This is a genomic window from Uruburuella suis (assembly GCF_004341385.1).
Classification (GTDB): domain Bacteria; phylum Pseudomonadota; class Gammaproteobacteria; order Burkholderiales; family Neisseriaceae; genus Neisseria; species Neisseria suis.
This window is the reverse complement of the sequence record NZ_SLXE01000020.1, coordinates 1-50508: the sequence shown is the minus strand read 5'-3', so window position 1 is coordinate 50508 and position 50508 is coordinate 1. Positions and strand designations below refer to the sequence as shown.

At 55.7% G+C, this 50508-nt stretch carries 50 protein-coding genes; 27 read left to right on the top strand and 23 right to left on the bottom strand.

The window, feature by feature from the left end; all coding sequences use genetic code 11:
- Nucleotides 1-309 precede the first annotated feature (309 nt).
- The 3 genes from EV680_RS08175 to ettA all read left to right on the top strand — a co-directional run bounded on the left by EV680_RS08175 (nt 310) and on the right by ettA (nt 3066).
- Nucleotides 310-492 (top strand): hypothetical protein, encoded by a 183-nt coding sequence (locus tag EV680_RS08175; RefSeq protein ID WP_132954260.1) that lies wholly within the window; start codon nt 310-312, stop codon nt 490-492.
- 201 nt (nt 493-693) lie between these two features.
- Complete coding sequence (locus EV680_RS08170; RefSeq protein ID WP_132954259.1) at nt 694-1038, top strand: hypothetical protein; 345 nt, start codon at nt 694-696, stop codon at nt 1036-1038.
- A gap of 354 nt (nt 1039-1392) precedes the next feature.
- The gene (gene ettA / locus EV680_RS08165; protein WP_132954258.1) at nt 1393-3066 is read left to right on the top strand and encodes an energy-dependent translational throttle protein EttA; all 1674 of its coding nucleotides are present in this window, start codon (nt 1393-1395) and stop codon (nt 3064-3066) included.
- Nucleotides 3067-3149: 83 nt separating this feature from the next.
- Here ettA and adk read toward each other — a convergent pair whose 3' ends face one another.
- The 5 genes from adk to lpxK form a co-directional block, all read right to left on the bottom strand.
- On the bottom strand, nt 3150-3797 hold the full coding sequence (adk, locus tag EV680_RS08160) for an adenylate kinase (protein WP_132954257.1): 648 nt from the start codon (nt 3795-3797) through the stop codon (nt 3150-3152).
- Between the two features lie 373 nt (nt 3798-4170).
- The gene (locus tag EV680_RS08155; protein ID WP_132954256.1) at nt 4171-4485 is read right to left on the bottom strand and encodes a hypothetical protein; all 315 of its coding nucleotides are present in this window, start codon (nt 4483-4485) and stop codon (nt 4171-4173) included.
- Entirely contained in the window at nt 4482-5249 is a 768-nt protein-coding gene (gene kdsB / locus EV680_RS08150) for a 3-deoxy-manno-octulosonate cytidylyltransferase (RefSeq protein WP_132954255.1), read from the bottom strand. Before kdsB ends, EV680_RS08155 begins: the two co-directional genes overlap by 4 nt.
- Nucleotides 5246-5428, bottom strand: a complete 183-nt coding sequence (locus tag EV680_RS08145) for a Trm112 family protein (protein ID WP_132954254.1) — start codon at nt 5426-5428, stop codon at nt 5246-5248. The genes kdsB and EV680_RS08145 overlap by 4 nt, the downstream gene beginning before the upstream one ends.
- A gap of 13 nt (nt 5429-5441) precedes the next feature.
- A complete protein-coding gene (gene lpxK, locus EV680_RS08140) occupies nt 5442-6467 on the bottom strand; it encodes a tetraacyldisaccharide 4'-kinase (protein WP_132954253.1) in 1026 nt (341 codons plus the stop codon).
- A 129-nt stretch (nt 6468-6596) separates the two neighbouring features.
- Here lpxK and xseA point away from each other — a divergent pair, with 129 nt between their 5' ends.
- Nucleotides 6597-7952: an exodeoxyribonuclease VII large subunit gene (gene xseA / locus EV680_RS08135; protein WP_132954252.1), complete on the top strand. Its 1356-nt coding sequence runs from the start codon at nt 6597-6599 to the stop codon at nt 7950-7952.
- Between the two features lie 77 nt (nt 7953-8029).
- On the opposite strand, the gene EV680_RS08130 is transcribed toward xseA, so the two are convergent.
- Nucleotides 8030-8554 (bottom strand): M23 family metallopeptidase, encoded by a 525-nt coding sequence (locus tag EV680_RS08130; RefSeq protein ID WP_132954251.1) that lies wholly within the window; start codon nt 8552-8554, stop codon nt 8030-8032.
- Between the two features lie 552 nt (nt 8555-9106).
- Here EV680_RS08130 and EV680_RS08125 point away from each other — a divergent pair.
- From EV680_RS08125 to bioC, 5 genes are all read left to right on the top strand, one after another.
- Nucleotides 9107-9580 (top strand): hemerythrin domain-containing protein, encoded by a 474-nt coding sequence (locus EV680_RS08125; protein ID WP_132954250.1) that lies wholly within the window; start codon nt 9107-9109, stop codon nt 9578-9580.
- Between the two features lie 555 nt (nt 9581-10135).
- On the top strand, nt 10136-11371 hold the full coding sequence (locus EV680_RS08120) for an MFS transporter (RefSeq protein ID WP_132954249.1): 1236 nt from the start codon (nt 10136-10138) through the stop codon (nt 11369-11371).
- A gap of 71 nt (nt 11372-11442) precedes the next feature.
- Nucleotides 11443-12825, top strand: coding sequence for a NarK family nitrate/nitrite MFS transporter (locus EV680_RS08115; protein WP_132954248.1), 1383 nt, complete (start codon nt 11443-11445; stop codon nt 12823-12825).
- Nucleotides 12826-12996: 171 nt separating this feature from the next.
- A complete protein-coding gene (gene bioF, locus EV680_RS08110) occupies nt 12997-14154 on the top strand; it encodes an 8-amino-7-oxononanoate synthase (RefSeq protein ID WP_132954247.1) in 1158 nt (385 codons plus the stop codon).
- Entirely contained in the window at nt 14144-14920 is a 777-nt protein-coding gene (gene bioC / locus EV680_RS08105) for a malonyl-ACP O-methyltransferase BioC (protein ID WP_132954246.1), read from the top strand. Before bioF ends, bioC begins: the two co-directional genes overlap by 11 nt.
- Before the next feature lie 111 nt (nt 14921-15031).
- On the opposite strand, the gene nagZ is transcribed toward bioC, so the two are convergent.
- The 8 genes from nagZ to dnaQ form a co-directional block, all read right to left on the bottom strand.
- The gene (gene nagZ, locus EV680_RS08100) at nt 15032-16114 is read right to left on the bottom strand and encodes a beta-N-acetylhexosaminidase (protein ID WP_243650361.1); all 1083 of its coding nucleotides are present in this window, start codon (nt 16112-16114) and stop codon (nt 15032-15034) included.
- A gap of 74 nt (nt 16115-16188) precedes the next feature.
- Nucleotides 16189-17640, bottom strand: coding sequence for a DegQ family serine endoprotease (locus EV680_RS08095; protein ID WP_243650362.1), 1452 nt, complete (start codon nt 17638-17640; stop codon nt 16189-16191).
- A gap of 226 nt (nt 17641-17866) precedes the next feature.
- The gene (gene nth / locus EV680_RS08090) at nt 17867-18514 is read right to left on the bottom strand and encodes an endonuclease III (RefSeq protein ID WP_132954244.1); all 648 of its coding nucleotides are present in this window, start codon (nt 18512-18514) and stop codon (nt 17867-17869) included.
- A 106-nt stretch (nt 18515-18620) separates the two neighbouring features.
- On the bottom strand, nt 18621-19205 hold the full coding sequence (locus EV680_RS08085) for a thermonuclease family protein (protein ID WP_132954243.1): 585 nt from the start codon (nt 19203-19205) through the stop codon (nt 18621-18623).
- 189 nt (nt 19206-19394) lie between these two features.
- A complete protein-coding gene (rpiA, locus tag EV680_RS08080) occupies nt 19395-20060 on the bottom strand; it encodes a ribose-5-phosphate isomerase RpiA (RefSeq protein WP_132954242.1) in 666 nt (221 codons plus the stop codon).
- Between the two features lie 117 nt (nt 20061-20177).
- On the bottom strand, nt 20178-20657 hold the full coding sequence (gene ispF, locus EV680_RS08075; RefSeq protein ID WP_132954241.1) for a 2-C-methyl-D-erythritol 2,4-cyclodiphosphate synthase: 480 nt from the start codon (nt 20655-20657) through the stop codon (nt 20178-20180).
- 280 nt (nt 20658-20937) lie between these two features.
- Entirely contained in the window at nt 20938-21636 is a 699-nt protein-coding gene (gene ispD / locus EV680_RS08070) for a 2-C-methyl-D-erythritol 4-phosphate cytidylyltransferase (RefSeq protein WP_132954240.1), read from the bottom strand.
- A complete protein-coding gene (gene dnaQ, locus EV680_RS08065; protein WP_132954239.1) occupies nt 21633-22358 on the bottom strand; it encodes a DNA polymerase III subunit epsilon in 726 nt (241 codons plus the stop codon). The genes ispD and dnaQ overlap by 4 nt, the downstream gene beginning before the upstream one ends.
- A 446-nt stretch (nt 22359-22804) precedes the next feature.
- On the opposite strand from dnaQ, the gene EV680_RS08060 reads away from it, so the two are divergent.
- The 3 genes from EV680_RS08060 to gap all read left to right on the top strand — a co-directional run bounded on the left by EV680_RS08060 (nt 22805) and on the right by gap (nt 25842).
- Nucleotides 22805-23281 carry an NGO0322 family iron-responsive protein gene (locus tag EV680_RS08060; protein WP_132954238.1) on the top strand — a complete coding sequence of 159 codons (477 nt, stop codon included), beginning with the start codon at nt 22805-22807 and terminating at the stop codon, nt 23279-23281.
- Nucleotides 23282-23482: 201 nt separating this feature from the next.
- Complete coding sequence (locus EV680_RS08055) at nt 23483-24169, top strand: pseudouridine synthase (RefSeq protein WP_132954237.1); 687 nt, start codon at nt 23483-23485, stop codon at nt 24167-24169.
- A 641-nt stretch (nt 24170-24810) separates the two neighbouring features.
- Complete coding sequence (gap, locus tag EV680_RS08050) at nt 24811-25842, top strand: type I glyceraldehyde-3-phosphate dehydrogenase (RefSeq protein ID WP_132954236.1); 1032 nt, start codon at nt 24811-24813, stop codon at nt 25840-25842.
- 249 nt (nt 25843-26091) lie between these two features.
- Here the strand turns inward: gap and EV680_RS08045 are convergent, their stop codons facing one another.
- From EV680_RS08045 to EV680_RS08030, 4 genes are all read right to left on the bottom strand, one after another.
- On the bottom strand, nt 26092-26724 hold the full coding sequence (locus tag EV680_RS08045) for an NAD(P)H-binding protein (RefSeq protein WP_132954235.1): 633 nt from the start codon (nt 26722-26724) through the stop codon (nt 26092-26094).
- A 204-nt stretch (nt 26725-26928) separates the two neighbouring features.
- Nucleotides 26929-27576 carry an HAD family hydrolase gene (locus tag EV680_RS08040; protein ID WP_132954234.1) on the bottom strand — a complete coding sequence of 216 codons (648 nt, stop codon included), beginning with the start codon at nt 27574-27576 and terminating at the stop codon, nt 26929-26931.
- Nucleotides 27577-27749: 173 nt separating this feature from the next.
- Nucleotides 27750-28715, bottom strand: coding sequence for a cation diffusion facilitator family transporter (locus EV680_RS08035; protein ID WP_132954233.1), 966 nt, complete (start codon nt 28713-28715; stop codon nt 27750-27752).
- Between the two features lie 296 nt (nt 28716-29011).
- Nucleotides 29012-29872: a ferritin-like domain-containing protein gene (locus EV680_RS08030; protein WP_132954232.1), complete on the bottom strand. Its 861-nt coding sequence runs from the start codon at nt 29870-29872 to the stop codon at nt 29012-29014.
- A 295-nt stretch (nt 29873-30167) separates the two neighbouring features.
- Here EV680_RS08030 and lolA point away from each other — a divergent pair, with 295 nt between their 5' ends.
- Nucleotides 30168-30788, top strand: a complete 621-nt coding sequence (gene lolA, locus EV680_RS08025) for an outer membrane lipoprotein periplasmic chaperone LolA (RefSeq protein ID WP_132954231.1) — start codon at nt 30168-30170, stop codon at nt 30786-30788.
- 108 nt (nt 30789-30896) lie between these two features.
- Here the strand turns inward: lolA and EV680_RS08020 are convergent, their stop codons facing one another.
- The 3 genes from EV680_RS08020 to EV680_RS08010 all read right to left on the bottom strand — a co-directional run bounded on the left by EV680_RS08020 (nt 30897) and on the right by EV680_RS08010 (nt 34280).
- Entirely contained in the window at nt 30897-32522 is a 1626-nt protein-coding gene (locus tag EV680_RS08020) for an ABC transporter substrate-binding protein (RefSeq protein ID WP_132954230.1), read from the bottom strand.
- Nucleotides 32523-32541: 19 nt separating this feature from the next.
- The gene (locus tag EV680_RS08015; RefSeq protein WP_132954229.1) at nt 32542-33246 is read right to left on the bottom strand and encodes a glutathione S-transferase family protein; all 705 of its coding nucleotides are present in this window, start codon (nt 33244-33246) and stop codon (nt 32542-32544) included.
- A 239-nt stretch (nt 33247-33485) separates the two neighbouring features.
- Nucleotides 33486-34280, bottom strand: coding sequence for a thymidylate synthase (locus tag EV680_RS08010; protein ID WP_132954262.1), 795 nt, complete (start codon nt 34278-34280; stop codon nt 33486-33488).
- 322 nt (nt 34281-34602) lie between these two features.
- On the opposite strand from EV680_RS08010, the gene gdhA reads away from it, so the two are divergent.
- Nucleotides 34603-35943 (top strand): NADP-specific glutamate dehydrogenase, encoded by a 1341-nt coding sequence (gene gdhA, locus EV680_RS08005; RefSeq protein ID WP_132954228.1) that lies wholly within the window; start codon nt 34603-34605, stop codon nt 35941-35943.
- Between the two features lie 479 nt (nt 35944-36422).
- Here gdhA and EV680_RS08000 read toward each other — a convergent pair whose 3' ends face one another.
- Nucleotides 36423-37499, bottom strand: coding sequence for an AI-2E family transporter (locus tag EV680_RS08000; RefSeq protein WP_132954227.1), 1077 nt, complete (start codon nt 37497-37499; stop codon nt 36423-36425).
- Between the two features lie 279 nt (nt 37500-37778).
- Here EV680_RS08000 and EV680_RS07995 point away from each other — a divergent pair, with 279 nt between their 5' ends.
- The 9 genes from EV680_RS07995 (at nt 37779) to EV680_RS07955 (ending at nt 44797) form a co-directional block, all read left to right on the top strand.
- Nucleotides 37779-38708: a branched-chain amino acid transaminase gene (locus tag EV680_RS07995; RefSeq protein ID WP_132954226.1), complete on the top strand. Its 930-nt coding sequence runs from the start codon at nt 37779-37781 to the stop codon at nt 38706-38708.
- Nucleotides 38709-38854: 146 nt separating this feature from the next.
- Entirely contained in the window at nt 38855-39043 is a 189-nt protein-coding gene (locus EV680_RS07990) for a zinc-finger domain-containing protein (RefSeq protein WP_132954225.1), read from the top strand.
- Between the two features lie 16 nt (nt 39044-39059).
- Complete coding sequence (locus tag EV680_RS07985; protein WP_132954224.1) at nt 39060-39407, top strand: hypothetical protein; 348 nt, start codon at nt 39060-39062, stop codon at nt 39405-39407.
- Nucleotides 39408-39643: 236 nt separating this feature from the next.
- Nucleotides 39644-40714 (top strand): lipopolysaccharide heptosyltransferase II, encoded by a 1071-nt coding sequence (waaF, locus tag EV680_RS07980; protein ID WP_132954223.1) that lies wholly within the window; start codon nt 39644-39646, stop codon nt 40712-40714.
- A 114-nt stretch (nt 40715-40828) separates the two neighbouring features.
- A complete protein-coding gene (gene mltG / locus EV680_RS07975) occupies nt 40829-41827 on the top strand; it encodes an endolytic transglycosylase MltG (protein WP_132954222.1) in 999 nt (332 codons plus the stop codon).
- Between the two features lie 127 nt (nt 41828-41954).
- On the top strand, nt 41955-42581 hold the full coding sequence (gene tmk, locus EV680_RS07970; protein WP_132954221.1) for a dTMP kinase: 627 nt from the start codon (nt 41955-41957) through the stop codon (nt 42579-42581).
- A gap of 83 nt (nt 42582-42664) precedes the next feature.
- On the top strand, nt 42665-43642 hold the full coding sequence (locus EV680_RS07965) for a DNA polymerase III subunit delta' (protein ID WP_132954220.1): 978 nt from the start codon (nt 42665-42667) through the stop codon (nt 43640-43642).
- Nucleotides 43643-43653: 11 nt separating this feature from the next.
- Entirely contained in the window at nt 43654-44010 is a 357-nt protein-coding gene (locus EV680_RS07960; protein WP_132954219.1) for a PilZ domain-containing protein, read from the top strand.
- A 13-nt stretch (nt 44011-44023) separates the two neighbouring features.
- On the top strand, nt 44024-44797 hold the full coding sequence (locus tag EV680_RS07955; RefSeq protein WP_132954218.1) for a TatD family hydrolase: 774 nt from the start codon (nt 44024-44026) through the stop codon (nt 44795-44797).
- Between the two features lie 560 nt (nt 44798-45357).
- On the opposite strand, the gene EV680_RS07950 is transcribed toward EV680_RS07955, so the two are convergent.
- Entirely contained in the window at nt 45358-46269 is a 912-nt protein-coding gene (locus EV680_RS07950; protein ID WP_132954217.1) for a LysR family transcriptional regulator, read from the bottom strand.
- A gap of 117 nt (nt 46270-46386) precedes the next feature.
- Between EV680_RS07950 and EV680_RS07945 the strand changes: the two genes are divergently transcribed.
- From EV680_RS07945 to EV680_RS07930, 4 genes are all read left to right on the top strand, one after another.
- Nucleotides 46387-47595 carry an MFS transporter gene (locus EV680_RS07945; protein WP_341539397.1) on the top strand — a complete coding sequence of 403 codons (1209 nt, stop codon included), beginning with the start codon at nt 46387-46389 and terminating at the stop codon, nt 47593-47595.
- Between the two features lie 93 nt (nt 47596-47688).
- Nucleotides 47689-48501, top strand: a complete 813-nt coding sequence (gene dkgB, locus EV680_RS07940) for a 2,5-didehydrogluconate reductase DkgB (protein WP_132954216.1) — start codon at nt 47689-47691, stop codon at nt 48499-48501.
- A 294-nt stretch (nt 48502-48795) separates the two neighbouring features.
- Nucleotides 48796-49206, top strand: coding sequence for an organic hydroperoxide resistance protein (locus EV680_RS07935; RefSeq protein ID WP_132954215.1), 411 nt, complete (start codon nt 48796-48798; stop codon nt 49204-49206).
- A gap of 335 nt (nt 49207-49541) precedes the next feature.
- Nucleotides 49542-50315 (top strand): MBL fold metallo-hydrolase, encoded by a 774-nt coding sequence (locus tag EV680_RS07930; protein WP_132954214.1) that lies wholly within the window; start codon nt 49542-49544, stop codon nt 50313-50315.
- Nucleotides 50316-50508: the final 193 nt, after the last annotated feature.

Here is a 50508-nt window from a genome sequence, read left to right as displayed (position 1 = left end):
GATCGTTTGAAAAGGCATTATGAAAGCGTAGTTGCTTTAGCTTGTATTATGCTATGGCTGCCTTTATGACAAGTAATTGTCAGGACGCCCTAGGGGCTGTTCACAATTCATCCGCGAGTAAAATTTTGAGCGCAAAAGCGTGGCTGCAAGGCGAAAAGCACAGCAAGGTTGAACACCTTGCGAGCATTTTCAACGCAGCAGGCGTGTTTTTGAGCCAAAAGATTGCCACGAGATGAATTGTGAACAGACCCTAAGCGCCGCCGCTGCGGGCATGTTGTTTTTTAAACTTTGAACTGAAGAGGATTTACCATGAAAAAATTTGCCGCTTTAATCTCCGTTGCCGTTTTGTCTGCCGCTGCCATGGCCGCGCCGGCCCACCAGATTAAAGAACAAGTGGTGGTGGTTGAAACCGCCTCCGCCCCGGTCGGCACCGCGTCTGCCCCTGTTGCGGATGCCTCCGCCGCCACCGTGTCTGCCCCGGTAGCCCGCTAAGGCCGCTCTGCCCCACACAAAAGGCCGTCTGAAACCATTCAGACGGCCTTTTGCTTTATGTCAACATACCCGGCTCTTGCACCTGCCGAGGTCTGTACAAAAGCGCGGCGGGCATGCACAATCAATGCTATGTAATCAATCTGCTTTCGATTAAGCCGCACCGCATTTTGCTGAATGAAAGTTATCGATAAGGAGCTCATCATGAATAAAGTTGCCCTTTGTTTGGTTTCCCTTTCTCTATTGGCAGTAGCCGCCCCCGTGCAGGCGTCGCCCACCGCGCATCAAGCATTTGAAATCGCACCGGTGGCATTGGCCGAACAAGGCCTGCTCATAGCCGCCGGCAACAACAGCCGCTTTTCATTCTGGCCCAAGCGCGACACCCCCAAAGACCGCCGCTCGATGAGCCAGAAAATGGCCGACAAAATGGAGCACAGCCGCCGCGTGAAAGAAAGCAAAAAGCAGCGCCGCGAGCAAGAGCGGCGGGCAAAAGAGGAAAAAAACGCCAACCGGCAGCCGGCAGACGATAAAGACAAACCGGCAGGCTGATGCCCCAAACGAATCAGGTCGTCTGAAATTTTTCTTTCAGACGGCCTGAGAAGTTTGGCGTACCTTTGAGCATTGCTTAGCCGTAGGTCGGATGCTCGAATCCGACATTTGGCCGTCAGGCCAAAAGCATCACCGGTTTCGTTGTTCTAAAAATAAATGTCAGATTCCGGCATCCCCCACATAGTGCAAACACATCGCGCCGGCAAATGAACCAAGCCGTTTGAAGTTTTTCTTTCAAGCGGCCTGATTCGTTTGGCGAACCTTTGGGCATCGGTTAGAATAAGCCCATCTTTTCAGACGGCCTCAGAAAAAAAGGCCGTCTGAAACCTGTTTACTCCCATTCAAGAGAGCCCTATGAGCCAATACGTTTATTCCATGCTGCGCGTGAGCAAAGTGGTGCCGCCGCAAAAAACCATCATTAAAGACATTTCCCTATCTTTTTTCCCCGGCGCCAAAATCGGCCTGCTGGGCCTGAACGGCGCGGGCAAATCCACCGTGTTGCGCATTATGGCGGGCGTGGACAAAGAATTTGAAGGCGAAGCGATTCCGATGAGCGGCATCAACATCGGCTATCTGCCGCAAGAGCCCGAGCTCGACCCCGAAAAAACCGTGCGTGAAGAGGTGGAAAGCGGTTTGGGCGAAGTGGCCGCCGCACAAAAACGGCTGGAAGAAGTGTATGCGCTGTATGCCGAGCCGGATGCCGATTTTGATGCGCTGGCCGAGGAACAAGGCAAACTCGAAGCGATTATCGCGGCCGGTTCGAGCACCGGCGGCGGTGCCGAGCATGAGCTGGAAATTGCTGCCGATGCGCTGCGCCTGCCCGATTGGGATGCCAAAATCGGCAATCTTTCCGGCGGTGAAAAACGCCGCGTGGCCTTGTGCAAACTGCTGCTCTCCAAGCCCGATATGCTGCTGCTCGATGAGCCGACCAACCACTTGGATGCCGAATCGGTGGAATGGTTGGAGCAGTTTTTGGTGCGTTTCCCCGGCACCGTGGTGGCGGTAACGCATGACCGCTATTTTCTCGACAATGCTGCCGAATGGATTTTAGAACTCGACCGCGGCCACGGTATTCCGTGGAAAGGCAATTATTCTTCTTGGTTGGAGCAAAAAGAAGCCCGTTTGGCGCAAGAATCGAAATCTGAAGCCGCCCGCATCAAAGCCATGAAGCAGGAGTTGGAATGGGTGCGCCAAAACGCCAAAGGCCGCCAAGCCAAATCGAAAGCCCGTTTGGCGCGTTTTGAAGAAATGAGCAACTACGAATACCAAAAACGCAACGAAACCCAAGAAATTTTTATTCCTGTGGCCGAGCGTTTGGGCAACGAAGTGATTGAGTTTACCAATGTGAGCAAAGCCTTTGGCGACAAGCTCTTGATTGACGACTTGAGCTTCAAAGTGCCCGCCGGTGCGATTGTGGGCATTATCGGCCCCAACGGCGCGGGCAAATCCACGCTGTTTAAAATGATTTCCGGCAAAGAGCAGCCTGATTCCGGCGAAGTGAGCATCGGCCAAACCGTGAAAATGTCGCTCATCGACCAAACCCGCGAAGGCTTGGGCAACGATAAAACCGTGTTCGACGAAATCGCCGAAGGCCGCGATATTTTGCAAGTGGGTCAATTCGAAATTCCCGCCCGCGCTTATTTGGGGCGTTTCAACTTTAAAGGCGCCGATCAAGGCAAAATCGTGGGCAAGCTCTCCGGCGGCGAACGCGGCCGCCTGCATTTGGCCAAAACCCTGCTCGCCGGCGGCAACGTGCTGCTGCTCGATGAGCCTTCCAACGATTTAGACGTAGAAACCCTGCGTGCGCTGGAAGACGCACTGCTCGAGTTTGCCGGCAGCGTGATGGTGATTTCGCACGATCGCTGGTTCCTCGACCGCATCGCCACCCACATATTGGCAGCGGAAGGCGACTCAAAATGGGTGTTCTTCGACGGCAACTATCAAGAATACGAAGCCGACAAAAAACGCCGCTTGGGTGAAGAAGGTGCGAAGCCGAAGCGGATTCGCTATAAGCCGGTAACGCGTTAATTTGTATCAAAGAAAAGGCCGTCTGAAAACTTTTCAGACGGCCTTTTCTTTCAAGCCGAGTTTTATCGCTCACGCCATAAGGCTTATTTGCCCAATGCGCCCAGCACTTGTGCTTTCACGGCATCCACCGGCTGCGTGCCGTCTACTTTGATGTATTGCGGCGCATGTTCGCCTTCGAGTTTGCTGTAGAAATCCACCAGCACTTCGGTTTGCTCGTGGTAAACCGCCAGGCGTTTTTGCACCACTTCTTCTTTATCGTCGTCGCGCTGAATCAAATCTTCGCCGCTGATGTCGTCTTTGCCTTCCGCTTTGGGCGGGTTGTGGGTGATGTGGTAGGTGCGGCCTGAGGGCAGGTGCACGCGGCGGCCGCTCATGCGGCTCACAATCACGCTGTCGGGTACATCGATTTCCACCACGGCATCTAAATCCACGCCCGCTTCCACCATCGCTTCGGCCTGCGCCAGCGTGCGCGGAAAGCCGTCAAACAAAAAGCCGTTGGCGCAATCGGCTTGGGCAATGCGCTCTTTCACCATGCCGATGATAATGTCGTCGCGCACCAAGCCGCCTTCATCGATGATTTTTTTGGCTTCCAAGCCCAGCGGCGTGCCGGCCTTAATTGCGGCGCGCAGCATATCGCCGGTGGAAATCTGCGGAATATTGAAGGCGGCGGTGATAAATTGCGCCTGCGTGCCTTTGCCTGCGCCCGGAGCGCCGAGCAGTAATGCTTTCATTGGGGTTCCTTTGTGTTTGATACCAATCCAAAAAAACAACCTAACTTCGTTGCCTCGCCTTACCGTACTATAGTGGAATGCATAAAAAAAGTGACACAACGGGTAGGTTGGGTTGAAAATCCAACAAGCCCACAGGCCGTCTGAAACCTTGGGTTTATCAACCCAACCTACTCCGTGATAGTGCGTGGTTTTGTATCACTTTTTCTTGCATTCCACTATATCTGTACTGTCGCAGGCTTCTGCCTTGTTAGCTTATTTTTCTGAATGGGTATGAGTTTATATTTGACGATTGGGTTTGTTAAACAATCTTTGCTATCTTACCTTGTTTTCAGGCCGTCTGAAAAGCATTCCCGCCTTTTCAGACGGCCTGCCATCAGTTTTCAGCGGCATTCGTGCAGCGGACAACCCGATGCATCGCAAAATAACCCGACGGCATCAACACGCCGTTATTTACCAATAGATCGTTTTTAAAACGGGTGTCGCCCGGTGTTTCATATTCATAGCCTTCGGGGCAGAGCTTTTTGGCTTTTTTGTCGATATTGTTGCTCAAGGTATCTTTGTTGACAAACACGTTGCCGTTGGCTTGGAGCTGATAGCGCTGCCCGCCCAAATCGGTGCTCATGGCAGGAAGCATTTGCGCGCAGCCGCTCGCCAAGAGCATCAGCGCCATAAGGGCTGTTTTATTCATTGTGCGACTTTCTGAAACACCGCGCGCACGCGTTCCAAATCTTCTTGCGTGTCCACACCGGCAGCGGGCGCTTGAGCCACAATTTCCACCGCAATCGGGTGGCCGTGCCACAACACGCGCAGCTGCTCGAGCGATTCGATGTTTTCCAGCGGCGATGCGCTCATTTGCGCATATTCATTCAAAAAGCCGGCGCGATAGGCATAAATGCCGATATGGCGCAAAGGCGCGGCCACTTGAGGCAACGCGCGCTCGCCGGCGCGCATGCTGTCGCGCGGATAGGCAATCGGGGCGCGGCTGAAATAAAGCGCACGGCCTTGCCGGCACAACACCACTTTCACCACATTCGGATTCATAAATTCATCGAAATCGTGGATTTCATGCGCGGCGGTGGCCATCGGCGCGCCGTTTTCCACCAGCACGGCGGCGGTTTGGTCAACCAATTTCGGGTCGATCAAAGGCTCATCGCCCTGCACGTTCACCACCACGGTGTCGGCGCTCAAGCCCAGCAATTGCGCGGCTTCGGCCAGGCGGGTGGTGCCGCTTTCATGATATTCGCCCGTCATCACCACTTCAATGTTGTGCGCTTGGCAGGCAGCAAAAATCTCTTCATGATCCGTGGCCACCACCACGCGCACGGCGCGGCTTTTGGCGGCCTGCTCGGCGGCGCGCACCACCATGGGCTTGCCGTGAATATCGGCCAGCGCCTTGCGCGGCAGCCGCGAAGACGACATGCGCGCCGGAATCAGCACCACAAAGCCGCTCATGAATGCAGCTCCTCGGCGCTCAATTGGCGCGCTTCGTTTTCGAGCATAAACGGTATGCCGTCTTTAATCGGATAAGCAAGCTTGCTTTGGCGGCACCATAATTCCTGCCGGTCTTGCTTATATTCCAATGCGCCTTTGCACACGGGGCAAACGAGGATATCGAGAAATTTTTTTTCCATTGCACTTCTTTCTTTATTTTTTCTTGAGTGATGGCAAACGGCCAAGCAGCCATTGTGCCAAATCAGGCTCGATTATCGCACAAACCGGCAGCACCCACACATTATCTGCGGCGCAATCCGCCAGCTTCACCGCATCTTTTTCGGTGACAAACACCCAATCGGCGGCCGGCAAATCGGCGGGGGAAATATCGGCATGATCGGGCAGCGCCTTGGTTTCGGCCAACTCAATGCCCAAAGCGCGCAGGCTCTCAAAAAAGCGCCCGGGCTTGGCAATGCCGGCCACGGCCGCTGTGCGCACCCCTTTCAGACGGCCTGTGTCGAGCAGAATATCGGGGCGGTTTAAAAGATAAATATTGCCGCTTTCCAAATGGCTGCAAAAAATATTTTCAGACGGCCTGAAATAAGCTTTATCCACCGCGCCCACAGCAGCACTCACCACCACCGCATCTGCCGCATGCAAACGCGCAAACGGCTCGCGCAGGCCGCCGCCGGGCAGCAAATCCAAATCGCGCCGCCCCACATCGGCCGCCGGAAACACGGCGATTTCCACATCGCGCTGCAAAGCATAATGCTGCAAACCGTCATCCGCAATAATCACTTCGATTTCGGGGTGCGCCGCGAGCAAGGCTTTGCCCGCTTCGGCGCGGCGGCTGCCCACGGCGGTGGGCGCGCCGGTTTGGCTATAAAGCAGCAAAGGCTCGTCGCCCGCTTCGGCGGCGCTGCTGCGCTGATCAAGCACATGCACACCGCTGCTTTTGCGCCCGTAGCCGCGGCTGATGATACCCACTTGAATACCCTTCGCCTGCAAACCGCGCACCAGCGCCGCCACCACCGGCGTTTTGCCCGTGCCGCCGGCATGGATATTGCCCACCACCACCACCGGCACCGCCAGCTTTTCGCTTTTCAGACGGCCTGTGCGATACAGATAACGGCGCACACCATAAACCGCCTGAAACAGGCGCGACAGCGGCCACAGCAACGCTTTTAAAAGCGGCTGCGGCTGCTGCCAATGGCGCTCGATGATTTGATGCAGCTTCATGTTTTCAGACGGCCTGTGCCAACAAGTCAACAATCAAATATCTTAACACACGCGGCGGCGGCCAAACCACAACAGCCGCCGGAAAAGCTTTATAATCGCCCATTCCACCTTAATTTCCGACCCCCGCCCATGTCTGATTTTTTCGCGCCCGCCGCGCTTTCCGTGTCTGAGCTCAATGCCTTGGCCAAAAACCTGCTCGAAGAGCATTTATTCGGCTTGTGGGTGGCCGGTGAAGTGTCCAACCTCACCCGCGCCGCCAGCGGCCATTATTATTTCTCGCTCAAAGACAGCCGCGCCCAAGTGCGCTGCGCCTTGTTTAAAGGCACCGCCGCCAAGCTGGCCGCGCCCTTGAAAGAAGGCGATCACATCGAATTGAGTGGCAGAATCAGCATTTACGAAGCGCGCGGCGAATTTCAGATCACGGTGAATGAAGTGCGCCTCAAAGGCTTGGGCCAGCTTTACGAAGCTTATGAAAAGCTCAAGGCCAAATTGCAGGCTGAGGGCGTGTTTGCGCCCGAGCGCAAAAAGCCGCTGCCCGAGCACCCGCGCGCCATCGGCATTGTCACGAGCCTGGCCGCGGCCGCGCTGCGCGATGTGGTGAGCACGCTCAAGCGGCGCGCACCGGAAATTCCCATTATTGTTTACCCCACGCCGGTGCAGGGTGCGGGCAGCGAAAAGCAGATTGCGCAAGCCATTGCCACGGCCGCTGCGCGCCATGAAACAGATGTGTTGATTGTGTGCCGAGGCGGCGGCAGCATTGAAGATTTATGGGCGTTTAACGAAGAGCCGGTGGTGCGCGCGATTGAAGCCTGCGCCATACCGATTGTGAGCGGCGTGGGGCATGAAACCGATTTCACGCTGGCCGATTTTGCCGCCGACATGCGCGCGCCCACGCCCACGGCCGCGGCCGAATTGGTGAGCCCCAACCGCGCCGAATTGCTGAGAAAACTCGCGCTGGCACAAACGCAATTGCGCGGCACGCTACAACAGCGCTATTACGATGCCAGCCAGCGCCTCGACTGGCTTGCCCGGCAGCTGCGCCATCCGCAGCAAAAGCTGGACGAACAAAAAACACACCTGGCCGCCTTGCAGCAAAACCTGCGCTTTGCCATGCAAAACCAACACCGTTTCAGCGCGCAAGCACTGGCTCAGCAACAGCAAAAGCTGGCGCACCTGCGCCCCGACACCGCCGCCGTCGGCCGCGATTTGGCCGCTTTTCAGACGGCCTTGCAACAAAACTGGCAGGCTTTATTCAATCTGCGCCGCCAAGGCTTGGAAAAACAGGCTGCGCTGCTCGAAGCCGTGTCGCCGCAGCATATTCTTGCGCGCGGCTTCAGCGTGGTGAAAAACAGCCGTGGCCAGGTCATCCGCAATGCCGACAGCCTCAAGCAGGGGCAAAAGCTGCATATCGTGTTTGCCGAGGGCGAAACCGATGTGCGCGTAACCCGCGAGCACAAGCAGCCGGATTTGTTTGATTATTCTTAACACACGGTATTTGCAAAAAGGCCGTCTGAATGCCTATTCATCAAGCATTCAGACGGCCTTTTTTGATTGCACTTCACTTACGGCTGGCGGATAAGCGGATAAGGGTTCACCGCGCCTTCGCGTGTGTACACGCCGTAATGCAGATGCGGCGGCGTGGCCGCGGCATTGCCGCTGTTGCCCACATAGCCGATCAGCGTGCCCGCTTCTATCCAACTGTTTTCACGAAGATTTTCAGCATATCGGTCTAAATGGGCATAATAATGCCACACGCCGCCGGGGCCGGTGATGCCCACAATATTGCCGCCGAGCCGGTTTTCGCCGATGCGGCTGACCACGCCTTTGGTGGTGCTCAACACCGGCGTGCCGCGCGGTGCAAAAATATCCACACCCTCATGCGTGCGCCCCTGGCTGCGGGCTGCGCCCCAAGTGTCGGCAAAGCGCCGGCCGGGCAAGGGGTTGGGCAGGCTTTGCGCGGTGGGCGCCGGCTCCTGCCACAATCGGGCGCGCCACCAATAAGGTGCCAAATAAGGGCGCAGCCCGATCAGCAAGGTGGCCGCCAGCAGCAGCCAAAGCACACTTTTCAAGCCTTTTCTTACATCCATTTGCCTGCTCTTTTCTGATTCGGCATCATTCATGCCCAATCCATAAAATGAAAACAATCCCTCATCAAAACAATATAGTGGAACGCAAGAAAAAGTGATACAAAACTATGCACTATAACGGCGTAGGTTGGGTTGATAAACCCAAGGTTTCAGACGGCCTGTGGGCTTGTTGGGTTTTCAACCCAACCTACCCGTTGTGTCACTTTTTTATGCATTCCACTATATTTCAGGATATTTTTTGCCCATGCTTATCGGCCATTCTACGGATAAATAACGGCTTCTTATCCCATCCTAGGGTCTGTTCACCTTTCATCCGTGCGTAAGATTTTGAGCGCAAAAGCGCGTTTGCAAGGCGAAAAGCGCAGCAAGGGTGGACACCTTGCGAGCATTTTCAACGCGGCAGGCGCGTTTTTGAGCCAAAAGATTGCCACGAGATGAATGGTGAACAGACCCTAAGCCAAACGGCCTATTCCCCCGCCAGAATCATTCATATAATATGACTGTTATCTATTCAGGCCGTCTGAACACGATTCACGCAAAAGGAACCCGACCATGACCGATTTGAGCCTGTGGCAAACCGCGCCGCTGGATGCCGCCATTGAACACATTCTGCAACGTTATCACGAAACCCACCGCAACCAGCTGGCCGAGCTTGGCGCTTTGGCGCAAAAAGTGGCCGGCGTGCATGCGGACAGCTTTCCGGCGGCGCTGTTGCCGCTTTTGCAGGGCATCGAAGCCGAGCTGCTCAGCCATATGATGAAGGAAGAGCGCGTGCTCTTCCCCATGATCAAGCAAGGCGCCGGCCGCGGCGCAGCCATGCCGATTCAGATGATGATGCACGAGCACACCGAGCACGAAGCCGCGTTGGCCGAGCTGCGCGCGCTCACCGATGATTTCACCCCGCCCGAGGGCGCTTGCGGCAGCTGGCAGCGGCTTTATGCGCTGGCTAAAGAATTGAGCGATGATTTAAACGACCACATCGCACTGGAAAACGATATTTTGTTTGCACGCGTGTTGGCTTCATAATAGCTGCGCCTAATAGCTGCATGGGGTTTGAATCTTCACCACAGGCCGTCTGAAAACTTTTCAGACGGCCTTTTTTTATGAATTTGCTTATACGGTGTTTGCATCTCTTATTGTAAAGTGCAGGCGCAGGCCGAATTGGCGGCAGGCATAATCCGACAAAACTCAAACCGCTTTATCAAATCAATCTGTTTAAAACCAATCTTGGATAACGGCTTGACGGCCTGACCCAACCTGTCTATCTGCATCTGTACCCGAATTTGAATTTTCACCACAGGCCGTCTGAAAACTTTTCAGACGGCCTTTTTTATGAATTTGCATATACGGTGTTTGCATCTCTGTTTTCAAATCACAACCATGCGCTTTAAACCGACCCAATGTAAGTTTTTGCAAACCCCATCCGCCAAACGGATTATGCGCGCGCGCCCGAATAACTAATCCCGCTTATGCGAATACTGTAAATCCGCCCTGCTTTGTGCCGATATTCAAGGCAAACAAAGCGCCGTAAGCTTGCATTGTAAAAAAATGTTTGCTTTAAACACAGAAAGGACGGCTGCAATGGCCTCGCAAAAATACAAGCAATATTCGGTGCTGGCGTCCAGCACGCTGGCATTTACCGTGTGTTTTATGGTGTGGATGATGCTGGCGGTGGTGGGCATTCCGGTAAAAGAGCAGCTGGGCTTGAGCGAAACCGAATTCGGCATTTTGGCGGCCACGCCGGTGCTCTCCGGCTCGCTGGTGCGCGTGCCGCTGGGCATCTGGACCGACCGCTACGGCGGGCGCATTGTGTTTTTCGTGCTGATGCTGTTGTGTGTGCCGGCGATTTTTATGATGCAGTATGCCGATCAATTTTGGCAGTTTCTGCTGATCGGCTTGGTGATGGGCTTGGCCGGCGGCTCGTTTTCGGTGGGCACGCCTTATGTGGCGCGTTGGTTTCCGAAGCACCAGCAAGGCATGGCGATGGGCGTGTTTGGCGCGGGCAATGCCGGCTCGGCGGTGAATAAATTTTTGGCGCCGGCGCTGATTGCTTACGGCACCTGGCATTTTGTGCCCACCGTGTATGCGGTGATTATGCTGGGCACGGCGATTGTGTTTTGGTTTACTTCTTATCACGATAAAAGCCATTTGGTGTCGTCTTCCGTTACCCTGCGCGAGCAGCTCGCGCTTTTGAAAGACCCGGGCGTGTTGCGCTACAGCCAATATTATTCGGTGGTGTTCGGTGGCTATGTGGCGCTGGCTTTGTGGATGACCAAATATTATGTCGGCGAATACGGCCTCACGCTGCAAAGCGCGGCTTTTCTGGCGGCCTGCTTTTCGCTGCCCGGCGGCGTGTTGCGCGCGTTTGGCGGCTATTTGTCGGATAAATTCGGTGCTTATAAGGTAACTTGGGCGGTGATGTGGGTGTGTTGGGTGTGTTTCTTTATTTTGTCTTACCCGCAAACCGAATTGGTGTTTCACACCAAAAACGGCCCCATGGGCATGCACATCGGCTTGAATATCGTGGTGTTTACCGTGCTGATGTTTACCGTGGGCGTGGCTATGGCGGTGGGCAAAGCTTCGGTGTTTAAATTCGTGGCCGACGACTATCCCACCAATATCGGCGCGGTGTCGGGCATTGTGGGGCTGGCCGGCGGCATGGGCGGCTTTTTGCTGCCGATTATGTTCGGCATGCTCGAAGATTTCACCGGCATCCGCTCCACCAGCTTTATGCTGCTCTACGGCACCGTGTGTGTGTCGTTAATCTGGATGCACTTCTCGTTTAAAGCCAAGCGCAAAGAAATCGAACACGCATAATTTTCGTTTCAGACGGCCTTTCTTTATTGATAACCGGGCGGCCGTCTGAAACCTTATTCAGGAGCATCAAAATGAGCTACATCCTTCACGATTGGCGGCCGGAAGACAAAAATTTCTGGCAGCAAACCGGCCGCAAAATTGCCAAGCGCAATCTGTGGATTTCGATTCCCGCCCTGCTTTTGGCCTTTGCCGTGTGGCAGGTGTGGAGCGTGGCGGTGGTCAATCTGCCCAATATCGGCTTTAAATACAGCGAAAACCAGCTTTTCTGGCTGGCGGCGCTGCCCGCTTTATCGGGCGCCACTTTGCGCATTTTTTATTCGTTTATGGTGCCGGTGTTCGGCGGCCGCCGCTGGACCGCTTTATCCACCGCCAGCCTGCTGCTGCCCGCCGCAGGCCTGGGCTTTGCCGTGCAAAACCCCGACACAAGCTACATCACCATGATGATTCTGGCGCTTTTGTGCGGCTTTGGCGGCGGCAACTTCTCATCGAGCATGGCCAACATCAGCTTTTTCTTTCCGAAAGCGGAAAAAGGCACGGCGCTGGGGCTTAATGCCGGTTTGGGCAATTTGGGGGTGTCGGTGGTGCAGTTTGTGGTGCCGCTCATCATCACCGCCGGCGTGTTCGGTGCACTCGGCGGCGAAGCGCAAACCTGGGTGAAAGGCGATGCCACCAAGCAGATGTGGCTGCAAAACGCAGGCTTTGTGTGGGTGCCGTTTATCATCATTTCCGCGCTGGCGGCTTGGTTTGGCATGAATGATATCGCCTCGGCCAAAGCCGGCTTTAAAGACCAAGCCATTATCTTCACCCGCAAACACAACTGGATTATGTGTGTGCTTTATTTGGGCACATTCGGCTCGTTTATCGGCTTTGCCGCCGGCTTTCCGCTTTTGATTAAAAGCCAGTTTCCCGCGGTGGACCCGGTGAAATATGCGTTTCTCGGCCCCTTGGTCGGCGCTTTGGTGCGCCCGCTGGGCGGCTGGCTTTCCGATAAAATCAAAAGCGGCGCGGCCATCACCCAAATTGTGTTTATCGGCATGATTGTGGCCGTGTGCGGCGTGCTCGCCTTTTTGCCCACCGATGGCCAAGGCGGCAGCTTTTGGGGCTTTTTCGCCTGCTTTATGGCCTTGTTCGCCCTCACCGGCCTGGGCAACGGCTCCACCTTTATGCAGGTGCCGGTGATTTTCCTCAATATGCACCAGCGCTTTGCCGAGCAAGGCTTGGTCGATGCCGAGCAGGCGCGGCTCGATGCCACCAAAGAAGGCGCAGCCGTGATCGGCTTCACCGCAGCTTTTGCGGCTTATGGCGGCTTTTTCATCCCCAAAAGCTACGGCACTTCCATTGCCGTTACCGGCAGCGTGAATGCCGCGCTGATTGCCTTTATCGTGTTTTATGTGTTGTGCGGCGCGCTCAACTGGTGGTATTACGCCCGCAAAGGCGCCGAAGCCAAGTGCTGAGGTTTCAAGCTAATTGCAACCAACCGCCCGTTCATCGGGCGGTTTTTCATGGCCGCCGGCAATCAGCGGTTGCCTTTTGCCGCCCGCAACACCTATACTGCCGCAGGCCGTCTGAAAGCCTTTCAGACGGCCTGTTTAACACACATCGCATATTCATAATTATTGATACCCATGAACTGGCACACCCGAATCCACACCGATTTGGCCGCACAAGCCGCCAAACAAGCCTACCGCCGCCGCACGCCGCGCCGCGCCGATGTGCCGCCGCCCGAAATCGATTTTGATGGCACGCGCCTGCTCAATTTCGGCGGCAACGATTATTTGGGCTTGAGCCGCGATGAAAGCGTGATTGCCGCATGGCAGCAGGCGCTCTCGCGCTTCGGCAGCGGCAGCGGCGGCTCGCCGCTGGTGAGCGGCCACACCGATGCCCACGAAGCGCTGGAGCAGCTTTTGGCCGGCTGGCTGGGCTATGAGCGCGCGCTTGTGTTTGCCAGCGGCTATGCCGCCAATCAGGCGGTGTTGCTCGGCCTCTTGGGCAAAAACGATGTGTTGCTGGCCGACAAATATTGCCACGCTTCGATGCAGGAAGCCGCCGCGCTTTCCTCCGCTGCGTTCCGCCGCTTTGCCCATCAGCAATATCACCAGCTCGCCGCGCTGCTGCCGCAATATGCCGGCCGCTGCACGCTGGTAGCGAGCGAGGGCGTGTTCAGCATGGATGGCGATTGCGCCGACTTGCCCCGCCTGCACGGTTTATGCCGCGAACACGGCGCTTGGCTGCTGCTCGATGATGCCCACGGCTTCGGCGTGCTCGGCGATGAGGGCAAAGGCAGCGCCGCAGCCGCCGGCATGCAGCCCGACATTTTGATTGTCACCTTCGGCAAGGCCGCCGGCGCAATGGGCGCGGCGGTGCTGTGCAGCCACCACACCGCCGAATACCTCACCCAATTTGCCCGCCATCTGGTTTACAGCACCGCCATTCCGCCCGCCCAGGCCGCTGCGCTCGCCGCCGCCTGCACGCGCCTGCGCCAAGCCGATGATTTGCGCGCACGTTTGCGCAGCAATATTGCTTATTTTCAGACGGCCTTGGGCCAAATCGGGCTGGCAGAAAAATTATTGCCCTCATCCACCGCCATCCAGCCCTTCATCTGCGGCAGCAATCAGGCCGCGCTCGATGCCGCCGCCCGTTTGCGCGATTTCGGCCTTTATGTGCCCGCCATCCGCCCGCCCACCGTGCCCATGGGGCAGGCGCGCCTGCGCATCACCCTCACCGCCGCCCACAGCCGCGCCGATATCGAGCGCCTGGCAGAAGGTTTGCACAATGCCGTCTGAACACAAGCAACACATCGCCCGCGCGTTCAGCCAGGCCGCCGCCACTTATGACGATGCCGCCGCGCTGCAACGCCAAGTCGGCACGCGCCTGCTGCATTTGCTCGAGCAGCGGCATCAAAGCAATCTGGCCGGCCAAACCGTGCTCGATATCGGCGCGGGCAGCGGCCATTTCAGCCGCATCATGCAGGAAAAAGGCGCTTGCGTGCTGGCGCTCGATTTGGCCGAGGGCATGTTGCGCCGCATTCACACGCAGCAGCGCGCTGCCGCCTGCCTACTGGCCGATGCCGAAGCGCTGCCGCTGGCCGGCGGCAGCATCGATATCTGCTTCAGCAGCTTGGCGCTGCAATGGTGCAATCTAGCGCAGGCCGCCGCCCAAATGCAGCGCATCACCCGCGCCGGCGGCTGCATCGCCGTGGCCACGCCGGCCGAAGGCAGCTTGTGGCAGCTGCGCCAAGCCTGGCAGGCCGCCGATGCCGCGCCGCATGTCAACCGCTTTTTAACACCCGCCGGCATTCAGACGGCCTTTGCCTGCTTCGGCCAAATTGAAGTTTGCACTGAAACGATCACCCAAGAATTTGCCGACTTAAAAAGCCTGCTCGATTCACTCAAACATGTGGGTGCCAACCACGTTTTCGCCCGTCGCGCCGGCCTCACCGGCAAAGCGCGCTGGCAGCGATTTGCGGCGGCCTATGAAACGCTGCGCAACGATAAGGGCTTGCTGCCGCTGGATTATTGCATCAGCTATATTGTGATCGGCAAGCCATAAATCCATAAATCCGGCTGCGTGCATTTGTGTTAATGCTTTATCGCCTTTATACGAAAGGCCGTCTGAAATTGCTTTCAGACGGCCTGCCTTTCAAATATCAAACCCCAAACATCAAAACGCTTCGCCCACTTTCACGCCGCCGGCAATGTCTTTGGGCGTGGCCAATGCGGCCACAACGCTTTGGGCGGCTTTGAATTCCGGCGTGTCCATCATCGCGGCGGCATCGCTCGGGCGCAAAGTGTTGGCCATATATTGCCAGCGCGCGGCCAAATCCGGATTGGCGGGGGCGGCAAAACCGGCGCGCAATTCATCCACCAAATCGGGGCGGTTGCACACGAGCACAATATCGCAGCCGGCATCAAACGATAATTGCGCGCGCGCTTTGATACCGCCGGCGCCGCAAGCACCTTCCATAGTGAGATCGTCGGAGAAAATCACGCCGTTAAAGCCGATTTTGTGGCGCAAAATTTGCTTCAGCCACACCTCGGAAAAACCCGCCGGCTGCGCATCGATTTGCGGATACACCACATGCGCGGGCATCACCGCAGCCATACCCTCGGCAGAGAGCTTGCAAAAAGGCACGATATCGGCCGCTTCCAGCTCGGCCAGGCTGCGATTGTCTTGCGGCAACACATGGTGGCTGTCGCCTTCCACGAAGCCGTGGCCGGGAAAATGCTTGCCGCAGGATTTCATGCCGCCTTTGTTTAAGCCTTTTTGCAAGGCCCGCGCCAATTCAGCCACAATTTCGGCGCTTTGGTGAAAGCTGCGGTTGCCGATTACGGCGCATTGCCCCCAGTTTAAATCCAGCACCGGCGTAAACGACAAATCAATGCCGCAAGCGCTCAATTCGGCCGCGAGCACCCAGCCCGCCTGCTCCGCAGCGGCTTTGGCGGCGGCTTCGCCTTGCTCATCCCACATTTCGCCGAGCACATTCATGGCCGGCAGGCGGGTGAAACCCTCTATAAAGCGCTGCACGCGGCCGCCTTCGTGGTCGACGGCAATAATCAGCTCAGGCGTGCGCAAGGCTTTGATTTCGGCCACCAGCGCTTTGAGTTGCGCCACATTTTCAAAATTGCGGCGGAATAAAATCACGCCGCCCACGGCCGGGTCGAGCAGGCGCTGCCGTTCGGCTTCGCTCAATTGGAAAGCCTGCACATCGGCCATCACCGGGCCGCGCGGAAGGGTTTGCATCATCTTGAATCGTTTCTTAAAAATGTTTCAGACGGCCTCTGAGTCAATGGAGGCCGTCTGAAAAGTTGCAGGGAAAATCAAGGCAGGTTGAGCGCTAAAAACAAGGTGTTGCCGCTGCGCTGCACCAACAGCGGCACATTTTTGCCCGCGCCTTCGATGGCGCTGCGGAAAGTGGCTTCGTCTTCCACGCTGGTTTGGCCCACCGCCAAAATCTCATCGCCCCGGCGCAGGCCGGCGCGCGCGGCCAAGCCTTCGGCCTTGGCCACCACCAAATGTTTGGCGCCGTCGACATTTTGCACATTGAGGCTCAAGCCCATATTGTCGAGCTGGAACGATTGCGTGTCGCCGCCGGCCGGCGGCTGGCCGCTGCCCGCTTCATCATCGCTCTGCGCATTGCCATCGGCCGAGCCCAGCTGCACCTTGATATCGGTTTCTTTGCCTTTGCGCCACACACCCAGCGTGATTTCTTTGCCCGGCGCAATCGCGCCCACCATCACCGGCAAATCGCTGGAAGCGCGCACTTCTTCGCCATTCACGCTGCGCACGATATCGCCCACCTGCAAGCCGGCTTTGGCCGCCGGGCTGCCCGGCAACACGCGCGCAATCAGCGCGCCCGTGGCTTTATCAAGCTCAAACGATTTGGCCAAATCATACGACACTTCTTGAATAATCACGCCCAATTGGCCGCGCTGCACCTTGCCGGTGGTGCGCAGCTGGTCGGCCACATTCATGGCCACATCAATCGGAATGGCAAACGAAATGCCCATAAAGCCGCCGCTGCGGCTATAAATTTGCGAATTAATGCCCACCACCTGCCCTTTTAAATTAAAGAGCGGGCCGCCGGAATTGCCCGGATTAATCGCCACATCGGTTTGGATAAACGGCGTGTAGTTTTCATTCGGCAGGCTGCGGCCTTTGGCCGACACGATGCCGGCGGTGACGCTGTTGTCAAACCCAAACGGTGCGCCGATGGCGGCCACCCATTCGCCCGGTTTCAAATCTTTGGCGTTGCCGATTTTCACCACCGGCAAATCGGCGGCATCGATTTTGAGCAGCGCCACATCCGATTGCTGGTCGGAGCCGATAAGCTTGGCGGTGTATTCGCGTTTGTCGTTGAGCATCACTTTGATGTTGTTCATGCCGCCCACCACATGCGTGTTGGTGAGGATGTAGCCGTCGGGGCTGATGATGAAGCCGGAGCCGAAATTCAGCTCGCCATCGTCATCTTGCTGCGGCACTTCGGGCATATTGGGCACCAAGCGCTTGAAAAATTCGTAAAACGGATCGTTGTCGGGAAACTGGCTCAAATCCATGCCGCCATCGTTGCGTGCCGAAGCGGCGGGCGCATTTTTGGTGGCCTGGATATTCACCACGCTGGGGCCTTCCTGCTCCACCAGCTTGGTGAAATCGGGCAGCAACATGCCCACGCTGCCGCCATCGGTTTTGGCTTCGATCGATTGCACAAATTCGCTGCCTTTTTCTTTGGCATCGCCGAAAAAGCTGCCTAACTTGTCGCAGCCGCCCAGCATTAATGCCGATGCCGTAAGCAAAACAAGGTATTTGGGCGTGGGGTTCACAGAATTTCCTTTGAAGTTTTTAATCGGTGTTTGGTGTGGAATTGTAAACGAAAACAAAGGCCGCCGCATCAGCCCCGGGCGGGCGCGGCCGCTTGAAAGCAAGGGTTTTACATCTTTTTGCGGTTGCTTCGCCGGCAGATAAAGCAGGCCGTCTGAACGTTTCAGACGGCCTCTTGGCTCAGATTTTGCCCATCAGCACCGTTTTCGACGGATATTCGCATAAATCGTTGATGATGCACTGCTCACACAAAGGCTTTTGCGCTTTGCAGGTGTAGCGCCCGTGCAGAATCAGCCAGTGATGCGCATCGAGCAGAAATTCTTTCGGAATCACTTTCATTAATTTGTCTTCCACTTCACGCACGTTTTTGCCCGGCGCAATGCGGGTGCGGTTGGCCACGCGGAAAATATGCGTGTCCACCGCCATCGCCAACTGCCCGAATGCGGTGTTGAGCACCACATTGGCGGTTTTGCGCCCCACGCCGGGCAAGGCTTCCAGCGCTTCGCGGCTGCTTGGCACTTCGCCTTGGTGCTGATGCAGCAAGATGCGGCAGGTTTCGATAATGTGTTTGGATTTGGTTTTGTATAAGCCGATGGTGCGGGTGTATTCCATCACGCCTTCCAAGCCCAAATCCAGCATGGCCTGCGGCGTGCCGGCCACGGGAAAAAGTTTGGCGGTGGCTTTGTTCACGCCCGCATCGGTGGCCTGCGCAGAAAGCAGCACGGCAATCAGCAGCTCAAACGGGTTGTTGTATTGCAATTCGGTGGTCGGGTGCGGATTGGCGGCGCGAAAGCGCTCGAAGATTTCCCGGCGGATGTGTTGGTTCATAACAATAGGGTTTGTGTTGAAATATGAAGCGGATTTTACCCGCAAAATCCGGCCGGCGCGATAAACGGCTTTTATCTCGGCACAAAGTTTTCAGACGGCCAGCGGCTCATTGCACCTGCTCAGCGCTTTGCGCTTTGCGGTAGGCCCACGGCGCTTGCGGGCTTTGGGCGCGCCACAGGCCAAAGCGGCTGCTGCGTGCACCGGCTTCGGCGCGGCTGTAGGCGGCGAAATCGGCTTTATCCTGCCGCCGCTTGGCAATCGACACATAATGCCAAGCATGCCCCTCTTCGATTTGCGCCAGATTGATGTCGCGCCCGTGCAGGCGGATTTGCGCCACTTCACGCCCGTATTGGTCGGTGTCCAACACCGCAACCTCCACCTGCTGCCCGTCTATCAGGCGGCGCAAGGCATCGCGGGCGGCCATGCCGTGCGCCTGCTGCAACTCGGGCGCATCGATATAGGCCAGGCGGATTTTATGCCGCTGCCCGTGGCGGTCGGTGGCGCGCACGCTGTCGCCATCGTGCACAGCGGTAACGCGCGCCTGAAAGTGCGCGGCGCTTGGCGCGGGCGCAGCGGTTTCCGCTTGCCGCAGCCATTGCGCGCCCTGCTGCAACCAAGCGCTGCTCTCGGCATAACCCAAATGGGCGGCAAAGGCCGCTACGGCGGCTAAAAGTGCCAGTAAATATTTCATCAACACAATGCGTTTAATACCAATTCAAAAAAGTAAGCTAACAAGGCGGCGAGCCGCAGACAGTACAACGAGTACGGCAAGGCGAGACAACGAAGTTAGGTTATTTTTTTGGATTGGTATAAATTTATTTTTTCAACAAACAAGGCCGCCTGAAAGCCTTTTCAGACGGCCTTGCCGACAAACGGAACATTAATTCGGGTAAATCACTTCCACGCCGCTCTGCTTGGCCAACACCAACACATCGGCGGCATTGTGGGCGAACAAACCGTTTTCCACCACGCCGGGAATTTTATTGATGGCATCTTCAGAAGTGATCGGGCGCGACAAATCCATATCGTGCACATCCACAATCTGATGGCCGTTAAACGTGATAAAGCCCACGCGCAATTCAGGCTGGCCGCCCATGGCCACGAGCTTGCGCGACACCATCGAGCGCGCCATCGGAATCACTTCCACCGGCAGCGGAAATTTGCCCAAGCGCGACACATATTTGCTCTCATCGGCGATGCACACGAAAGTATCCGACACATTGGCCACGATTTTCTCATTCAAATGCGCGCCGCCGCCGCCTTTGATCATTTGCAGCGAATGGTTCACTTCATCAGCACCATCCACATACACCGCCAAGCGCGACACTTCGTTGAGCTGCACTTCGGGAATGCCCACTTGGGCCAGCAATTCCGAAGTGGCTTTAGAGGTAGACACCGCGCCTTTGATGTGCTTACCGCTCACGGCCAAGGCTTTGATGAATTCATTCACGGTGCTGCCGGTGCCGATGCCGATGTATTCATTATCGGGCACGAATTCCACGGCTTTTTCGGCCGCCAAACGCTTTAATTGTTCTTGAGATAGCATGATGGGAAGTTCCTCTTCTTTTTCCAAAAAATAATCAACACTGCTTGCTGTTTGCACTGCCGGATATCATTTTACAGCTGTTATGCTAACACTTTTTGACATACCGCGCAGCAGTTTTCAGACGGCCTGCAACAACACCGCTGCCTGCGCTTCTATGCCTTCCTGCCGCCCCAAATAGCCGAGTTTCTCGTTGGTTTTGCCTTTAATATTCACCGATTGCAGCGGCAGCCCCAAATCAGCGGCAATATTGGCGCGCATGGCGGCAATGTGCGGCGCGAGCTTGGGCGCTTGCGCAATAATGGTGGTGTCGACATTCACCGCCTGCCAGCCCGCCGCCTGCACGCTTTGATAAGCGGCGCGCAGCAGCACGCGGCTGTCGGCATCTTTGAATTCGGCGGCGGTATCGGGAAAATGGCTGCCGATGTCGCCTAAGCCTGCCGCGCCCAAAAGCGCATCGGTAATCGCGTGCAAAAGCGCATCGGCATCGGAATGGCCGAGCAGCCCTTTTTCAAACGGAATAGTCACGCCGCCCAAAATCAGCGGCCGCCCGGCCACCAATTGGTGCACATCATAGCCTTGCCCGACACGGATATTCATGGTGTTTCCTTAATTAATTGATTGGTTTTTCAGACGGCCTTTGGTGAATTGGAGACCATCTGAAAAGCAAGTATTTGTTTAATGGTTTAATGGTTGATTCGGCATGTATGTATAGGGAATGAATGAAAACTAACACAGACCGGCGCAGAATGTGCGGTTCAACCACGCACGCAGAAGCCGATTGAAACGCGTGCGTGGCTGCGCACACCCTCTACACACGATTTGAGACTTCTTATTTTTGTATCCGTTTTTCTTTGATTTCACGATAGGCCGTCTGAAATCACACCGGCGCATGTGATTTGTCTGCCAGCAACAGCCGCACGATATATTCGTCTTGCGGCAACGTAAGCTTTAAATTGCGGCTGTCGCCCTGCACCAGCAGCGGTTGCACGCCCAACGCTTCCACCGCACTTGCTTCATCGGTGATGGCGCTCAAATCGCCCACATCAAGCGCGCGTTGCAGCAAGGCCGCCTGAAAAAGCTGCGGCGTTTGCGCCTGCCACAAGCCGGCGCGCGCCACGGTGGCGCCGATATGCTGCGCCGCGTCGGCACGTTTGAGCGTGTCGGCCACGGGCACAGCCAATATGCCGCCTTCGGCTTGGCCGCCCGCTTCTTGAATCAGGCGGCTCAGCGCTTCGGGCGGCAGGCAGCAGCGGGCGGCATCGTGCACCAAAATATTGTCGTGCGGCGCGGCCAAGCCTTGTTGCAGCAAAGCAGCCAAGCCGTTGCGCACGGTTTCGGCGCGGGTTTCGCCGCCGCATTTCAACACGCTGAGCTTATGATTTGAGGCCGTCTGAAAAAAATTGTCTTCAGGCGAGAGCACCACGGCGATATGGTCAATCTGCGCATGCGCCAAAAAAACAGCCAGCGTGTGTTGCAACACGGTTTGGCCGTTGATTTCCACATATTGTTTGGGCTTGCCCGCACCGAAGCGCGCGCCCACGCCGGCGGCGGGAATCAGCGCAATATGGCGGCTCATGCACTTTCTCCGCCAGCGTGCGCCCGCCAAGCGCAAGGGCCGCCGCCGGCTTTGTCGAGCGCATCAAGATAAGCTTCGTGCTCAGCTATTTCCGCCGCTTCGGCGCGAATCACTTTCAAAACCGCCGGGCGCGGCTGCCGGCTCACCGCCGCTTCGGCGGCCGATTCGGCAAAGCTATCGGCCAGGCTGAACTGGCCGCGCGTCATCGCCAAATACACTTCGCCCAAAAGCTCGCAGTCGATTAATGCGCCGTGATACACGCGCTTGCTGCGATCGATTTCAAAGCGGCTGCACAAGGCATCAAGGCTGACTTTTTGGCCGGGAAACATCGCGCGCGCCATCGCCAGCGTGTCGGTGATTTTGCAGCCCAAGGCTTCCACCGTGGGCAAGCCCATGCGCTCGAATTCCATGTTTAAAAAGCCCACGTCAAACTTGGCATTGTGGATAATCAATTCGGCACCGCGCAGAAAATCGGCAATTTCCCGCCCCACTTTGGCAAACACGGGCGCATTTTTTTCTTCCAGCACCTTAATGGTGAGGCCGTGCACGGCAGCGGCCTCTTCGGGCATATCGCGCTCGGGGTGCATATAAAGATGCAGATTTTGCTCGGTGAGATGGCGGTTGACCATTTCCAGGCCGGCGAATTCGACAATGCGGTCGCCGCTGCCGGGGTAGAGGCCGGTGGTTTCGGTATCGAGAATAATTTGGCGTGAGGGGCTCATGGCTGGCTTTCTTGAAGTTCAGCCGCATCATACTAAAAGCCGGGAGCAAAGTAAAAAGCAAACACTGCTCTGCCACCGATGCAGCGATGGATATTGATGAGTGGGCAAGCCGCCCGGGCTCGGCATTTCAGCAAGTTGTTTATAGCGAATATCGAATCTCAAAAGTAAGACAACAAGCGGCAAGCCGCAGACAATCTTTCATTTTCCAAGTGTTATACTTGAAATCCGATACAGAGGCCGTCTGAAAGGTTTTCAGACGGCCTCTTTAAAACAAAACTTCCCTTTACATCGACAAAATTATTTAAGTTTTTGAAAATTTATTTTGATTTAAAACATAAACTTAAAATTGTATTTTAAAATAATAACAATTATCATTTGCAAATATTGCTTATCTTGCTTATGATGCATCCAACGCTTCAACACAAACACCCGCAAAGGAGCACGACATGCCCGAAAGCATTTTCCAGCAAGTCTCTCTGGATATTTTAAGGCTGCATCAGCACACCGCCCGCTCGCTTTTGGCCGTGCCGCATGATGAAGCGGCCGAAATCCACGATGCCGTGTTTGCCATGATTGAAGGCCGTTATTATATGTTGGTGCCGCAAAGCGCGGCGCTGTGCGACAAGCGCACCGGCATTTTGCTGATTGAAACCGATGATGCGCAAGCCCGCATCAGCTGGGTGGCCAGCGCCCGCACCATCCAACATAAAAGCAATATCTACCGCCGCGCGCTCGCTGCCCTGCAACGGCGCGTGCAGCAAACCAAACAATCGCTGAATCAGGCCGCCGAAGCCTGCCTGCTCGAGCTCACGCCGCAGCAAGGCCGCCTGACCCTGCGCAACAACAGAGATTTCGCGCTTTCACCGCATGATTTGATGAAAGCTTTGTATCCGGCAAGCTATGATATGGAGAAATATGCCTGATTTTTAAACCTTTTTGGAAACCTTTTTGGTAGTGGTTTGTGTTCCTTTTGCGCCCCTCTTCGTGTGGGGCGACTTTTTTTGTGCTTCTCCATACTATAAAAAGAAACCGGTTAAAAAAGAAACCGGCTTCTTCATTTTGCCCATACCTTTTCAGACGGCCTTACATTACAATAGGCCGTCTGAAAATATTGATCTGTTTTTATGCAACTTTTAAAATATCTGCAAGCGCAAGGCATCGGCAGCCGCAAGCAATGCCTGTGGCTGATTGAAAATGATTGCGTGGCGCTCAACGGCAGCACACACAACCGCCCTAAAGAAAATATCGAGCCGGCCGACATCCGCACGCTCAAAATCGACGGCGAGCCGTTTGCCGTGGTGCCGCTGCCCTATTTCTATATTCTGCTCAACAAACCGGCCAACTACGAAACCTCGCACAAACCGCAACAATACCCGAGCGTGTTCAGCCTGTTTCCCGACCACATGCGCAACATCGACATGCAGGCGATCGGCCGGCTCGATGCCGACACCACCGGCGTGCTGCTGATCACCAACGATGGCCAATTCAACCACCGCACCACCTCGCCCAAGCATAAAGTGCCCAAACTTTACCGCGTAAGCCTCAAGCATCCGGCCGATGAAGCCTTTTGCCAAGCCTTAAAAAACGGCGTGTTGCTGCACGACGACAACGAAACCGTGCGCGCAGCCGATGCTAAGCTTGCCAACCCCACCACTTTGCTGCTCACCATCACCGAGGGCAAATACCATCAGGTCAAGCGTATGGTGGCCGCCGCCGGCAACCGTGTGGAAGCGCTGCATCGTGAAAAATTCGGCCAATGGAGCACACAAAATCTCGCCCCAGGCGAATGGACGTTTATTTTTCCAACTTAAAGATAAATAATTATCAAATAATTTTTGTTAATAATCAATAAGATAATCTAACAAATTAACGCTTTACAAATCTTAACACCCATTTGGGTGAACTATTATATAATTCACCCATCTGAGTAACACTTACTTCGCGAGAAGTGAGTAAGTGAGTAAGACGTTTTCCCCGTAATGTGTTTGGCCATCTATACTTTTCCCCTTGGTATAGATGGTTTTTTTTATCTGCTGTTTTTTGATTACCTTCGTTATCATCCTTTTATCTTGAGCGCCGCCGCCCTTGTGAGCGGGAAAACCGTTTAACTGTAATGTGTTTGGCCATCTTATCAATTTATGCGATACCTTTTCCCCTCGGCATCTGCATATTTATGCTATTTGCGTTTTAATCATATGGGTTATTGTTTACCCTGTTATATGATGGGAAGATAATTATATCTATCTCACATGATTTTGCAAGTCTCAATTGCAGATAAACGGCATTTTTTACAAATAAACGGTATGCTTTTAATATCCACACAATCATTAAGATGTAGTCGGCCGTAATTTGACCTTGACTACACAACACTACATTGCGCTATAATCCGCCCTGTCAAAAAGCGGCCGCTCGGCAGCTTTCTCCAACACAAACTCAGCAAAGGATTTCACACATGGGCATTAAGGTTGCCATCAACGGCTATGGCCGCATCGGACGCCAGATATTACGCGCGATTTACGACTATAAATTGGAAAAACAGCTCGATATCGTGGCGGTAAACGCCAGCGGCAGCCTCGAAACCAATGCCCACCTCACCAAGTTTGACACCATACACGGCCGCTTCAATGCGGATGTGAGCCACGATGAGAATCATTTAATCATTAACGGTAAAAAAATCCCCTTTTTCTCCACCCGCAATCCGGCCGAATTGCCGTGGGCGCTTTTGGGTGTGGATTTGGTGATGGAATGCACCGGCGCATTCACCAGCAAGGCCGCGGCCAATGTACATCTCGAATCAGGCGCGAAAAAAGTGCTGATTTCTGCGCCCGGCGGTGCCGATGTGGATGCCACCGTGGTATATGGTGTCAACCACAACGTTATCACCGATGACATGACCGTGATTTCCAACGCTTCTTGCACCACCAACAGCCTGGCGCCCATCGCCAAAGCCCTCAACGACGCCATCGGCATCAATAAAGGCCTGATGACCACCATCCACTCGCTCACCAACGATCAAACCGTTACCGATGTGCGCCATAAAGATTTGCGCCGCGCCCGCAGCGGTGTGGACAATATGATTCCCACCAAAACCGGCGCAGCCAAAGCCGTGGGCTTGGTGCTGCCCGAGCTCAACGGCAAACTCGACGGCTTGGCCATCCGCGTGCCCACCACTAATGTGTCGCTGGTGGATTTGAGCTTCGAAGCCGGCCGCAAAACCAGCGTGGCCGAAGTGAATGCGGTGCTCAAAGCTGCTTCCGAGGGCGAAATGAAAGGCGTGCTCGGCTTCAACGTGCTGCCGTTGGTGTCTATGGATTTCAACCACACCACCGAAGCGAGCAATTTCGACAGCACCCTCACCAAGGTTACTTGCGGCAATATGGTGAAAGTGTTTTCCTGGTATGACAACGAATGGGGCTTCAGCTGCCAAATGCTCAACACCGCTCGCGCGATGTTCGGCTTGGAAGTCACGCCGTTTAAAGCGTAAGGTTCAGAATTAAAGGAAAGGCCGTCTGAAAGATTTTCAGACGGCCTTTCCTTTATTGCACCGATATAGTGAAATGCAAGAAAAAGTAACACGAAACTGTATGCTGCAACGGCGTAGCTTGGGTTGCCAAACCCAAGGTTTCATACGGCCTGTGAGCTTGTTGGGTTTTCAACCCAACCTACCCGCTGAAACGTTTCAGACGGCCTTTTCTTTATGATTATCAATTTCGATATTTCAACGCCCTGCCCATTAAAATTCCTGCAAAATTGTAAACGCCGGTGCCTCGGCCGAGCCGAATGTTTTGGCTGCCGCCACCATGCGCGCGGCCACTTCCTGCACGCTCATCGGGCGCTGCTTTTGCAAAAGGCCGAAGCGGTTGAAAAACTGCAAGGCGCGCACGCCCCAAATTTCGCCCGCGCGCGCATCGGGGCGGATTAAGGTGTTGGGGCGGATAATCAAAGTGTGGGCAAACGCGAGCGCGCGCACTTTGTCTTCCAATTCGCCTTTGATGCGGGTGTAGAAAAAACGCGATTGCGCCGAAGCCAGAGCAGACGACACCAGCACAAAGCCGGCCACTTCATTGTGCCGTGCGCTACGGGCAAAATCATATTGGTAATCCACATCCACGCGGTATTGCGCCGCTTTGCTGCCGGCATCTTTCAGCGTGGTGCCCAGGCAGGAAAAGGCCACATCGCCGCGCACTTTATCGGCCCATGCCTGCGGCTGATTGAAATCCACGCATTCCATTTGCAGCTTGGCGTGGGTTTGTACCAAAGGTTTGCGCCCAAACACCACCACTTCGTGAACATCATTATCTTCCAACAATAGGCGCAACACTTCCCTGCCCACTGCGCCGCTGGCGCCTATCATCAATGCTTTCATGTTTTGCCTGCCTTTCATCATTAGAAACAGAAAATCCGTTTCGATTGAAAACCGATTGGATATCAAGCCCGAAAACAGAGCCGGCCTAAAAAACAGCAAACCGCAGGCCAGAAATACATACCACAAAACAAAGCAAGACTTTAGCTTGTTTTCAAATTGGATATAAAGCCTTTTCAGACGGCCTTTGCCCTTTTAACCCATCGCTTACAAGCAAGCCAGCAAATCCAGCGGCTGGCGGATGCGCAAATCAAAAGGCCAAGCTTCGGTGCGATCGGCGGCGGCGATATAGCCCCAATCGGCCAACACCGTTTTCATACCCGCATTGCGCCCGGCCTGCATATCGCGCTCGGCATCGCCCACATACACGCATTGCCCGGCCGCCACGCCGATTTGTTCACAAGCATAAAACATCGGCTCGGTGGCGGGCTTGGCCCGGCTGCACGTGTCGCCGCTCACCACCACCGCAGGCGCGCTGGCAAAGCCGAGCTTGGGCACGAGGCGGTGGGTGAAGGTGTGCGGTTTGTTGGTGATGATGCCCCAAACAATGCCGCGCGCATCCAGCGCCGCAATTAATTCATTGATGCCGGCAAAAAGCACGGTGTCGCAATCGAAGCAGCGCTCGTATTCGGCCAGATAATCTTGGCGCCATTGCGCAAATTCGGGGTGGCTTTTTTCGATACCCGCGCCCAGCTGCAACAGCCCGGCAGCGCCGTGGCTGGCCACAGGGCGGATTTCGGCCATGCTTTTTTCGGGCAGGCCGCGCCGGCGCAGCAAGGTGTTGAGCGCGCCGCCCAAATCGAGCGCGGTGTCGGCCAGCGTGCCATCGAGATCAAACAATACGGCTTGGGTCATAAAGGTTTTCCTGTTGAGAAATAAGCAAGCGGCATGCAGCCTATTTTTTGAATTTGCTTTCAGACGGCATCAAATTCATCATAAAGGCCGTCTGAAAAAGGCCGTCTGAAACGATTTCAAACGGCTTTTATTCTAACAGAATCATGCAAATCTTTCAGACGGCCTGCCGCTTTTCAATGCCCGTGCGCATGTTTATGTTCATGCTCATGCGTCGCACCTTCCAGGCAGCACAGCAATTCATCGCCGTGGCCGTGCGCACGGCTTTCGGTTTGAATGGTGACATGGCTGATTTGGTGGTGCTGCAACACATGCCCGGCCTCAGCCACGATTTTTTCTGCCTCGGCAACGCTCAGGCTGCCCTCTACCACAATATGGCACGATAAAGCATGCAGGCCGCTGGTGATGGTCCAGATATGCATGTCGTGCACCGATTCCACGCCCGCCACTTTTTGCAGCGCCGCCACGATTTCATCGCAATCCACCTCTTCCGGCGCGCCTTCCATCAAAATATGCACCGCCGTTTTCAACACGCCCCAGCCACTTCTGGCAATCAAAAGCGCCACCGCCACGCTCGCCAGTGGGTCGGCCCAGCGCCAGCCAAACGCCATCATCAGCAAAGCCGCGGCAATCGCGCCCACCGAGCCCAGCAAATCGCCCAACACATGCAGATAAGCGCCGCGCATATTCACATTGCCCTCGGTGTCGCCGCCGCGGTGCATATACCAAGCCACAAAAATATTCACCGCCAAGCCGATGCTGCTCACCACCAACATGCCCAGCGTGGCGATTTCGGGCGGCCGGATAAAGCGGCCGGCGGCTTCATAGATAATCCACACCGCAATCAGCAGCAGCGTTAAGCCGTTGAGCGCAGCGGCCAGAATTTCAAAGCGCTTGTAGCCAAACGTTTTGCTGCGGCTGCCTGCGCGCTCGCCGATGTGGAAAGCCGCCAGCGACAAGGCCAGCGCCGCCGCATCGGAAAACATATGGCCGGCATCGGAAAGCAGCGCCAGGCTGTTGGTGAGCAGGCCGCCGATGATTTCCACCACCATATAAGTGGCGATAATCACAAACGAAATGCGCAACACTTTTTTGTTGCCGCTGTGGCTGTGGTTGTGATGATTATGATGTTCGTGTGACATAAAAACCTCGATAATGCAGCATATGCCCGCCCGGCGGTTTGCTGCTTTGTGTTGCTTTATTATTCAATTGCACTGTATTTCAATCAGAATGGTTTGCCATCATCCAAAGGCCGTCTGAAAAATGAGTGAATAATATTTCAGACGGCCTCAAGTTTGAATCATGCCCAAGCTAAAAAACAACCTAAAGCCTTATTCCGCTTTGCCGTGTGCACTGCGTGGCCTGAGGCGCGCTGCCTGTTTATCTGTGTTTTAGGCTTGAGTGAAACAGCGCCGCATCTTGAGCGGGCAACCCGATTTCACCTGCCCAAAGCCTGCCGCCAATTGCGCTCTTGCGGCTGCGCTTTGCGGCTTTGTTCGAAATTCTCCAGCATCGCCAATTCAAAGCGGCTGAAGCCCGCCCGCTCGCGCGCTTCGATATTCACATGGCCGCGGAAAATAAACAAATCATAGCGGCTGATCAGCGCGCGAAACAGCGCCACCGGCTCCAAGCCGCGCTCGGCACACAAATAGCCATACCAATCATTGCCGGTTTGCACATGCCCTATTTCATCGCGGTAAATAATATCCAACACGTCGCAAGTGGCCGCATCGCCGCGCTGCGCCACTTTGGCGCGTATGGCGGGGGTAACGTCCAGCCCGCGCGCTTCGAGCACACGCGGCACCAGTGCCATGCGCAAAAGCGGGTCGAACGCAGTTTTGTAGGCCATGTCCCACAAATGATTGTGCGCCTCGAAATCGCCGTAATCAAAGCCGTGCGCATTCAAGCGGCCGCGCATCAGCGAAAAATGATAAGCCTCTTCTTTGGCCACGCGCAACCAATCGGCGGTAAACGCGGGCGGCAGCGTCCGAAAGCGGTAAGCCGCATCGAGCGCCAGATTAATGGCGTTGAATTCGATATGGCAAATAGCGTGCAACATCGCCGCATAACCCTCTGGCGTGCTCATTTTGCGCTTTTGCACTTGATCCGGTGCCACCAAATCGGGCTTTTGCGGCCGGCCGGCCCAGCGGAAATCCTGCGCGGCGGCAGCCTGCCTGCGCCGTAGCCCGCCCGCCTGCCAGCCATCGAAAGCAGCTTGGGTGAGCGCGCATTTCTGCTGCGGGTTTTGCGCCATCAGCGCGGCATACAATAAAGTGTCGAGGCAATTCGAATCGGTCATGGCAGCGCCCAAATCACGGCAAAAGCGTTATTTTAGCGCTAATTGATCGGCTTTACATTTATTTGCTGCTTGGCATGGCGGCGGGAAAAGCTTAAATAAACGTTAAAAGTGTGCTGTAAAGGCGGGTAAAATACCCGTGCACTCAAACATCTGCCGCCCATCACCGCGCTTAACAAAAATCGGCCGGCGAACCAAACCATAGAAAAAGCCGCCCTACCACCAAGCCGCAAGGCTGGTAAAATCCGCACAAGCCTGCATAATGGCGGGCAAAACCATCAAGCCCAAAGGAGTGTTCATGTTACACCGAAAATTCATCCGCAGCACCGCCGCATTGGCCTTGGCCGGCAGCATCAGCCTGGCTCAGGCCGGCGCCATTGATGCGCTGAAAAAATTCAACGCCGACACCGACGGCCTCAGCGGCAGCTTCAGCCAAACGGTAAAAAGCAAAAAGAAAAGCCAAACCACCCACGGCTCGTTTCAGATTTTGCGCCCGGGGCTGTTTAAATGGGAATACAGCCGCCCCTATAAGCAAACCATCGTGGGCGACGGCAAAACCATCTGGCTTTACGATGTGGATTTGGCGCAAGTAACCAAATCATCGCAAGACCAAACCATAGGCGACAGCCCGGCCGCGATTTTATCCAACAAAACCGCGCTCGACAGCAGCTACACGCTGAAAGAAGACGGCTCGGCCGGCGGCATTGATTATGTGCTCGCCTCGCCCAAGCGCAATAATGCGGGCTATCAATATATCCGCATCGGCTTCAAAGGCGACGCGCTGGCCGCCATGCAGCTCAAAGACAGCTTCGGCAACGAAACCAGCATCAGCTTCAGCAATTTAAACACCAAGCCTAATTTATCGCGCAGCGTGTTTCAATTTACGCCGCCCAAAGGCGTGGATGTGTTGAGCAATTAATATCCATTCAAAAAAGTAAGCTTATTTTTTTTTGAATAGATATAAGATTTGCCGTCAAGCATCAACAAGGCCGTCTGAAAAAAGTTTCAGACGGCCTTTTTTACGCAATCACTGAATAAACAAGCGTTTGCTCGGCAATTCGTTTAACACATCTTCCGTCGAATAGCCGCCGATGCGCGGTTTGACCAAGCGCGAATTCACAAAGCCATACACGGGAATCACGGCAGTATCGCGCTCGATAATGCCCTCGGCCTGCTGATAAAGGCGGCTGCGGCCGGCTTCGTCGACATTGCCTTGCAGGGTTTGGTTAAGCACGGCATCGTATTCGGCGTTTTGATAAAACGCGCGGTTGCTGCTGTTGTTGCTGCGCAAGGTGTTGAGAAAGGTGGAAGGCTCGTTATAGTCGCCGCACCATGAAGCGCGTGCAAGCTGATAATTGCCGCTGCGGCGGTTGTCGAGATAGGTTTTCCATTCTTGGTTTTCCAGCTGCACATTCACAAAACCCAGCGCCTGCTTCCACATCGCGGCAGCGGCCACGGCGATTTTTTTGTGCTGCTCAGAGGTATTGTATAAAAAGGTGAACGTGAGCGGTTTGCCTTCGCCATAGCCGGCTTCAGCCAAGAGCTTTTTGGCCGCCTCCACGCGCTCGGGATAAGCGAGCTTGCGCCATTCGGGCTCATAAGGCACAAAGCCTGCGGTGCCGGTGCGGGTGAGGTTATAGGCGGCTTCTTCGCCGCGGCCGAGCACTTTTTCGGCAATAATGTCGCGATCAAGCGCCAGCGACAGGGCTTTGCGCACACGCGCATCGGTAAACGGTGCTTTTTGATTGTTGATTTCAAAGTAATACGTGCACAAATATGGGCTGCGTTTGAGCGCATCGCCGTGGCTCGCTTTGAGCTTGGCATACATTTCGGGCGGCAGCGCATCGGTGATGTCTACCTCGCCGGCTTCATAGCGCGCCACATCGTCGGTTTGCGAGCCGATGGGCAGAAACACCACGCGCTCGATGGCCACATTGCCGGCATCGCGGTATTGCGGGTTTTTCACCAACTCGATGCGCTCGTTAACCACCCATTTATTGATAATGTAAGCGCCGTTGCCGACAAAGTTTTCCGGCTGCGTCCATTTCACGCCGAATTTTTCCACCGTGCCGCGGTGCACGGGCTTGGTGGCGGCGTGGTAAAGCATTTGCGGAAAATAAGGCACCGGCGCGCTGAGCGTTATCTCGAGCGTGTGCGGATCTGTCGCTTTCACGCCCAACGTGTCGGGCGCTTGTTTGCCGGCCAAAATTTCATCGATATGGGCGATTTTCGCCGCTTGCAGATAAGAGGCATAAGGCGAAGCGGTGGCCGGATTCACCAACCTGCGCCAGCTATACACAAAGTCTTCAGCCACCACCGGCTCGCCGTTGCTCCATTTGGCATCTTGGCGCAGCTTGAACACCCACACGCGGTTATCTTTGCTCGCCCACGATTCGGCCACGGCAGGCACGATTTTGCCCTGCGCATCGGTTTCCACCAGCCCTTCAAACAAATCGCGCACCACATTGATTTCGGGCACGCCGGTGATTTGGTGCGGGTCGAGCGATTGCGGCTCGGTTACATTATTGCGGGTGAGCACGCTGGCTTGCGCCGCGCTGCCGCCCGCTTTTTCTGCGGCTTTTTCACCGCCGCAGCCGGATAGCGCCAACACGGCCGCCAGCGCCACGGCCGACAAGGGAAAAGTGCATTTCATCTATTCATCCTTTTTTATTTTATTCTTCGCCGAAAACGGCATGGTCAAAACGCTCTACATACGCGGCCAGATTCGCTTTGGCTCTGGCATATCGAGCGATTTCCGTGTCGATTGGCGTTTGAATCAAACTGGCGATTACAGGCACGATGGCTACATCGGCAGACGTGATTTCATCGCCGAAGAGATAAGATTTATGGCCTAAATAATCGCTAATAGCGTCTAAATCGGCAAAACCGAGCCGGTAGATTTCATCCAAACTATGACGCCCGATACCGTGGCCCTGCATTTGCTTTATCACATTCGCCTGCAACACCGCAAAAATTTCTTCCGCTTGTTCAGACGGCACACCATCAAACATCGCCTGCATCATAAACGGCTTGCCGATGGGATCCACAAAGCGGTTATACACGCTCGTCCAATACAGATGCTCTTCCACCATTCGGCTAAACGCGTGCCCGATGGCTTTTTGCTCGGCGCTCAACGTGCGGTCTAAATCGAATTGATATTGCGTTTTCAAATACTGCGCAATAAAGTGGCTGTCGGCAATCCATTGCTCGCCATCTTGCAACACCGGCACTTTTCCCTTCGGCATTTTGCTGAAATCGGCAACGTATTCTTTCTCGTAAGGCAGTTTTGCCAAACGCAGCAGGCTTTCCGCTTTCCACGAAAAAGGTGATGAGCTGCGGATTGCACCCGCTCCCGGTAAAGTAAATAATTTCAACATATTGTGTTCCTTATTTGGTCTTGCATAATCAAACCAAGCAGGCCGTCTGAAAAAGTTTCAGACGGCCTAGGGTCTGTTCACATTTCATCACGCGGCAATCTTTTGGCTCAAAAACGCGCCTGCCGCGTTGAAAATGCTCGCAAGGTGTTCAACCTTGCTGTGCTTTTCGCCTTGCAGCCACGCTTTTGCGCTCAAAATCTTACTCGCGGATGAATTGTGAACAGACCCTAGAATCTCTTTTACACCGCCACGGCAGCTTTGATGTGCGGGTGCGGATCGTAGCCGCTCAATTCGAAATCTTCAAACTTGAAGTCAAACAAATCGGCCACATCGGGATTTAGCGTCATGGTCGGCAGCGGCCGCGGCGTACGGCTCAATTGCAGCTCGGCCTGCTCGAAATGGTTGCGGTAAAGGTGAGCATCGCCAAACGTGTGGATAAATTCGCCCGGCTGCAAGCCGCACACCTGCGCCACCATCATGGTGAGCAGCGCATAGCTGGCGATGTTGAACGGCACGCCGAGAAAAATATCGGCGCTGCGCTGATAAAGCTGGCACGAAAGCCGGCCGTCGGCCACGTAAAACTGAAACAGCGCATGGCAGGGCGGCAGCGCCATTTCATCCACCAAAGCCGGATTCCAAGCCGACACCATCAGGCGACGCGAATCGGGGTTTTGCTTGATTTGCGCCACCACATTGGCAATTTGGTCGATGTGGCGGCCGTCGGGCGCAGGCCACGAGCGCCATTGATAGCCGTAAACCGGGCCCAGATTGCCTTCTTCATCGGCCCATTCGTCCCAAATCGACACATTATTGTCTTTCAGATATTTGATATTGGTGTCGCCCCGCAAAAACCACAGCAATTCGTGAATAATCGAGCGCAAATGCAGCTTTTTGGTGGTGAGCAAGGGAAAGCCCTCGCTCAAATCGAAACGCATTTGATAGCCAAACACCGAGCGCGTGCCGGTGCCGGTGCGGTCGGCCTTGTCGGTGCCGTGTGCCAGCACATGGCGCATTAAATCTTGATAAGCTTGCATGGTTTCCTCACGGGTGCGGCCGCAGCAGGCGGCCTGAAAATAATGCGGCATTGTAACACCGGCGGGGCGCTTTTTTAAGCCGCCGGCCTGCGCAAGCTGCTTTGACGCAAACCAACTTTTGCGCCAATTGATGCAGAATTTTGTTGGCAATTTGGCCTGCTACAGTTTATATTACGGCAGGTTACATCTTTTAACGCACCGTCTTTCCGGCAAATATATAATAAATATCGATTATTTCAAAAACCCTTAGCTTATTTTGACAACAATCAGGCATATCGGTATTCAACTGCCCTGAGCCAACATCACAAAAAAGGAGCAACACATGGCCGTAGATTTGCATCAATTATTCGGACAAGTCAAACAGCGCGACCCGCACCAAACCGTGTTTCATCAGGCAGTAGAAGAAGTGTTTACCAGCCTCACTCCTTTTCTGGCCGCCAACAGCCATTATGCCGAACACGGCCTGCTCGAGCGCTTGGTGGAACCCGAGCGTGTGATTCTGTTTCGCGTGCCCTGGATGGACGACGCAGGCAATGTGCAGGTCAACCGCGGCTTCCGTGTGCAGATGAATTCTGCCATCGGCCCCTACAAAGGCGGCTTGCGCTTTCACCCCAGCGTGAATTTGGGCGTGTTGAAATTTTTGGCGTTCGAGCAAGTGTTTAAAAATGCGCTCACCACGCTGCCGATGGGCGGCGGCAAAGGCGGCTCCGATTTCGACCCTAAAGACAAGAGCGACAATGAAGTGATGCGTTTTTGCCAATCGTTTATGAGCGAGCTCTACCGCCACATCGGTGCCGACACCGACGTGCCCGCCGGCGACATCGGCGTCGGCGGCCGCGAAATCGGCTATCTGTTCGGTCAATACAAGCGCTTGAGCAATGAATTCAGCTCAGTGCTCACCGGCAAAAGCCTCACCTACGGCGGCAGCCTGATCCGCCCCGAAGCCACCGGCTACGGCACCGTTTACTTTGCCGAATTCATGCTCGCCACCCGCAACGACAAGCTCGAAGGCAAAAAGGCGGTGGTGTCCGGCTCGGGCAACGTGGCGCAATATGCCTGCGAAAAACTGCTGCACAACAATGCTATCGTGCTCACCGTGTCCGATTCAGACGGCTTTGTGCATTTCCCCGAAGGCATGACCGAATTGCAGCTCGAAGCGCTGAAAGAATTGAAAAACGAGCGCCGTGCGCGCCTTTCCGTGTATGCCCAAGAGCAAGGTCTGCCTTATCACCAAGGCTTGAGCCCGTGGCATGTGCCCTGCGACATCGCGCTGCCCTGCGCCACCCAAAACGAGCTCGACGAAGCCGATGCGGCCATGCTCTTGGGCAACGGCTGCATCTGCGTGGCCGAAGGCGCGAATATGCCCTGCACCATCGCCGCGGTAGACACCTTTGTTCAGGCGCAAATCCTCTATGCGCCGGGCAAAGCCAGCAACGCCGGCGGCGTGGCCACCTCCGGCCTGGAAATGAGCCAAAACGCGCTGCGCATGTCGTGGTCGGCCAAAGAAGTGGATCAACACCTTTACAACATCATGACCAATATCCACGAATCCTGCCTGCAATACGGGCATGAAAGCGGCGGCTTCGTGAATTATGTCAACGGCGCCAACATCGCCGGCTTTGTGAAAGTGGCCGATGCCATGCTGGCACAAGGTTTGGTGTAGGGCGGGCGCATCAAAAGGCCGTCTGAACAGGGTTTCAGACGGCCTTTTTCTATCGGGCAACACAGCTTCTTATACCCATCCTAAAAATAAGCTTACAAAATATAATGAAATTCAAGAAAAAGTGACACAACGGGTAGGTTGGGTTAAAAATCCAACAAGCCCAGAGGCCGTCTGAAATCTTGGGTTTATCAACCCAGCCTACTTCGTTATAGAGCGTAGTTTTGTATCACTTTTTCTTGCATTCCACTATAAATATAAAAGCAGTTCAGCAGCACCATCCGCCCAGATCGGATTCTTAAAACCGACGTTCGGCCAACGGCCAAAGCAATGTGTGTGCCTTGTTCTGCGAACAAGTGTCGGATTTGAGAATTCGACCTACAGGCTGCTTATTTTTTAGGTTTGATATAAAAGGCCGTCTGAACGGTTTTCAGACGGCCTCTGCCTGTCATGCCATTATGGCCGATTGATTTGAAGCGGTATTATTCCTGCTCTTGCCGGTAAAAACCGCTTTTGAAATAAGCATCCACACCCTCGCGCAGCAACACCAGCGTCACCGCCGCCAAAGGCAGACCCACCAACATGCCCACAAAGCCCATCAATTGGCCGAACGCCATTAAAGAGAAAATCACCCAAAAAGGCGACAGGCCGATGCGGTCGCCCACGATTTGCGGGGTGATGAAAAAGCTTTCTAAAAATTGGCCGATGGCAAACACGCCCCACACCATAAAAAGCCCCTGCCACGAGCCAAATTGCAGCAAAGCCGCCAGCGTGGCCAGCAAAAGGCCGGTAAACGCGCCCAAATAAGGCACAAACACCAAAATACCGGCAATCATGCCGATGGCAAAGCCCGAATCCAGCCCCACAAACATCAAACCGAAGCCGTAAATCAAGCCCATAATCAGCATCACCATCAGCTGGCCGCGCAAAAATTCGCCCAACACTTTATCCATATTGCCCGAAATGCGCTGATAAGTGCCCACATAACGGCGCGGCACCATCGCACGAATGCCGTGCGCCCAACGCTGCCAGTCGAGCAAAAAGTAATAGAGCAAAAAAGGCAGCAAAAACAAATTGGTCACGCCCAACACCACCGTGCCGCCCTGCTTCATCAGCGTGGGCATGATTCTTTGCAAAGCATCGCGCACCGAGCCGGTGTGCGATTGCAGCCACGCCACAATAGAAGGCGTGTCGAGCGTGAGATGGCCGCCCAGCAGCATATTGATCCACGGCAGCACTTTGTTTTGCACAAAATCCACAATTTGCGGCAGCCGCGCCACCATATTGTTAAACTGATTCACCAGCATCGGCACAATCACCAAAGTGAGCGCCAAAATCAACACCAGCGAGAAAATCATCACCAACATCGCCGCCAGTCCGCGCTTAATGCCTTTATCGCGCAGCTTTTCCACCAGCGGGTTCAAAATATAGGCCAACACCGCCGCCACGATAAACGGCGTGAGAATATTGCCCAAGGCATAAAAGAGCCACACCACCACCGCCAGCACCGCCACGCCGGCCATCCACGGCCTGATGCCGCGCGTTTTCTTCTGATACATTGCTTTATTCCGGTTTGCAAACGGTGCAAGCATACCAGTTTGGCGGCGGCTTTGCATCTGCCTTTGAGGCCGTCTGAAACGCTTCAGACGGCCTATCCGATATCTGCCGCAAAGGCACGCGCAGCAAAATAAAAAACAGGTATAATAAAAACATTTTTCCGCTTCCCGTCCGCAGCTGCGGCAGCCACCCGCCCTGCCGCATGCATCACGCCGCGCACAACGCAGCCGCGCGCAGAAGCACCCGCACAACCGCATCACATTATCGAAAGAAAGCAAATCATGGCATTACCTATGGACGACCGCGACGGCAAAATCTGGTTCAACGGCCAACTAATAGAATGGCGCGACGCCAAAACCCACGTGCTCACCCACACCCTGCACTACGGCATGGGCGTGTTTGAAGGCGTGCGCGCTTATGAAACCGCCGAAGGCCCGGCGATTTTCCGCCTGCAAGAGCACACCAAGCGCCTGTTTAACTCGGCCAAAATCCTTGGCATGAAGCTGCCCTACACGCAAGACGAAATCAACCAAGCGCACATCGATGTGGTGAAAGCCAACAATCTGCATTCGTGCTATTTCCGCCCGATGGCTTATTATGGCGCGGCCAAGCTCGGCGTGGCGCCGCAGGCCGATGATGTGCAAGTGATTCTGGCCGCCTGGCCTTGGGGCGCCTACTTGGGCGAAGAGGGCATGAAGCGCGGCATCCGCGTGCGCGTGAGCAGCTTCACCCGCCACCACCCTAATATCCACATGATTAAAGCCAAAGCCAACGGCAACTATCTGAATTCGATTCTGGCCAACACCGAAGCCACCCGCGACGGCTACGACGAAGCCATTTTGCTCGATGCGCAAGGCTATGTGGCCGAAGGCTCGGGCGAAAACATTTTCGTGGTAAACGAAGGCAGGCTCTACACCCCCGCGCTCGATGTGGCGCTCGACGGCATCACCCGCAAGAGCGTGATTGCCATCGCCGAAGAAATGGGCTTGCCGGTGATTGAAAAGCGCATCACCCGCGACGAGCTTTACGCCGCAGACGAAGTGTTTTTCACCGGCACCGCAGCGGAAGTCACCCCCATCCGCGAAATCGACAACCGCGAAATCGGTATCGGCGAGCGCGGCCCCATCACCACCGAAATCCAACAGCGCTATTTCGATATCGTGGAAGGCAAAAATCCGGCCTACCGCCACTGGCTGACTTACGTGAAATAATCGGCCGATTTGTTCACCATTCATCCGCAAGCAAGATAAATAGTGAACAAACCCGGCATAGGCCGTCTGAAAACATTCAGACGGCCTATGCCGCAAAATAAACACAATACCGTCTATCAAACAGAATGGAATATAAAGGATAAACCATGAGCGAACTCAAGCAAGACACCATCGTTATCACCCCGCACGATTTGCCGCTGCATTGCGCCGGCCCGCAAAACGAAACCTGGAACGGCCACCCGCGCGTGTTTCTGCCGATCGAATCCAACAGCAGCATCGAATGCCCTTATTGCGGCGCAGTTTACCGGCTCGAAGGCGAAGCCGGCCATCATTGAGCAGGAGGGTATCTGCATGAAACGCACCGCCCCGCTTCTGCTGATTTTCGCGCTGGCCGCCTGCGGCTCGCAAAAAGCCGTGCGCCCGACGGCACCTGCGCCGGTGGTGGCCGAAACACAAACCTACACCATCGACTACAAAGCCGCCAAAGGCAGCGAGCGCATCAAGGCTGTGTATATCAACAGCAACCGCCCGATTACCGTAGAGCTGCATCAGGGCGGCACGGTTGAAACCCTCACCCAAGTGCAATCGTGGGCCAAAGGCGCCGAATATGCCAACCCCGACACCCGCTGGCATGTGCAGGATGCCGCCGCCACGCTCACCCGCAAAGGCAGGAAAACGGCTTATATCGAAACCGATTAAGGCCCGGTTTCTGTTCACATTTCATCACGCGGCAATGTCGGCTCAAAAGCTTACTCGCGGATGAATGATGAACAGCAGGCCGTCTGAAAAGCGTTCAGACGGCCTCGCGCATTTCGGTGCAACAGCCTGAGCCACACCTGATTGTTGATGAGAAAAAGCCAGCCAAACCAACGCCGTTAGGTGGACTTTTGGGTTTGGCATTACAATAACAACCAAACCCCACAGCCCACCTTGCCATGTCGAAAAAAATCCTCATCATTTCCCCCAGCTGGATAGGCGATTGCGTGATGACGCAGCCGCTCTACCGCCGTCTGCAAGATTTGCACCCCGGCTGCACCATTGATGTGCTCGCGCCCAAATGGTCGATGGCGGTGTTTGAACGCATGCCCGAAATAAGCGGCATTCTGGAAAACCCTTTCGGCCACGGCGCGCTCGATTTGAAAAAGCGCTGGCAGCTCGGCCGCCAATTGGGCAAGCGCGGCTATGATCAGGTGATTGTGCTGCCCGGCTCGCTCAAATCGGCCATTATCGCCGCCGCCAGCGGCATCCGGCAGCGCACCGGCTATGTGGGCGAATCACGCTATCTTCTGCTCAACGACATCCGCAAGCTCGACAAAGCCGCGCTGCCCTTGATGGTCGACCGCTACACCGCGCTGGCGCACCCCACTCAGGCCGAATTCAACGGCTATTCCGGCCGGCCGCGCTTTCAAATCAACCCGCAAAGCCAGGCCGCCGCGCTTGCCCGCCACGGCCTCAACACCGCTAAGCCCGTGCTCGCTTTCTGCCCCGGCGCAGAATACGGCCCCGCCAAACGCTGGCCGCCGCGCCATTTTGCCGCGCTCGCCCGCCGCTATGCCGCTCAAGGCTGGCAGGTTTGGCTGTTTGGCTCACAAAAAGATTTCAGCATCGCCGAAGAAATCAACACCCTTTCAGACGGCCTGTGCATCAATTTATGCGGCCAAACCAGCTTATCCGAAGCCATCGATTTGCTCGCCTGCGCCGACACCGTGGTGTGCAACGACAGCGGCCTGATGCACCTGGCCGCCGCGCTGGGCAGAAAGCTCGTGGCCGTGTATGGCTCCTCCAGCCCCGACCACACTCCGCCCTTGAGCAGCCGCGCCCAAATCGTGAGCCTCAACCTCGATTGCTCGCCCTGCTTTCAGCGCGAATGCCCGCTCGGCCACACCGACTGCCTCAACAAGCTGATGCCCGAAACCGTGCAGCAAGCCGCACAAGCGCTTGCCGCCGCCGAATATTCAGACGGCCTCAGCACTTTTCCCAACCTGAAACACAACGAAGAAGCCTGATTATCCGGCCCGCTCCAAACTGATTGTGAAACAAAGCGGCAAACACAAATAAAAACGCAGCAGATTTCGCTTCAATCAAACCCTAAAACCACATCACACTTTAAAGAACACACCATGCTGAAAAAAACCATTAAATGGCTGCTGATTGTGCTGATATTGCTGGCTGCCGCTTGGGCTGCCTTGTTGTTTATCCCCAAAAGCAATCCCGCCGCCTACCGCATGAAAGTAGAACAAGGCCAAGGTATTTCCGCCGTGAGCCGCAAGCTTGATGACGACAAGATCATCTACAGCCGCCATGTGCTGCTGGCCACCGCCTACCTGATGGGCGCGCACAACCAATTGCACAGCGGCACTTACCGCCTGCCCGCAAACGTATCGGCATGGCAGATTTTGCAGCGCCTGCGCGGCGGCCACCCCGACACCGTTACCGTGCGCATTATCGAAGGCATGCGTTTTGCACAAATGCGCAATATCATCGACAACACCGCCGACATCCGCCACGACACCCGCGGCTGGAGCAATGAAAAATTGCTGCAAGCCATCGCACCCGATGCCCCGAGCAGCAACCCCGAAGGGCTGTTTTTCCCCGACAGCTACGAAATCGATGCCGACAGCAGCGATTTGCAGCTCTACCGCCTCGCCTACCGCACCATGCAGCAGCGTCTGCACGCCGCGTGGGACGAGCGCCAAAGCGGCCTGCCCTATCAAAACCCGTATGAATTGCTGATTATGGCCAGCCTCGTAGAAAAAGAAACCGGCCACGAAGCCGACCGCCGCCATGTGGCCGCCGTATTCGTCAACCGCCTCAATATCGGCATGCGCCTGCAAACCGACCCCACCGTGATTTACGGCATGGGCAGCCGCTATCAAGGCCGCATCCGCAAAGCCGATTTGCAGCGCGACACCCCCTACAACACCTACACCCGCACCGGCCTCACCCCCACGCCCATCGCCCTGCCCGGCCGCGCCGCGCTCGAAGCCGCCGCCCATCCTTCAGCCGAAAAATACCTTTATTTCGTGTCGAAAATGGACGGCACGGGCTTGAGCCAGTTCAGCCACAACCTTGATGAACACAACGCCGCCGTGCGCAAATATATTTTAAAGCGCGAATAAGCCCGATTGGCAGGCACAATTCAATAGGCCGTCTGAAAACATTTTTTCAGACGGCCTATTTCGTTATAATCCGTTTTTATCTTTCCAACCAACCGCGCCCAGCGCCGTTTGCCCACACGGAAGCCTTATGCAAGCACAATTCATCACCCTCGACGGCATCGACGGCGCCGGCAAATCCACCAATCTTAACGTGATTCGGAATTGGTTTGACAAGCGCCGCCTGCCGGTGCTGTTCACCCGCGAGCCCGGCGGCACGCCTTTGGGCGAAGCCTTGCGCGAAATCCTGCTCAACCCCGCCACCCAAGCGGGCTTGCGCACCGAAACGCTGCTGATGTTTGCCGCGCGCCAACAACACATCGAAAACGTGATACTGCCCGCGCTCAAAAGCGGCGTGCATGTGGTGTCCGACCGCTTCACCGATGCCACTTTTGCCTACCAGGGCGGCGGGCGCGGCGTGCCATTTGCCGACATCGAAACGCTGGAAAACTGGGTGCAAGGCAGCCTGCGCCCCGATTTAACCTTGCTTTTGGATGTGCCGCTGGAAGTATCCATGAGCCGCATTGCGCAGGCGCGCGAAAAAGACCGCTTCGAGCAGGAAGAAGCCGCCTTTTTCACCCGCGTGCGCGATGCCTATCTGAGCCGCGCCGCCGCCGCGCCCGAGCGCTATGCACTCATCGACAGCAACCGCGATTTGGCTTTGGTGCGCCAATCGGTGGAAGAAGCATTGAGCCGCCATTTCCAAAAGCCAGCGTAATTGAAAGAGGCCGTCTGAAAATCTTTCAGACGGCCTCAAGCCTTGTATAATAAACGCCACTTCATTTTGATAACGATACCCGCATGATTTACCCTTGGCACGCCGCCCAATGGCAAAAGCTGGCCGAACACTGGCAGCAGCAGCCCAATGCCTGGCTTTTCACCGGCAAACAAAACACCGGCAAAACCGCATTTGCCCGCCACTTGGCGCAGGCTTTGCTGTGTGAAACACCGAAAAGCCGCCACGAGCCTTGCGGCCAATGCCCCTCATGCCATTTGTTTGCCCAGCAAAGCCATCCCGATTTTTACGAACTCACGCCCGAAATCCCCGAAGGCGAAGCCGTGGGGCGCAAGCTGCTGCAAATCAAAATCGACGCCGTGCGTGCCCTCATCAACGATATCCAGCTCACATCCGTGCGCGGCGGCCGGCGCGTGGTGCTGGTGCACCCGGCTGAAAGCATGAATCTGCAAGCGGCCAACGGCTTGCTCAAAGTGCTGGAAGAGCCGCCGGCCGATGTGGTGTTTATTTTGGTCACCCATGCGCGCGACAAGCTTTTGCCCACCATCAAAAGCCGCTGCCGCCAAATGCTCTTAAGCCCACCCGGCCGCGAAGAAGCACTGCAATTTCTGCACACACGCGGCATGGCCGATGCCGAAGCGCTGCTGGCTTTTCACAGCGGCGCACCCCTTTTCGAGCCCGCGCCCGAGCAAGACGCCTTACGCCGCGAGCTGCTCGAATTATTGGCCGCGCCGCGCCTGTTGGGCATACTCGACTATGCCGCCGCCTTCGACAAACAAAAATGGCCGCTGGCCGTGTTTCTCGACTGGCTGCACAAATGGCTGCTCGATATCGGCCTGAGCGCCCGCCAAATGCCGCCGCTCTATTACCCCGCCCACGCCTCGGCTCTGCACAAAGTAGCCGTCCAAACCGATGCCGCCGCACTTTTTGCCCTGCTTGGCAGCTTATCTGCATTAGCCCCTTACGGCCACCACACCTTGAATGTTAAAATGCAGCTTGAACGCATTTTGATCGACTATCTTACCTTCTGGCAAAACAAATAAAGGCCACTCAAATGAACAAAACCGACAACCTGCCCGGCCGCATGATGGCGCTGCAATTGAAAGACAAACACCTGCTCTACAACAGCTATATGGCTTTTTTCGAGCACGGCGGCCTGTTTGTGCCCACCGACGATGCATTCTCGCTCGGCGACGAAGTGCTGCTGGCGCTGGAATTAGCCGAGCATCCCGACAAAAAATTCCTGCGCACCCAAGTGGCCTGGATCAACCCCGCCCGCACCTCGGCCAACCGCCCCAAAGGCATCGGCTTGGCCTTTTCCAACGATGAAATCAGCGCCCAAACCAAAAGCCAAATTGAAGCCGAATTGGGCAGCCTGCTGAAAAACGACCGCACCACCTTCACCCTCTGAGCCGAAGCCGCCCATGCAACTGATTGATTCACATTGCCATTTGAATTTCGAAGGCCTCGCCGAGCGCCTGCCCGAAGTGCTTGCCAATATGGCGGCAAACCAAGTGGCGCAGGCGCTGGCCATCAGCGTGAGCCGCGAAAGCTTCGAAGAAGTGCTCGCCATTGCCCAAGCGCACGACAATATCTACGCCAGCGTGGGCGTGCACCCCGACCGTGAAGACGCCAAAGAATTCAGCATCGCCGAAATGTGCGCCCATGCCGCCCACCCCAAAGTGGTGGGCATAGGCGAAACCGGCCTCGATTACCATTGGTGCAAAGGCGATTTGGCTTGGCAGCAGCGCCGCTTCGCCGAGCACATCGAAGCAGCCAACCAAAGCGGCCTGCCGCTGATTGTGCACACCCGCGATGCCGCCGACGACACCATGGCCATGCTGCGCGAAGGCCGCGCCCACGCCGGCGTGATCCACTGCTTCACCGAAAATGTGCGCGTGGCGCGCATGGCGCTTGATTTGGGCTTTTACATTTCTTTTTCCGGCATCGTCACCTTCAAAAACGCCGCCGATATTCAAGAAGCGGCCAAATATGTGCCCGCCGACCGCATCTTGGTGGAAACCGACGCCCCTTATCTCGCGCCCGTGCCCAAGCGCGGCCGCCAAAACGAGCCGGCCTATGTGCGCCACACCGCCGAATTCGTGGCCGCCCTGCGCGGCGACACCTTGGAAAACACCGCCCGCACCACCACCGACAATTTCTATGCCCTGTTCAACAAAGTGCCGCGCCCCGCTTAATTAATGATTGAGGGTCTGTTCACAATCAATGCGTAGCAAGTAGGTACGATTAGCGCAGCGTAATCGTACGCATGAAACTCACCGAACACCCAAAGCCAAACAAGCCGTCTGAAACAGCGTAGGTACGATTAGCTTTGCCAAAGCAAAGCGTAATCGTACGCATGAAACCTGCCGCACACCCAACACCAAACAGGCCGTCTGAACACCCAAGTTTCAGACGGCCTGCGAGGTTTTCATCAACTTAAAGTCGATATCGTGCAATATGCATGCGTACGATTACGCCGTTTCACGGCTAATCGTACCTACGGCACTGCCGCGCACCCAAAGCCAAACAGGCCGTCTGAAACAGCGTAGGTACGATTAGCTTTGCCAAAGCAAAGCGTAATCGTACGCATGAAACCTGCCGCACACCCAACACCAAACAGGCCGTCTGAATAACCAAGTTTCAGACGGCCTGCGAGGGTTTCAATCAACTTAAAGTCGATAGCGTGCAATATGCATGCGTACGATTACGCTGCGCTAATCGCACCTACGGCGCTGTCTTTTTTACCCCGTCAACATCAAGCCTGCGCACGATACCACGGCATCTGCGCCACTTGCTGCGCCAAAAAATCGATAAACACCGCGGTGCGTGCCAAAAGCGTGCGGTGGCGGTAATACACGGCATAAAGCGGCTGGCTGACATGCTCGCGCTCGTGTTCCAAAAGCGGCACCAGCGCGCCGCTTTCGCGGTCGGTAAACGTCATCAAATCCGACAAACACACAATACCGTTGCCGGCCAGCGCCAGATGGCGCAGGGTTTCTCCGCTGGAAGCGCGCACGGCGGGGCTGATTTCCAGCAGGCCGCCGCGGCCGTCGGGCAGCGGCCATTGGTTGAGCGTGGTGGGGGCGGTGAAACCGAGCAGGCGGTGTTGCGCCAAATCGGCGGCGCTTTGCGGCGTGCCGTGTTGCGCCAGATAAGCGGGCGCGGCCAGGATGCGGATGGCGGTGTGGCCGAGCAGGCGCGCGTGCATGGCGGAATCTTGCAAGCGGCCGATGCGCAGCGCCACATCGGTGCGCTCTTCAATCAAATCAATCAAATGATCGTTGCTGCCCAACTCGATTTCGATTTGCGGATATTGGGCGCAAAAATCGGCCAACAGCGGCGAGAGCACATGCAGCATCACCGGCACCGAAGTGTTGATGCGCAACACACCGCCGATTTGCGCGCGCCTCAGCGCCAGCCGCTCTTCGGTGAGGCGCACTTCATCGAGTATTTTGTGCGCCTGCGCCAATAGAAGGCGGCCTTCGTCGGTGATTTCCATGCGACGGGTGCTGCGTTGCAACAAGGTGAGGCCCAAATGCTGCTCGAGCCGGCTCAAGCTGCGGCTCACGGCCGACACGGGCATATCCAGCCGCTGCGCGGCGCCGCTGATCGAGCCGCTTTCCACGATTTGCACGAAAATATTCAATGCCTCTAAATCCAATTTCATTTTTGCACTTTCTGTAAAAATCATTTGCAGATTATCCTATTTTTCTGAAAATGTAAAAGCAGCATAATGCCGCCTGTGATGCATTTTCCAGCCCGGTTTTTTTCAGACGGCCTGCTTATGATGAAAGGAAAAATGATGATGCCTCCTGCTTTATTTGCTTTGATGCTCGGTGCGTTTGCCATCGGCACCACCGAATTTGTGATTGTGGGGCTCTTGCCCACCATTGCCGCCGATTTGGGCATCACGCTGCCCTCGGCCGGCTTGGCGGTGAGCCTTTATGCTTTATCGGTGGCGCTTAGCGCGCCGCTGCTCACGGCGGCCACCGCCCGCTGGCCGCGCAAAAATGTGTTGTTGATGTTGATGGCGGTTTTTGTGCTGGGCAATCTCTTGGCCTGGCAGGCCACAAGCTTCGCCACTTTGCTGATTGCACGCATCGTTACCGGCCTGGCGCACGGGGTGTTTTTCTCTATCGGCGCCACCATCGCCACCCAGCTTGTGGCTAAAGAAAAAGCCGCGCGTGCGATTGCGATGATGTTTACCGGCCTCACCGTGGCGCTGGTTACCGGTGTGCCGCTGGGCACGTTTATCGGCCAACATTGGGGCTGGCAAACCACTTTTCTGATTGTGTCTTCATTGGGCGTGGCCGCCTTTATCGGCAGCCTGCTGTTTATCCCGAGCCGCTTGCAGCAAGGTGCGCCGGCCACCCGTGCGCAGCAATTGGCCGTGCTCACTTCGCCGCGCTTGTGGTTGGTGTATGCGCTCACCGTGATCGGCTATGGCGGCACTTTTGTGCTCTTCACCTTTCTGGCGCCCATTTTGCAGGAATTGAGCGGCTTCAGTAACGATGCGGTGAGCCTGATGTTGGTTGCCTACGGCATCGCGGTGGCCACCGGCAATATTCTCGGCGCCCGCCTGGCCGACCGCGCCGGTGTGCGCACCGCACTGAATATTCTGTTTGCCGCCCAGGCTTTGGTGCTGCTGTCGTTTCTGTTTACCGCCGCGCATCCGGTGGCGGTGGTGTTCAGCACCGTGCTGCTGGGCTTAACCAGCTTTGCCACCGTGCCGCCGCTGCAATTAATGGTGGTGCAGCAAGCCGAAAAAGACGCGCCGCAAGCGGTGGAAGTGGCTTCCGGTCTCAACATCGCTGCTTTTAATCTCGGCATTACCTTCGGCGCAGCGCTGGGCGGCTGGATTGTGGCACACAGCGGCCTGATCCACACCGCTTGGGCAGGTGCCCTGCTGCTGGCGCTGGCCACCGCGCTATCGATGCATGGCAGCCGCAGCGGCAAAAAAGCAGCCGTCACCCCTTGCTTGAACAACGATTGATTTTTAAACTGATGCTGTTGCACAGGCCGCCTTTCAGACGGCCTGCCTTTGAAAACCTTTATTTTTCAAAACCTTTATATTCAGGAGCTTGATATGAACACCAACACCTTACCCGCCTTTGGCGTGGGCACTTTCCGCTTAAGCGGCCAAACCGTGATCGATTCGGTGAAAAACGCGCTCGATGTGGGCTACCGCGCCATCGACACCGCCCAAATCTACGGCAACGAAGCCGAAGTGGGGCAAGCCATTGCCGAGAGCGGTGTGCCGCGCAGCGAGCTTTTCCTCACCACCAAAATCTGGGTCGACAACTACAGCCCGAGCAAACTGGCCGACAGCCTCAAAGAGAGCCTGCACAAATTGCGCACCGATGCCGTGGACCTCACCCTGATTCACTGGCCCGCCCCCGGCAACGGCGTGGCTTTGGCCGATTTTATGGGCGCGCTCGCCGAAACGAAAGCCCAAGGGCTCACCCGCCTGATCGGCGTGTCCAACTTCAATATCGCACAAACCCGCGAAGCAATCGAGGTGGTGGGCAGCGGCGAAATCGCCACCAACCAAATTGAATTGAGCCCCTATCTGCAAAACAGAAAATTGGTGGACTTTCTGCAAGCCCAAGCTATCCGTGTCACCTCCTACATGACTTTGGCCTACGGCAAAGTGCTGCAAGACCCAACCCTGCTCGACATCGCCCGCGCCCACCAAGCCACCAGCGCCCAAGTGGCATTGGCTTGGGCGCTGCACAAAGGCTATGCCGTGATTCCCTCATCCACCAAGCGCGAAAACCTCATCAGCAACCTCAAAGCGCAGCAGCTCGCCCTCACCGATGCCGACATGCAGCGCATCGATGCGCTTGAGCGCAACGGCCGCGAAGTGAGCCCCGAAGGCTTGGCGCCCGAGTGGGATTAAGCAGCATCGGTATCCATCAAAAAACCATCTTACTGCGTTGTGTCGCTTTGCCATACAGTCTGCGCTGCACCGCCTCGTAAATTTGCTTTATTGAAAGGGCACTTAATTTAAAGGCCGTCTGAACCCTGAAAATCGTTCAGACGGCCTTTAAATATACATACAAACATGTATAACAAAATTTAACCCTGCCGCAACAAACAATACATTTGTTTTGCATTAAAGTAACGCATAGCAGGCCGTCTGAAACTGTGCTCCGGCAACCTGCCTCCCTCAAAACCTCACAAGGATGCAAGCATGAAAATCTTCTACACCACCCGCGCCACCGCCACCGGCGGCCGCTCCGGCCACACTGCGCTTGACGACGGCAGCCTCGCCTTTGATTTGGTTGTGCCAGGCTCCGGCAAAAGCGGCGCCAACCCCGAGCAATTGTTTGCCCTGGGCTATGCCGCCTGCTTCGACAGCGCCCTGGAGCTGACCGCCAAAAAACTGAAATTGCCGCTGGCCGGCAGCCACACTTCAGTGGCCATCGGCATCGGCCAAACCCCCGAAGGCGGCTACAAGCTCGATGCCGACATCACCGTGCGCACCCAAGGGCTCAGCACCGAGCAAGCGCAGCAGCTGATTGAAGCCGCCCACCAAGTTTGCCCCTATTCCAACGCCACCCGCGGCAATATCGACGTGCGCCTGCATGTAGAAACCGCTTAACGCGCCGAGCCCGCAAGGCAAATTCAAAATGCCGTCTGAAAATTCAGACGGCATTTTAATCAACCGGCGCGCGCAACATCTTTTCCCTTCTAGGGTCTGTTCACAATTCATCCGCGAGTAAGATTTTGAGCGCAAAAGCGTGGCTGCAAGGCGAAAAGCACAGCAAGGTTGAACACCTTGCGAGCATTTTCAACGCAGCAGGCGCGTTTTGAGCCAAAATATTGTCGCGTGATGAAATGTGAACAGACCCTAATAAGCTATAATAACCCACTTGTGCTGTGCCGTTTCAGACGGCCTCTCCCGTAAAACAACCCACAAAACAATACCCACACATTATGCCCCATATCCGCCTGACCGTGCTCGGCTGCGGCAGCTCCTCCGGCACCCCCGCCATCGGCTGCACCTGCCCCGTGTGCACCAGCCCCCACCCGAAAAACCGCCGCAGCCGTTGCAGCGCCTGGCTCGATATCGGCGGCCAAGGCTGGCAAATCGACACCGGCCCCGATTTCCGCAGCCAAGCCCTGCGCGAGCAGCTGCCGCGCATCGACGGCGTGCTCTACACCCACCCGCACGCCGACCACCTCAACGGCATTGATGATTTGCGCGGCTTTTGCTACAAGCAGCAAGGCAGCATACCGATTTACGGCAGTGCCGCCACCCTGGCCAACATCAGCGAGCGCTTCGACTACGCCTTTTTCCCGCCCGGCAGCCACTGGAACCGCCCCGTGCTCGAAGCGCGCCCGCTCACCGACAGCCTCACGCTCAACGGCGCGCCGCTGCAACACTTCCAAATGCCGCACGGCCATTGGCACACCACCGCCTACCGCATCGCAAACATCGCCTGGCTCACCGACATCAACCACATCAGCAGCGCCCAAATTGCCGCTCTGCAAGGCTTGGATCATTTGTTTATCGACTGCTTAAGCCCGCGCCCCTACCCCAGCCACTTAAGCTTCGATCAAGCCTGCGATTATGCCGAGCAAATCGGCGCCCGCCACACCTGGCTGATTCACATGACCCACGCGCTGGGCTACGAAGAATTGCTCGCCGCCTGCCCGCCCGGCATCGCCCCCGCCTACGACGGTCTCACCATTAATTCAAGCTATTAAACTGCGTAGGTACGATTAGCTTTACAAAGCAAAGCGTAATCGTACGCATGCCACACTAACAGCAAGCCGTAGGTACGATTAGCCGCCCAAAGGCGGCGTAATACCATTTAAAATAAATAATCTATAATAAAGCCCATTCACAAGCCACCAGCGAACAGAGTTTGTCTTTTTCTGCAACCAACGCATTCCACGC

What these genes read in the sequence shown, in the direction of transcription:
- EV680_RS07945 (WP_341539397.1), top strand. Translation starts at nt 46,387, where the DNA reads ATGATGAAAGGAAAAATGATGATGCCTCCTGCTTTATTTGCTTTGATG.
- mltG (WP_132954222.1), top strand. Translation starts at nt 40,829, where the DNA reads ATGCTGAAAAAAACCATTAAATGGCTGCTGATTGTGCTGATATTGCTG.
- waaF (WP_132954223.1), top strand. Translation starts at nt 39,644, where the DNA reads ATGTCGAAAAAAATCCTCATCATTTCCCCCAGCTGGATAGGCGATTGC.
- xseA (WP_132954252.1), top strand. Translation starts at nt 6,597, where the DNA reads ATGTCTGATTTTTTCGCGCCCGCCGCGCTTTCCGTGTCTGAGCTCAAT.
- EV680_RS07955 (WP_132954218.1), top strand. Translation starts at nt 44,024, where the DNA reads ATGCAACTGATTGATTCACATTGCCATTTGAATTTCGAAGGCCTCGCC.
- EV680_RS07990 (WP_132954225.1), top strand. Translation starts at nt 38,855, where the DNA reads ATGAGCGAACTCAAGCAAGACACCATCGTTATCACCCCGCACGATTTG.
- EV680_RS08125 (WP_132954250.1), top strand. Translation starts at nt 9,107, where the DNA reads ATGACCGATTTGAGCCTGTGGCAAACCGCGCCGCTGGATGCCGCCATT.
- EV680_RS07960 (WP_132954219.1), top strand. Translation starts at nt 43,654, where the DNA reads ATGAACAAAACCGACAACCTGCCCGGCCGCATGATGGCGCTGCAATTG.
- ettA (WP_132954258.1), top strand. Translation starts at nt 1,393, where the DNA reads ATGAGCCAATACGTTTATTCCATGCTGCGCGTGAGCAAAGTGGTGCCG.
- EV680_RS08085 (WP_132954243.1), bottom strand. Translation starts at nt 19,205, where the DNA reads ATGAAATATTTACTGGCACTTTTAGCCGCCGTAGCGGCCTTTGCCGCC.
- EV680_RS08035 (WP_132954233.1), bottom strand. Translation starts at nt 28,715, where the DNA reads ATGTCACACGAACATCATAATCATCACAACCACAGCCACAGCGGCAAC.
- gdhA (WP_132954228.1), top strand. Translation starts at nt 34,603, where the DNA reads ATGGCCGTAGATTTGCATCAATTATTCGGACAAGTCAAACAGCGCGAC.
- EV680_RS08175 (WP_132954260.1), top strand. Translation starts at nt 310, where the DNA reads ATGAAAAAATTTGCCGCTTTAATCTCCGTTGCCGTTTTGTCTGCCGCT.
- EV680_RS08020 (WP_132954230.1), bottom strand. Translation starts at nt 32,522, where the DNA reads ATGAAATGCACTTTTCCCTTGTCGGCCGTGGCGCTGGCGGCCGTGTTG.
- ispF (WP_132954241.1), bottom strand. Translation starts at nt 20,657, where the DNA reads ATGAATATCCGTGTCGGGCAAGGCTATGATGTGCACCAATTGGTGGCC.
- EV680_RS08000 (WP_132954227.1), bottom strand. Translation starts at nt 37,499, where the DNA reads ATGTATCAGAAGAAAACGCGCGGCATCAGGCCGTGGATGGCCGGCGTG.
- EV680_RS08155 (WP_132954256.1), bottom strand. Translation starts at nt 4,485, where the DNA reads ATGAATAAAACAGCCCTTATGGCGCTGATGCTCTTGGCGAGCGGCTGC.
- lolA (WP_132954231.1), top strand. Translation starts at nt 30,168, where the DNA reads ATGTTACACCGAAAATTCATCCGCAGCACCGCCGCATTGGCCTTGGCC.
- EV680_RS08010 (WP_132954262.1), bottom strand. Translation starts at nt 34,280, where the DNA reads ATGCAAGCTTATCAAGATTTAATGCGCCATGTGCTGGCACACGGCACC.
- EV680_RS08030 (WP_132954232.1), bottom strand. Translation starts at nt 29,872, where the DNA reads ATGACCGATTCGAATTGCCTCGACACTTTATTGTATGCCGCGCTGATG.
- adk (WP_132954257.1), bottom strand. Translation starts at nt 3,797, where the DNA reads ATGAAAGCATTACTGCTCGGCGCTCCGGGCGCAGGCAAAGGCACGCAG.
- EV680_RS08055 (WP_132954237.1), top strand. Translation starts at nt 23,483, where the DNA reads ATGCAACTTTTAAAATATCTGCAAGCGCAAGGCATCGGCAGCCGCAAG.
- bioF (WP_132954247.1), top strand. Translation starts at nt 12,997, where the DNA reads ATGAACTGGCACACCCGAATCCACACCGATTTGGCCGCACAAGCCGCC.
- EV680_RS08130 (WP_132954251.1), bottom strand. Translation starts at nt 8,554, where the DNA reads ATGGATGTAAGAAAAGGCTTGAAAAGTGTGCTTTGGCTGCTGCTGGCG.
- EV680_RS08060 (WP_132954238.1), top strand. Translation starts at nt 22,805, where the DNA reads ATGCCCGAAAGCATTTTCCAGCAAGTCTCTCTGGATATTTTAAGGCTG.
- EV680_RS07985 (WP_132954224.1), top strand. Translation starts at nt 39,060, where the DNA reads ATGAAACGCACCGCCCCGCTTCTGCTGATTTTCGCGCTGGCCGCCTGC.
- ispD (WP_132954240.1), bottom strand. Translation starts at nt 21,636, where the DNA reads ATGAGCCGCCATATTGCGCTGATTCCCGCCGCCGGCGTGGGCGCGCGC.
- lpxK (WP_132954253.1), bottom strand. Translation starts at nt 6,467, where the DNA reads ATGAAGCTGCATCAAATCATCGAGCGCCATTGGCAGCAGCCGCAGCCG.
- EV680_RS08145 (WP_132954254.1), bottom strand. Translation starts at nt 5,428, where the DNA reads ATGGAAAAAAAATTTCTCGATATCCTCGTTTGCCCCGTGTGCAAAGGC.
- rpiA (WP_132954242.1), bottom strand. Translation starts at nt 20,060, where the DNA reads ATGCTATCTCAAGAACAATTAAAGCGTTTGGCGGCCGAAAAAGCCGTG.
- EV680_RS07965 (WP_132954220.1), top strand. Translation starts at nt 42,665, where the DNA reads ATGATTTACCCTTGGCACGCCGCCCAATGGCAAAAGCTGGCCGAACAC.
- EV680_RS07995 (WP_132954226.1), top strand. Translation starts at nt 37,779, where the DNA reads ATGGCATTACCTATGGACGACCGCGACGGCAAAATCTGGTTCAACGGC.
- dkgB (WP_132954216.1), top strand. Translation starts at nt 47,689, where the DNA reads ATGAACACCAACACCTTACCCGCCTTTGGCGTGGGCACTTTCCGCTTA.
- bioC (WP_132954246.1), top strand. Translation starts at nt 14,144, where the DNA reads ATGCCGTCTGAACACAAGCAACACATCGCCCGCGCGTTCAGCCAGGCC.
- EV680_RS08115 (WP_132954248.1), top strand. Translation starts at nt 11,443, where the DNA reads ATGAGCTACATCCTTCACGATTGGCGGCCGGAAGACAAAAATTTCTGG.
- EV680_RS07950 (WP_132954217.1), bottom strand. Translation starts at nt 46,269, where the DNA reads ATGAAATTGGATTTAGAGGCATTGAATATTTTCGTGCAAATCGTGGAA.
- EV680_RS08045 (WP_132954235.1), bottom strand. Translation starts at nt 26,724, where the DNA reads ATGAAAGCATTGATGATAGGCGCCAGCGGCGCAGTGGGCAGGGAAGTG.
- nth (WP_132954244.1), bottom strand. Translation starts at nt 18,514, where the DNA reads ATGAACCAACACATCCGCCGGGAAATCTTCGAGCGCTTTCGCGCCGCC.
- EV680_RS08095 (WP_243650362.1), bottom strand. Translation starts at nt 17,640, where the DNA reads ATGCTGGGCGGCTGCGACAAGTTAGGCAGCTTTTTCGGCGATGCCAAA.
- EV680_RS08040 (WP_132954234.1), bottom strand. Translation starts at nt 27,576, where the DNA reads ATGACCCAAGCCGTATTGTTTGATCTCGATGGCACGCTGGCCGACACC.
- kdsB (WP_132954255.1), bottom strand. Translation starts at nt 5,249, where the DNA reads ATGAGCGGCTTTGTGGTGCTGATTCCGGCGCGCATGTCGTCTTCGCGG.
- EV680_RS08015 (WP_132954229.1), bottom strand. Translation starts at nt 33,246, where the DNA reads ATGTTGAAATTATTTACTTTACCGGGAGCGGGTGCAATCCGCAGCTCA.
- dnaQ (WP_132954239.1), bottom strand. Translation starts at nt 22,358, where the DNA reads ATGAGCCCCTCACGCCAAATTATTCTCGATACCGAAACCACCGGCCTC.
- EV680_RS08120 (WP_132954249.1), top strand. Translation starts at nt 10,136, where the DNA reads ATGGCCTCGCAAAAATACAAGCAATATTCGGTGCTGGCGTCCAGCACG.
- gap (WP_132954236.1), top strand. Translation starts at nt 24,811, where the DNA reads ATGGGCATTAAGGTTGCCATCAACGGCTATGGCCGCATCGGACGCCAG.
- nagZ (WP_243650361.1), bottom strand. Translation starts at nt 16,114, where the DNA reads ATGATGCAAACCCTTCCGCGCGGCCCGGTGATGGCCGATGTGCAGGCT.
- EV680_RS07935 (WP_132954215.1), top strand. Translation starts at nt 48,796, where the DNA reads ATGAAAATCTTCTACACCACCCGCGCCACCGCCACCGGCGGCCGCTCC.
- EV680_RS07930 (WP_132954214.1), top strand. Translation starts at nt 49,542, where the DNA reads ATGCCCCATATCCGCCTGACCGTGCTCGGCTGCGGCAGCTCCTCCGGC.
- tmk (WP_132954221.1), top strand. Translation starts at nt 41,955, where the DNA reads ATGCAAGCACAATTCATCACCCTCGACGGCATCGACGGCGCCGGCAAA.
- EV680_RS08170 (WP_132954259.1), top strand. Translation starts at nt 694, where the DNA reads ATGAATAAAGTTGCCCTTTGTTTGGTTTCCCTTTCTCTATTGGCAGTA.